Origin of the sequence: Kitasatospora sp. NPDC091335 (assembly GCF_044757205.1) — a bacterium.
Lineage (GTDB): Bacteria > Actinomycetota > Actinomycetes > Streptomycetales > Streptomycetaceae > Kitasatospora.
This window is the reverse complement of the sequence record NZ_JBIVUM010000007.1, coordinates 288358-343873: the sequence shown is the minus strand read 5'-3', so window position 1 is coordinate 343873 and position 55516 is coordinate 288358. Positions and strand designations below refer to the sequence as shown.

Annotated in this window: 52 protein-coding genes and 2 pseudogenes (2 of these 54 running past the window's edge); 18 read left to right on the top strand and 36 right to left on the bottom strand. The window is 74.5% G+C overall.

Annotated features, from left to right (window positions below):
* Positions 1–419: the 3' portion of a universal stress protein gene (locus ACIQOW_RS18060; RefSeq protein WP_401085741.1), read on the top strand. The gene continues 109 nt to the left of window position 1, outside the view; only the last 419 of its 528 coding nucleotides appear in the window; its start codon lies off the left edge, out of view; the stop codon is at positions 417–419.
* Between the two features lie 296 nt (positions 420–715).
* Here the strand turns inward: ACIQOW_RS18060 and ACIQOW_RS18055 are convergent, their stop codons facing one another.
* Positions 716–1522: an IclR family transcriptional regulator gene (locus ACIQOW_RS18055; protein WP_188301086.1), complete on the bottom strand. Its 807-nt coding sequence runs from the start codon at positions 1520–1522 to the stop codon at positions 716–718.
* 326 nt (positions 1523–1848) lie between these two features.
* Here ACIQOW_RS18055 and ACIQOW_RS18050 point away from each other — a divergent pair, with 326 nt between their 5' ends.
* From ACIQOW_RS18050 to ACIQOW_RS18040, 3 genes are all read left to right on the top strand, one after another.
* Complete coding sequence (locus ACIQOW_RS18050) at positions 1849–3159, top strand: extracellular solute-binding protein (RefSeq protein ID WP_188301085.1); 1311 nt, start codon at positions 1849–1851, stop codon at positions 3157–3159.
* Between the two features lie 196 nt (positions 3160–3355).
* Positions 3356–4333, top strand: coding sequence for a carbohydrate ABC transporter permease (locus tag ACIQOW_RS18045; RefSeq protein ID WP_188301084.1), 978 nt, complete (start codon positions 3356–3358; stop codon positions 4331–4333).
* Positions 4330–5217 carry a carbohydrate ABC transporter permease gene (locus ACIQOW_RS18040; RefSeq protein ID WP_401085736.1) on the top strand — a complete coding sequence of 296 codons (888 nt, stop codon included), beginning with the start codon at positions 4330–4332 and terminating at the stop codon, positions 5215–5217. The genes ACIQOW_RS18045 and ACIQOW_RS18040 overlap by 4 nt, the downstream gene beginning before the upstream one ends.
* 121 nt (positions 5218–5338) lie before the next feature.
* Here ACIQOW_RS18040 and ACIQOW_RS18035 read toward each other — a convergent pair whose 3' ends face one another.
* Both ACIQOW_RS18035 and ACIQOW_RS18030 read right to left on the bottom strand, forming a co-directional pair.
* The gene (locus ACIQOW_RS18035; RefSeq protein WP_401085733.1) at positions 5339–6133 is read right to left on the bottom strand and encodes a VOC family protein; all 795 of its coding nucleotides are present in this window, start codon (positions 6131–6133) and stop codon (positions 5339–5341) included.
* Positions 6134–6241: 108 nt separating this feature from the next.
* Positions 6242–6883: an alpha-ketoglutarate-dependent dioxygenase AlkB gene (locus ACIQOW_RS18030; protein ID WP_401085730.1), complete on the bottom strand. Its 642-nt coding sequence runs from the start codon at positions 6881–6883 to the stop codon at positions 6242–6244.
* On the opposite strand from ACIQOW_RS18030, the gene ACIQOW_RS18025 reads away from it, so the two are divergent.
* On the top strand, positions 6825–7328 hold the full coding sequence (locus ACIQOW_RS18025) for a universal stress protein (protein ID WP_401085727.1): 504 nt from the start codon (positions 6825–6827) through the stop codon (positions 7326–7328). The genes ACIQOW_RS18030 and ACIQOW_RS18025 overlap by 59 nt on opposite strands.
* Before the next feature lie 7 nt (positions 7329–7335).
* Here the strand turns inward: ACIQOW_RS18025 and ACIQOW_RS18020 are convergent, their stop codons facing one another.
* The 13 genes and pseudogenes from ACIQOW_RS18020 to ACIQOW_RS17960 form a co-directional block, all read right to left on the bottom strand.
* A complete protein-coding gene (locus ACIQOW_RS18020) occupies positions 7336–8955 on the bottom strand; it encodes an amidohydrolase (RefSeq protein WP_401085725.1) in 1620 nt (539 codons plus the stop codon).
* Positions 8952–9794, bottom strand: a complete 843-nt coding sequence (locus ACIQOW_RS18015; RefSeq protein WP_401085722.1) for a PaaX family transcriptional regulator C-terminal domain-containing protein — start codon at positions 9792–9794, stop codon at positions 8952–8954. Before ACIQOW_RS18015 ends, ACIQOW_RS18020 begins: the two co-directional genes overlap by 4 nt.
* Positions 9795–9930: 136 nt before the next feature.
* On the bottom strand, positions 9931–10683 hold the full coding sequence (locus ACIQOW_RS18010; RefSeq protein WP_401085719.1) for an Asp/Glu racemase: 753 nt from the start codon (positions 10681–10683) through the stop codon (positions 9931–9933).
* Between the two features lie 108 nt (positions 10684–10791).
* Complete coding sequence (locus ACIQOW_RS18005) at positions 10792–11694, bottom strand: fumarylacetoacetate hydrolase family protein (protein WP_401085715.1); 903 nt, start codon at positions 11692–11694, stop codon at positions 10792–10794.
* A gap of 17 nt (positions 11695–11711) precedes the next feature.
* Positions 11712–12875, bottom strand: coding sequence for a cupin domain-containing protein (locus tag ACIQOW_RS18000; protein ID WP_401085712.1), 1164 nt, complete (start codon positions 12873–12875; stop codon positions 11712–11714).
* Positions 12872–13843, bottom strand: a complete 972-nt coding sequence (locus ACIQOW_RS17995; protein ID WP_401085710.1) for a carbon-nitrogen hydrolase family protein — start codon at positions 13841–13843, stop codon at positions 12872–12874. Before ACIQOW_RS17995 ends, ACIQOW_RS18000 begins: the two co-directional genes overlap by 4 nt.
* 8 nt (positions 13844–13851) lie before the next feature.
* The gene (locus tag ACIQOW_RS17990) at positions 13852–16245 is read right to left on the bottom strand and encodes an FAD-dependent monooxygenase (RefSeq protein WP_401085707.1); all 2394 of its coding nucleotides are present in this window, start codon (positions 16243–16245) and stop codon (positions 13852–13854) included.
* Positions 16242–16565 (bottom strand): annotated as a pseudogene (locus ACIQOW_RS17985) (acyl-CoA thioesterase); the annotation flags it as partial. The pseudogene ACIQOW_RS17985 and the gene ACIQOW_RS17990, both read right to left, overlap by 4 nt.
* Positions 16566–16664: 99 nt before the next feature.
* Positions 16665–18269, bottom strand: a pseudogene (locus ACIQOW_RS17980) (AMP-binding protein); the annotation flags it as partial.
* A 418-nt stretch (positions 18270–18687) separates the two neighbouring features.
* Entirely contained in the window at positions 18688–19752 is a 1065-nt protein-coding gene (locus tag ACIQOW_RS17975; RefSeq protein ID WP_401085704.1) for a hypothetical protein, read from the bottom strand.
* 209 nt (positions 19753–19961) lie between these two features.
* Complete coding sequence (gene adhP, locus ACIQOW_RS17970) at positions 19962–20975, bottom strand: alcohol dehydrogenase AdhP (protein WP_401085701.1); 1014 nt, start codon at positions 20973–20975, stop codon at positions 19962–19964.
* A gap of 153 nt (positions 20976–21128) precedes the next feature.
* On the bottom strand, positions 21129–21626 hold the full coding sequence (locus ACIQOW_RS17965) for a GNAT family N-acetyltransferase (RefSeq protein WP_401085698.1): 498 nt from the start codon (positions 21624–21626) through the stop codon (positions 21129–21131).
* The gene (locus ACIQOW_RS17960; protein WP_401085695.1) at positions 21623–22948 is read right to left on the bottom strand and encodes a DUF6271 family protein; all 1326 of its coding nucleotides are present in this window, start codon (positions 22946–22948) and stop codon (positions 21623–21625) included. The genes ACIQOW_RS17965 and ACIQOW_RS17960 overlap by 4 nt, the downstream gene beginning before the upstream one ends.
* A 350-nt stretch (positions 22949–23298) precedes the next feature.
* On the opposite strand from ACIQOW_RS17960, the gene ACIQOW_RS17955 reads away from it, so the two are divergent.
* The 3 genes from ACIQOW_RS17955 to ACIQOW_RS17945 all read left to right on the top strand — a co-directional run bounded on the left by ACIQOW_RS17955 (position 23299) and on the right by ACIQOW_RS17945 (position 26443).
* Positions 23299–24486, top strand: a complete 1188-nt coding sequence (locus tag ACIQOW_RS17955; protein ID WP_401085693.1) for a peptidoglycan-binding protein — start codon at positions 23299–23301, stop codon at positions 24484–24486.
* Between the two features lie 219 nt (positions 24487–24705).
* Positions 24706–25311: a DUF2269 domain-containing protein gene (locus ACIQOW_RS17950; RefSeq protein ID WP_401085690.1), complete on the top strand. Its 606-nt coding sequence runs from the start codon at positions 24706–24708 to the stop codon at positions 25309–25311.
* 124 nt (positions 25312–25435) lie between these two features.
* Positions 25436–26443, top strand: a complete 1008-nt coding sequence (locus ACIQOW_RS17945; protein ID WP_401085688.1) for an LLM class flavin-dependent oxidoreductase — start codon at positions 25436–25438, stop codon at positions 26441–26443.
* A 91-nt stretch (positions 26444–26534) separates the two neighbouring features.
* On the opposite strand, the gene ACIQOW_RS17940 is transcribed toward ACIQOW_RS17945, so the two are convergent.
* Together ACIQOW_RS17940 and ACIQOW_RS17935 are read right to left on the bottom strand one after the other, a co-directional pair.
* Positions 26535–28055, bottom strand: coding sequence for an APC family permease (locus ACIQOW_RS17940; RefSeq protein WP_401085685.1), 1521 nt, complete (start codon positions 28053–28055; stop codon positions 26535–26537).
* Between the two features lie 177 nt (positions 28056–28232).
* The gene (locus tag ACIQOW_RS17935; protein WP_401085682.1) at positions 28233–29876 is read right to left on the bottom strand and encodes an amidohydrolase; all 1644 of its coding nucleotides are present in this window, start codon (positions 29874–29876) and stop codon (positions 28233–28235) included.
* Positions 29877–30081: 205 nt separating this feature from the next.
* Here ACIQOW_RS17935 and ACIQOW_RS17930 point away from each other — a divergent pair, with 205 nt between their 5' ends.
* From ACIQOW_RS17930 to ACIQOW_RS17910, 5 genes are all read left to right on the top strand, one after another.
* Positions 30082–30690, top strand: a complete 609-nt coding sequence (locus tag ACIQOW_RS17930; RefSeq protein WP_401085679.1) for a TetR/AcrR family transcriptional regulator C-terminal domain-containing protein — start codon at positions 30082–30084, stop codon at positions 30688–30690.
* 589 nt (positions 30691–31279) lie between these two features.
* The gene (locus ACIQOW_RS17925) at positions 31280–31663 is read left to right on the top strand and encodes a hypothetical protein (protein ID WP_401085676.1); all 384 of its coding nucleotides are present in this window, start codon (positions 31280–31282) and stop codon (positions 31661–31663) included.
* 4 nt (positions 31664–31667) lie between these two features.
* Positions 31668–32804: a hypothetical protein gene (locus tag ACIQOW_RS17920; protein WP_401085674.1), complete on the top strand. Its 1137-nt coding sequence runs from the start codon at positions 31668–31670 to the stop codon at positions 32802–32804.
* A gap of 82 nt (positions 32805–32886) precedes the next feature.
* Positions 32887–33282: a roadblock/LC7 domain-containing protein gene (locus ACIQOW_RS17915; RefSeq protein ID WP_317620158.1), complete on the top strand. Its 396-nt coding sequence runs from the start codon at positions 32887–32889 to the stop codon at positions 33280–33282.
* 141 nt (positions 33283–33423) lie between these two features.
* Positions 33424–33798, top strand: coding sequence for a hypothetical protein (locus tag ACIQOW_RS17910; RefSeq protein WP_188297664.1), 375 nt, complete (start codon positions 33424–33426; stop codon positions 33796–33798).
* A 48-nt stretch (positions 33799–33846) separates the two neighbouring features.
* Here ACIQOW_RS17910 and ACIQOW_RS17905 read toward each other — a convergent pair whose 3' ends face one another.
* The 6 genes from ACIQOW_RS17905 to ACIQOW_RS17880 all read right to left on the bottom strand — a co-directional run bounded on the left by ACIQOW_RS17905 (position 33847) and on the right by ACIQOW_RS17880 (position 39652).
* The gene (locus ACIQOW_RS17905) at positions 33847–34998 is read right to left on the bottom strand and encodes an NUDIX hydrolase (RefSeq protein ID WP_401085671.1); all 1152 of its coding nucleotides are present in this window, start codon (positions 34996–34998) and stop codon (positions 33847–33849) included.
* A gap of 149 nt (positions 34999–35147) precedes the next feature.
* The gene (locus ACIQOW_RS17900) at positions 35148–36032 is read right to left on the bottom strand and encodes an SGNH/GDSL hydrolase family protein (RefSeq protein ID WP_401085668.1); all 885 of its coding nucleotides are present in this window, start codon (positions 36030–36032) and stop codon (positions 35148–35150) included.
* Positions 36007–37326, bottom strand: a complete 1320-nt coding sequence (locus ACIQOW_RS17895; RefSeq protein ID WP_401085665.1) for a glycosyltransferase — start codon at positions 37324–37326, stop codon at positions 36007–36009. The genes ACIQOW_RS17900 and ACIQOW_RS17895 overlap by 26 nt, the downstream gene beginning before the upstream one ends.
* On the bottom strand, positions 37323–38540 hold the full coding sequence (locus ACIQOW_RS17890) for a glycosyltransferase family 4 protein (RefSeq protein WP_401085663.1): 1218 nt from the start codon (positions 38538–38540) through the stop codon (positions 37323–37325). The genes ACIQOW_RS17895 and ACIQOW_RS17890 overlap by 4 nt, the downstream gene beginning before the upstream one ends.
* A gap of 109 nt (positions 38541–38649) precedes the next feature.
* Positions 38650–38838: a DUF1508 domain-containing protein gene (locus tag ACIQOW_RS17885; protein ID WP_188297669.1), complete on the bottom strand. Its 189-nt coding sequence runs from the start codon at positions 38836–38838 to the stop codon at positions 38650–38652.
* A 139-nt stretch (positions 38839–38977) separates the two neighbouring features.
* Entirely contained in the window at positions 38978–39652 is a 675-nt protein-coding gene (locus tag ACIQOW_RS17880; RefSeq protein ID WP_401085659.1) for a TetR family transcriptional regulator, read from the bottom strand.
* Between the two features lie 122 nt (positions 39653–39774).
* Here ACIQOW_RS17880 and ACIQOW_RS17875 point away from each other — a divergent pair, with 122 nt between their 5' ends.
* Positions 39775–40656 (top strand): SDR family NAD(P)-dependent oxidoreductase, encoded by an 882-nt coding sequence (locus tag ACIQOW_RS17875; protein WP_188297676.1) that lies wholly within the window; start codon positions 39775–39777, stop codon positions 40654–40656.
* 152 nt (positions 40657–40808) lie between these two features.
* Here ACIQOW_RS17875 and ACIQOW_RS17870 read toward each other — a convergent pair whose 3' ends face one another.
* Entirely contained in the window at positions 40809–41456 is a 648-nt protein-coding gene (locus ACIQOW_RS17870) for an HNH endonuclease family protein (protein WP_401085656.1), read from the bottom strand.
* A gap of 239 nt (positions 41457–41695) precedes the next feature.
* A complete protein-coding gene (locus ACIQOW_RS17865) occupies positions 41696–43171 on the bottom strand; it encodes an amino acid permease (protein ID WP_401085653.1) in 1476 nt (491 codons plus the stop codon).
* Between the two features lie 412 nt (positions 43172–43583).
* On the opposite strand from ACIQOW_RS17865, the gene ACIQOW_RS17860 reads away from it, so the two are divergent.
* The gene (locus ACIQOW_RS17860) at positions 43584–43799 is read left to right on the top strand and encodes a hypothetical protein (protein WP_188297673.1); all 216 of its coding nucleotides are present in this window, start codon (positions 43584–43586) and stop codon (positions 43797–43799) included.
* Between the two features lie 108 nt (positions 43800–43907).
* On the opposite strand, the gene ACIQOW_RS17855 is transcribed toward ACIQOW_RS17860, so the two are convergent.
* The gene (locus ACIQOW_RS17855) at positions 43908–44849 is read right to left on the bottom strand and encodes a deoxyribonuclease IV (RefSeq protein WP_401085650.1); all 942 of its coding nucleotides are present in this window, start codon (positions 44847–44849) and stop codon (positions 43908–43910) included.
* A 212-nt stretch (positions 44850–45061) separates the two neighbouring features.
* On the opposite strand from ACIQOW_RS17855, the gene ACIQOW_RS17850 reads away from it, so the two are divergent.
* The 3 genes from ACIQOW_RS17850 (at position 45062) to ACIQOW_RS17840 (ending at position 49072) form a co-directional block, all read left to right on the top strand.
* Positions 45062–46453 (top strand): cytochrome P450, encoded by a 1392-nt coding sequence (locus ACIQOW_RS17850; protein WP_401085647.1) that lies wholly within the window; start codon positions 45062–45064, stop codon positions 46451–46453.
* A 355-nt stretch (positions 46454–46808) separates the two neighbouring features.
* Positions 46809–47891, top strand: coding sequence for a nitrous oxide reductase family maturation protein NosD (locus ACIQOW_RS17845; protein WP_401085644.1), 1083 nt, complete (start codon positions 46809–46811; stop codon positions 47889–47891).
* Positions 47892–48037: 146 nt separating this feature from the next.
* On the top strand, positions 48038–49072 hold the full coding sequence (locus ACIQOW_RS17840; RefSeq protein ID WP_401085641.1) for a methyltransferase: 1035 nt from the start codon (positions 48038–48040) through the stop codon (positions 49070–49072).
* 85 nt (positions 49073–49157) lie between these two features.
* On the opposite strand, the gene ACIQOW_RS17835 is transcribed toward ACIQOW_RS17840, so the two are convergent.
* The 9 genes from ACIQOW_RS17835 to ACIQOW_RS17795 form a co-directional block, all read right to left on the bottom strand.
* Positions 49158–49850, bottom strand: a complete 693-nt coding sequence (locus tag ACIQOW_RS17835; protein WP_401085639.1) for a class F sortase — start codon at positions 49848–49850, stop codon at positions 49158–49160.
* A 102-nt stretch (positions 49851–49952) separates the two neighbouring features.
* Positions 49953–50384, bottom strand: a complete 432-nt coding sequence (locus tag ACIQOW_RS17830) for a hypothetical protein (RefSeq protein WP_401085636.1) — start codon at positions 50382–50384, stop codon at positions 49953–49955.
* A 284-nt stretch (positions 50385–50668) separates the two neighbouring features.
* Positions 50669–50998 (bottom strand): TcmI family type II polyketide cyclase, encoded by a 330-nt coding sequence (locus ACIQOW_RS17825; protein ID WP_401085634.1) that lies wholly within the window; start codon positions 50996–50998, stop codon positions 50669–50671.
* Positions 50995–51450, bottom strand: a complete 456-nt coding sequence (locus ACIQOW_RS17820) for an SRPBCC family protein (protein WP_401085632.1) — start codon at positions 51448–51450, stop codon at positions 50995–50997. Before ACIQOW_RS17820 ends, ACIQOW_RS17825 begins: the two co-directional genes overlap by 4 nt.
* A gap of 1 nt (position 51451) precedes the next feature.
* Entirely contained in the window at positions 51452–51712 is a 261-nt protein-coding gene (locus ACIQOW_RS17815) for a phosphopantetheine-binding protein (protein ID WP_188297140.1), read from the bottom strand.
* Between the two features lie 60 nt (positions 51713–51772).
* Positions 51773–53011, bottom strand: a complete 1239-nt coding sequence (locus ACIQOW_RS17810; RefSeq protein WP_401085630.1) for a beta-ketoacyl synthase N-terminal-like domain-containing protein — start codon at positions 53009–53011, stop codon at positions 51773–51775.
* A gap of 5 nt (positions 53012–53016) precedes the next feature.
* A complete protein-coding gene (locus ACIQOW_RS17805) occupies positions 53017–54273 on the bottom strand; it encodes a beta-ketoacyl-[acyl-carrier-protein] synthase family protein (protein WP_401085627.1) in 1257 nt (418 codons plus the stop codon).
* Entirely contained in the window at positions 54270–54695 is a 426-nt protein-coding gene (locus tag ACIQOW_RS17800) for a cupin domain-containing protein (RefSeq protein ID WP_188297143.1), read from the bottom strand. The genes ACIQOW_RS17805 and ACIQOW_RS17800 overlap by 4 nt, the downstream gene beginning before the upstream one ends.
* 59 nt (positions 54696–54754) lie before the next feature.
* Positions 54755–55516: the 3' portion of a SchA/CurD-like domain-containing protein gene (locus tag ACIQOW_RS17795; protein WP_401085623.1), read on the bottom strand. The gene runs 414 nt beyond the window's last position; only the last 762 of its 1176 coding nucleotides appear in the window; its start codon lies beyond the right edge, outside the window; the stop codon is at positions 54755–54757.

Genomic DNA, 55516 nt, shown 5'->3' with positions numbered 1-55516 from the left:
ACGCCGAGGTGCTCGCGGTGCTCTGCTGGACGCCGCCGGGCGACGAACTCGGGTACCGCCGCACCCCCTGCCCGCCGGTGATCGACGCCGGTCGCGACGCCGCCGTGGCCCGGCTGCGGAAGGCCCTCGACGAGGCCTTCGCCGGTCGCTACGCGGGCGTCCGGCTGCGCTGCCAGGCGGTACGCGGCGACACCGGCCACACGCTGGTGCGGTGCGCCGACCGGCCCGGAGACCTGCTCGTCCTCGGCTCGGGCCGGGAACGCGGCCGCCTCGCCCGGCTGGTGCACCCCTCGGTCACCGCGTACTGCGTCCGCCACGCGTCCTGCCCGGTCCTGGCCGTTCCGCACCCGCCGTTGCAGCGCGACCTGGAGGCGCTGGAGCGCGGCCAGGGACCGGGGGTGCCGGTCGCGGGGAACTGAGGCCGGGGAGGCCGGGGAGGCCGGGGAGACAGGGGAGACAGGGGAGGCCCGGTGACCACGGGGAATGCGGGGTTTCCCTCCGATTCGGTGAACGATCACCTGGCTGATACTGTTCGTCTCGTCGCGAGGGAGTGATTCCTCGTCAGGCGTCAGCGGTGCTACCAGAGCACGTCCTACTTTCAGTAGGAAGAGTCCGTGCGATCCGGGCCTGGCGCTCCATGGTCGGACGGGGTCCGGCGCCATCGAAACGGCGCCGGGCCCCGTTCGCGTGTCCGGACGCGGGACAGCGCCGGCGCTCAGGACGGCTGGCGGTCGGAGCCCAGTTCGCGGGAGATCCGCAGGCCGACCTGAGCGACCACCGGGCCGAGGGCGCGGACCCTGGCGGCGGTCATCCGCGAGGTGAGACCGGAGACGGACAGGGCGGCCGTCACCTCGCCGGTGTGGTCGAAGATCGGGGCGGCGACGCAGCGCACCTCGGGTTCGTTCTCGCGGTCGTCGATCGAGTAGCCGCGGGCGCGGATGCGGGCCAGGTCGGCGCGCAGCCGGGGTTCGTCGGAGATGGTCCAGGCGGTCACCGGGCGCAGGCCGGCCGTGACCACCTCGCCGACGGCCTCCTCGGGCAGCCAGGCGAGGATCGCCTTTCCGGTGGCGGTGCAGTAGGCGGGAGCCCGGCTGCCGACCCGCGAGGCCATCCGGACGTTGGTCTCGTCCTCGACCTTGTCCAGGTAGACGATCCCGGGGGCCTGCCAGACGGTCAGGTGGACGGTCTCGCCCGCCTCGCGCTGGAGCCGGCGCAGGTGCTCGGCGGCGACGCTGCGCAGGTCGAGGGTGGTCAGGTAGGCCTGGCCGAGCCGCAGCGAGCCGTGGCCCAGCCGGAACCAGCCGGTCTCGCGGTCCCGGTCGAGCAGGTGCTCGTCCAGCAGGGGGCCGGCCAGCCGCAGCACGGTGCTCTTGTTGAGGCCGAGTCCGTCGGCGAGCTGGGCGAGCGGGACGCCGCGCCCGTCGCTGTGGTCGCGGACGTAGCCGAGGACGGCGAGCGCGCGGCGCAGCGAGGAGGACTGGTTGCGTTCGGTCGCGGGTTTCTTGGGCGCCGTCTCCGTCATGGGTCCGTTCCCTGATCTTGTTCTGCCGGTGTTCCCCCGCGGGTTGGCGGCGGTTGTCAGAACGTACCCGTTCGCGACCTGATCGCCGTATCTTCGATACAACGTTGTGCAGTGCAAAACTTTGGTCAACCCCCTCTTGTTGGGGCGGATCGCCCCCGCCTAACGTCCCTGCCATCGAGCAGGCGACGTCGCCCCACCCGAGCGCTGCGCCCTGCCGTACCCCCACCACTTCACCCACCATCGGCCCCGGTCAGGGCCTGCTTCGACGCGCCCGCCCCCCGCGGTGCGAGTCTCGGCGGCAGCTGTCGGGAGGGGAGGTCTCCACCATGCGAAACTTCGGACGGACCGCCGCAGCCGTCGTGCTCGCCGCCGGCTGCCTGGCCGCCACCGCCTGTGCCCCCGGCACCGCCTCACCGGCGAGCGGCAAGGCCACCGACGAGCGGACCGGCACCATGCAGGTCTGGCTCTACAACGAGGCGGGCAACGCGGCCAAGGAGGCCGTGATCACCAAGGCCGTGACCGAGTTCCAGGCCTCCCACCAGGGCGTCACGGTCAACATCAGCTACATCGACACCGACGCCTCGGCCCGCGCGGCCAAGATGAAGGGCGCCTTCAACGACCCGAACAGCGCCCCCGACCTGGTCGAGTTCGGCAACACCGACCTGCCCGGCTACGTCGCCGCCGGCGGCCTCGCCGACATCACCGCCGAGCTGGACGGGTGGAAGGACAAGGGCGACCTCGACCCGGCGATCGCCAAGACCGCCGTCGTGGACGGCAAGACCTACGGCGTGCCCTGGTGGGTCGGCGTGCGCGCGCTGTACTACCGCACCGACCTGTTCACCGAGGCCGGCCTCACCCCGCCGACCTCGTACGCCGAGCTGGTCACCGCCACCCAGAAGATCCACGCCGCGCACCCGGACACCTTCGGCATCGCCGTCGGCGGCAAGTACACCTTCGGCGCGCTGCCCCTCATCTGGGACGCGGGCGGCGACATCGCCACCGCGGACGGCGGCAAGTACAAGGCGGCGATCGACTCGCCCGCCTCGCAGGCCGGGATCAAGCGCTACACCGACCTGTTCGGCCCGGACGGGTGCCCCGCCCAGCAGTGCGCTGACCTGACCGGCGGCAAGATCATCGACCTGTTCGCGGCCGGCAAGACGTCGATGGCGGTGATGCTCAACTCCGCCCGCAGCAAGGTGGACGCGGGTCCGGTCAAGGGCCAGTACGGCGTGGTGCCGTTCCCCGGCGAGAAGCCGGGGTCGATCGCCCCGTCCTTCGCCGGCGGCAACAACCTGGGCGTCATGAAGGCGGCCAAGCACCGCACGCTGGCCGTCGAGTTCGCCGAGCTGCTGGCGAGCCCCGCGTACCAGGAGCAGATGTACGACGCGATGGGCAACCTGCCGACGCTCAAGTCCGTCAGCGGCAAGGTCGCGGCCAAGGACGCCTTCCTGAAGCCGTTCACCGACACCATCGCGGCCGGTACCAAGTTCGTCCCGCTCGACCAGGCGTGGGCGCAGATCGACGCGCAGTCGGTGCTCCCGACCATGTTCCAGCAGGTCGTCACCGGCAAGGCGGACGTCGCCAAGGCCTCGGCCGACGCCGCCGCGCAGATCAACTCGGCCTTCGCCGCGCACTGACGGCCGTCCGCCGGCGGCGGCGTGCCACGAGCCACCGCGCCACAGGGCCCTCGGCGCCGAGACCTTCCGCGCCGCGCCCTGCGCCCCGAGGCTCCGCGCAAGGGCCGCGCCGCCGCCGCCGGCACCGCACCCGCCGGCCACCGGCCGCGTACGGGCGGTCCCACTCCCGGCTCGTCTCAGAGAACAGGTCCCGCACGTGTCCGTATCCACCTCGACCGCCCCGGCGCCGCCTTCCCCGCACAGGCGCCGTGGGGGAAGGGCGCCGGCCGCACCCCCGGGCGGCCGGCGCCGCCGGCCCCCGCTGCTGCTGCTCCTGCCGGCCGCGGTCATCCTGATCCCGCTGGTCGCCTACCCGGTCTACCAGCTCGGCCTGCTGTCCGTCCTGGACTTCGGACAGGCCCAGGCCTCGGGCGGCGTCCCGACCTCCTTCGTCGGCTTCGGCAACTACACGAAGATCCTGGAGGACCGGCAGTTCTGGACGGTCCTGTTCCAGACCATCGGCTTCGCCGCGTTCTGCGTGGTGGCCACCCTGGCGGTCGGCGCCACCCTCGCGGTGCTGCTCACCAAGGTCGGCCGGTGGCCGCGGCTGGTGCTGACCACCGCCGCGATGGCGGCCTGGGCGGCGCCCGCGATGACCGGTTCCACGGTGTGGAGCTTCCTGTTCGACACCAACCTGGGTCTGGTCAACCACACCCTGGAGGGGCTCGGGCTCTCCGGCTTCCACGAGTTCAACTGGTTCTACGACAAGTGGACGGCGTTCCTGATCGTCGGCGCCGTGGTCGTGTGGCACTCCTTCCCGTTCGTGATGGTCACCCTCTACGCGGGCATCCGGGCCATCCCGGAGGAGATCATGGAGGCCGCCGCCCTGGACGGCGCCAACACCTGGACCACCTTCCGCCGGATCACCGCGCCGATGCTGCGCCCGATCCTGACCATCGTGGTGATCCAGTCGGTGATCTGGGACTTCAAGGTCTTCACCCAGATCTACGTGATGACCGAGGGCGGCGGCATCGCCGGCCAGAACCTCGTGCTCAACGTGTACGCGTACCAGAAGGCGTTCGCCTCCTCGCAGTACGGGCTGGGCGCGGCGATCGGTGTGATCATGCTGCTGATCCTGGTGATCCCGACGGTCCTGTACATCCGCACCCTGCGACGGACGGGGAACGAACTGTGAGCACGGCGAACCCCCCGGCCCCCGTGAGGGCGGCCCGGAACACCCGCGGCCGGTGGCGCCTGGCCGCCAACACCAGCGCGATCGTGCTGGCCGTGGTCACGGCCTTCCCGATCTTCTGGATGGTGCTCTCGGCCTTCAAGCCCAAGGGCGAGATCCAGTCGCTCGACCCGAAGCCGTGGACCGCCCACCCCACGCTGGAGAGCTTCCGCCAGGTGCTCAGCGTGGACGGCTTCGGCCGGTACTTCGTGAACAGCCTGGTGATCGCGCTGTCGGTGGTGGTTCTGTCGGCGATCGTGGTCTTCCTGGCGGCGGTGGCCGTGACCAGGTTCAGGTTCAGGTTCCGCACCACCATCATGGTGATGTTCCTGATCGCCCAGATGATCCCGGTCGAGGCGCTGACCATCCCGCTGTTCTTCATGTTCCGCGACGCCGGGCAGGTCGCCCCGGGGATCGGACTGAACACCCTGGCCTCGCTGATCCTGGTGCAGCTGGCGTTCTCGCTGCCGTTCGGGATCTGGATGATGCGCGGCTTCGTCGCGGCCGTCCCGGTCTCGATCGAGGAGGCGGCGCAGATCGACGGGGCCAGCCGGACCCGCATCCTGTGGCGGATCCTGCTGCCGCTGGTGGCGCCCGGCCTCGCGGCGACCAGCGTGTTCTCCTTCATCGCGGCGTGGAACGACTTCGTCTTCGCCAAGACCTTCATCATCAGCGCCACCGACAACCAGACGCTGCCCTCGGCGCTGCTGGTGTTCTTCAAGCCGGACGAGAACGACTGGGGCGGCATCATGGCGGCGTCCACGCTGATGACCGTGCCGGTGCTGATCTTCTTCATCGCGGTGCAGCGCAAGCTGGTCTCCGGGCTGGCCGGCGCGGTGAAGGACTGACCTCGGACGGTCAGGAGTACTCGGGAGTCCCGCGGCCGGCCGGGGACTCCCGCAGTCGTCCGGGGCCCGGCGGGCTACCGGCTCACCGGCCCACCGGCTCAGGGCCTTCGGCCGTCGCGGCTCAGGCCGCCGCCGCGGAACCGCGGGCCGGGACGGCGACCAGCACGAACTCCGCGCCGGCGTCGTCCCTGACCAGCGCGGTACGGCCGAACGGCGTCGGCACGGGCCCGCCGAGCACCCTGCCGCCGAGGGCGCGCAGCCGGGCCGCCGTCCGGTCGGTGTCCTCGGTCGCGAAGTGGGCCAGCCAGCGGGCGCCGTCGCCGGGGCCGCCCGGGCCGATGCTGCACGCGGGCAGGCCGGCGACCCTGGCGAGGGCGTGGCCGGCCCGGGGCCGGTCGTAGGTGTAGCCGAAGACCCTGCGGTAGAAGGCGCGGGCGGCCCCGGGGTCGGGGGAGAGGTGCTCGTTCCAGGCGAGCGCGCCCGGCTCGTCGACCAGTCCGGCGCCGTCGACGGTGCCCGCCTGCCAGAGCCCGAAGCGGGCGCCGAGCGGGTCGACCGCGAGCGCGGCGCGGCCCAGTTCCGGCACCTCGTACGGCTCGCGGAGGGACCGGCCGCCGGCGGCCCGGACGGTGGCGACGGTGCGCGGCGGGTCGGGGCAGGCGAGGAAGGTGGTCCAGACGGCGGACGGGCCGGACCGGGCGGACACGGCGGACGGGCCGGACGGTTCGACCGGCCGGGCCGGTTCGACGGCCGCGACCTGGACGCCGTACCGGGTGGCGACCGTCCCGGCGGGGCCGGTCGGGACGAACTCCCAGTCGAACAGCGCGCCGTAGAAGCGCTGCGCCCGGGCGGGGTCCGGCGTGGTGAGCACGACCCAGCACGGGACGCCGACGTGGTAGGTGCCCGGCTTCGGCATGCGTCCCTCCTGGCGGGCCGGGTGCCCGGCGGCCGCCGTCCGGTGCCCGGTTGCCACCGGCCCCGTCTGCCAGCCTCCGCGTCCGGCGGGTGCGCGGCAAGCGGGGGGTCAGGACACGCCGTGCGGCCGGAACTGGACGCTGATCCGCGGGCCCACCGGGCGGGCCGTCTTGGGGATCGCGTGCTCCCAGGTGCGCTGGCAGGAGCCGCCCATCACCACCAGGTCGCCGTGGCCGAGCGGATGGCGGACGACCGCCGTGCCGCCGGACCGGGGCCGCAGCGCCAGGGTGCGCGGCTCGCCGACGGAGAGGATCGCCACCATGGTGTCCTCGCGGGCGCCGCGCCCGATCCGGTCGCCGTGCCAGGCCACGCTGTCCCGGCCGTCCCGGTAGTAGCAGAGGCCGAGGGTGCGGAACGGCTCGCCCAGTTCCTGCGCGTAGTGCCGGCTCAGCGCCGCCCTGGCCCGGCCGAGCACCGGGTGCGGCGGCTCGGCCCGCGCCGGGTAGGAGGCCAGCAGGCGCGGGACGTCCACCGTGCGCTCGTACATCTCGCGGCGCTCGGCCCGCCAGGGCACGGTGCCGGCCAGCTGTTCGAACAGCTCGTCCGCCCCGTGCAGCCAGCCGGGGAGCAGGTCCAGCCAGGCGCCGTCGCCGAGCTGCTGCCGCCGCAGGCCGTCGAGCGGGCCGAGGCGGATGCCGCTGCGGTCGGCGTCGTCGAACAGCGAGGGCTGGAGGTGGACGGTGCCGTGCATGGGGTCAAGCGTACGCCCTTGTTCGAACATATGCTCGAATCGAAAGCATGGGCTGCGGGTATGGCGATGGACGGCTTCGGGGCTGCCGAGTTCCAGTCGGCCCCCAGAGTATGGATATCTCGCCGAGGCGCGGATGGAGCGTGCGCTGGACGAGGCCTTCGGCGGCCTGCCGATCGGCGTGCCGGTGCGGCCGCTGGTCCTGCGCGGGGAGGCGGCCAAGGTGCTGCCCGGGCTCGCCGACCGCCCCGGCGACCTGCTGGTGGTCGGCACCGGCGAGCAGGGCGGCCTCCGGTCCGCGCTGCGCCGGCTGCTGCGCCGCTCGGTCACCCGGCACTGCCTGCACCGGGCCCGCTGCGGGGTGCTCGCCGTCCCGCCGTCCACGCTGCACCAGGACCTGTGGGCGCTGCACCGCGGCATCGACCTGCGGGAACTCGCAGCTGCCTGACGACTCGTCAACTCAGGTGGGTGGTACGGCCGTCGACCACCGTTCGGGTGGGCAGCAGCTCGCGCAGCGCGTCCACCGGGCAGTCCAGCGGATCGCGCGGCCACACCGTGAGATCGGCGAACGATCCCGGCCGCAGGCTGCCGCGCACGGCGCTCTCGCCGGTCAGCCGGGCCGCGTTCACGGTGTGCAGCGCGATCGCCTCGGCCCGGCCGATCGCGTGCTCGGGCCCGACCACCCCGGCCGTGGTGCCCCGGGTGGTCATGCCCCACACCGACACCATCGCGCCGTACGGGCCGACCGGGAAGTCCGAGCCGCCGGTGATCAGCGCGCCCTCGTCCAGCCACTCGCGCAGCGGGAAGAGCGCGGCGGTGCGCTCCTCGCCCCAGGCCCGCTGCTGGGTCAGCGCGCCGTCGTGCAGCAGCGGGTGCTGCACCGTCACCGGGATGCCGAGGGCGACCGCCCTGGCCCGCTGCTCCGGGCGGGCCAGGCCGCCGTGCTCGACCACCAGCGTGCCGGGCGGCAGGCCGGGGCGGCGCTCCAGCACCTGCTCGAAGACGTCCAGCAGCACCCGCAGGCCCCGGTCGCCCCAGGCGTGCACACCGACCCGCCAGCCGCGTTCCACCACCCGGTCCACCGCCGCGAGCAGCTCGGCCGGCTCCCAGAGCAGCCGGCCGTGGTAGCACGGCTGCCCCTGGTACGGCTCCTCCACCGCGCCCGCCTCGAAGCCGCCGTCGATGCCGAACTTGACGCCCCAGAGCCGCAGTCGGTCGTCGTCCCGGCCGTCGGCGCGCCAGTCGTCCATCCGGTCGAGCAGGGCGTCCACCTGCTCGGGGGTGCGGGCGGCGAAACCGGAGACCAGGGCCCTGACCCGGACGGCGAGGGCGCCCCCGGCCCGGGCGGCGTCCAGCACGTCGAGGTCCTCGACCGGGACCAGGCAGTCGCGGACGGTGCCGATCCCGGTCGCGGCGTAGCCGGCGGAGGCGGCGCGCAGGCCCTCGATCCGCTCGGCGAGGGTCGGGCGCGGCAGCACCCGCTCGACCAGCTCCACCGCCCGGTTGACCAGCCGGCCGGTGAGCCGCCCGTGCCCGTCGCGTTCGATCACGCCGCCGGGCGGCGCCTCGGTGGCCGCGGTGATCCCGGCCAGCCGCAGCGCGGCCGAGTTGAGCACCATGTTGTACGCGCCGCGGCGCACCAGCACCGGGTGCTCGGCCGTCGCGTCGTCCAACTCCCCTGTCGTGGGCATCCGTTGCTCGGTCAGCAGCACCTCCTGCCAGTTGACCGTGGTGTGGATCCACTGCCCGGCGGGGGTGCGGGCGGCGCGCTCGCGGATCAGGCCGAGGAACCCGGGCAGGTCGCGGGCCCGGTGGACGGGCACGCCGTGGACGCTGTGCCCGGCCAGGACCAGGTGGGTGTGGGTGTCGTCGAAGGCGGGCAGCATCGTCGAGTCCGGGGCGTCCACCACCTCGGTGGCGGGGCCGATCAGGGCGTCCAGCCCGTCGGGTGCGGCGGCGAGGGCGGCGATCCGGCCGCCGGTGACGGCCACCGCCCGGCGGGGCGGCTCGCCGGGCACCAGGGTGTGCACGGCGGCGGCGCGGATCAGCAGGTCGGCGGGGGCGGGGTCGGTCATCGCGGCTCCAGGATGCGGGAGAGCCCGGTGACCTTCTCGACGTACCGCAGGCTGGGCTCGGCGAGCAGTGCGTGCAACTCGGTGAACACCGCGCGGGCCGGCACCGCGTTCCAGTCGGCGGGCAGCAGTGGTGCGGGCAGCCCCGGGTCCAGGTACGGCAGCCGGCGCCACCGGGTGAGCATCGGCACGTAGTCGCGGAAGGCCTCGGCCGGGTCGACCGGGGAGCCGCCGCGCAGCTCCTCGGCGGCCGGGCGCCAGGCGTCGGCGAAGGCCGCGTACTGCGCCTCGATCGCGGGGAGGTCCCACCAACCCGCCACCGCGGTGGGGAGATCGGCGAATCCGGCGTACTCGGCGGAGAGGAACAGGTGGACGTAGGCGCTCAGCCCGAGCCGGTCCAGCGTCCGGCGGGCGTCCGGCAGCATCCGGGCGGGTGCCAGCCAGACCCCGGGGGCGGCGTTGCCGAAGCCGAGCCAGCTCAGCCGGGAGCGCAGCTGGTGGCGGTGGGCGCGGGCGGACTCGGGCACCGAGAAGACCGCCACCACCCAGCCGTCGGCGAGCCGGGCGGGCTCCAGGCTGTGGAAGATCCGCCGGTCGCCCTCCTCGAAGACCGGATCCATCGCGGGAGCCAGCCGGTAGCCCGTGCCCGCGCGGCGCTCCTGGAGCAGGGTGCCGGCCTTCTTCAGCCGGGACGTCGCCGAGCGGACGGCCTGGCCGTCGACGTCCAGTTCGGCCAGCAGGGCGATCAGGTCGGCGATGGATATCCAGCCGCCGAGCCGACGGACGAACTCGCCGTAGACGGTGTGGATCAGGGAACTCGGCCGGGGTGTGCTCTCCGACACGCGTGAAGCCTCCTCCCCGAAGGTTGCTGGCGATCATAGCGGCGGCCCCGGTGCCGCGTGTAGGTGGTGCTGCGGGCGGGCTGACCCGGATGGCGGTCGGGCCCGGATGGCGGTCGGGCCCGGGCTGAGGTCGGGCCTACGCGTACGCGCCGGAGAGCAGGTGCCCGGCCCCGGGCGCGAAGGCGGGCAGGCCGAGGGCCCGCAGGAGCTGGTGGGTGGTGCAGACGGCGGTCGAGACCACCGGTTTGCCCAGCTGCTGCTCGGCCTCCTCGACGGCGGACAGCGAGGGCAGTTGCACACAGGCCGAGAGCACCACCGCGTCCGCGTCCGCGTGGGCGAGGGCGCGGGCGATCGCGGGCAGTCGGGCCGGGTCGTGGGCGGCCACGTCCAGGTTGTCGGCGATCTCCAGGGCGGCGTGGTCGAGCACCTCGATGCCCTCGGCGGCGAGGTAGTCGACCACCGTCCGGGCCAGCGGCCGCAGGTACGGGGTGACCATGGCGATCTTCCCGGCCCCGAGTTCGTGCAGCCCGGCGACCAGGGCGCCGGCGCTGGTGACCACGGGCGCGGGGGCGCCGTTGTCGACGGTGCGCAGGTGCAGCCGCCGCTCGGCCTCGCGGTGGTACCCGGGCCCCGTGGCCATCACGGCGACCAGGCAGGCGTAGCCGATCACGTCCATCCTGGCGTCCGAGAGCTCGACGGCGCAGCGGTCGGACTCGCCGTCCATGGCGCGCAGTTGCTCGGGGGTGACCCTGGTCATCCGCATCCGGCTGGAGTGGAAGGTGAACCGCTCGGGGGCGACCGCCTCGCGGGCGCGCAGCAGGGCGGGGACCTCGGTCTCCATGGTGACGTTGGAACTCGGGACGATCTGGCCGATCCGGTAGGTGGTCATCGGACGGACGGTCCTTTCACGGGGTCTGGACGAGCCCCGGACGTTGTCCCGGGCGGGGCCGGGCGGGGCCGGGCGGGGCCGGGCGGGTCCGGGCAGGCCCTGGACGGGTCAGCGGGCGTCGATCACGGGGTTGGCGAGCGTGCCGATCCGTTCGATGGTGGCCTCGACGAGGTCGCCGGGCCGGAGGAACTGCGGGGGCACCATCCCGGCGCCGACGCCCGAGGGGGAGCCGGTGGAGATCACGTCGCCCGGTTCCAGGGTGACCCCGGAGGAGATGTCGGCGATCAGCCGGGCGACGCCGAACAGCATGTGCCGGGTGTTGGAGTCCTGCCGCGTCTCGCCGTTGACCTTCAGCGAGAGGTCGAGCCGCTGCGGGTCGGGGATCTCGTCGGCGGTGACCACGACCGGCCCGAAGGGCGCGTAGCTGTCCTGGCCCTTGGAGAAGAACCACTGCCCGGAACGCCGCTGGTCGCGGGCGCTGATGTCGTTGACGATGCTGTAGCCGAACACGTGCCGCAGCGCGTCGGCCTCGGCCACCCGGAAGGCGGGTGCGCCGATCACCACGGCGAGTTCGCACTCCCAGTCGAGCTGCTCGGTGAGGTCGGCGTTGTGCAGGACGGGCGCGCCCGGTCCGGTGACGGCGGTCGATGGCTTGCCGAACAGCACGGGGCGGTCGGGAAGTTCGCGTTCGGTGTCCAGGGTGCGGTGTGACTCGGCCACGTGCTCCACGTAGTTGAGGCCGACGCCGACGATCTTGCCGGGGCGCAGCGGCGCGCAGAGCGACACCTCGGCGAGCGGCCTGGTGGCGGGGGTGCCGGCGAGCAGTTCGCGGGCGGTGGCCAGGGCCGGCTCCCCGGCGCGGATCAACCCGAGGAGGTCCGGCGGCAGTTGGGTGCCCGCGGCGGTGGCGAGGGCGGTCAGGTCGGCGACCCGGTCGCCGTCGATCCTGGCGCCGAGGCGCGGGGCCGCGGTGCCGGTGCCGTCGTCGGCGCGGTAGGTCAGCAGGTGCATGGCGGGGAGGCTCCTGGTCAGGCGGTGGTGGTGGGCTGGTGCCCGTCCGGGTGGGACTCCTCGCGGTACAGGCCGAGCGAGTGCATCACCGGGAAGTCGTCGAAGGAGAACAGGCAGGCGTCCTCGCCCTGGTCGAGGTTCGCGTGTTCGTGCCAGGCCCAGGACGGGACGACGAAGACGTCCCCCTGCTGCCACTCGAAGCGCTGCCCGGCGATCACCGAGGCGCCGCGCCCCTTGGCGGCGGTGTACACCACCGAGCCGGTGTGCCGGTGGGCGCGGGTGGCCTGGCCGGGGCGCAGGAGTTGCAGGTGGGCGGACATGGTCGGCATCACCGGGCCGCCGGTGACCGGGTTGGTGTACTCCATGATCACGCCGTCGTAGGGGGATCCCTCGGCGGCCCGGGCGAGCCGGCACAGCGCCTCGTAGCTGGGATCCCAGGGCCAGCCGAGCAGCGGCGAGTAGGGCCGGGTCCACGTCTCGACGCCGTAGGGCAGCAGGTTGCCGCCGTAGCTGAGCAGCGAGGAACCGGTGACCGGTCCGGGCCGCTGGTACAGCTCGGGGTGGACCTCGTAGAAGTTGGCGTCGAGGGTGTTGACCAGCGGGATGTCCAGGCCGTCCTGCCAGATCACCGGGGCGTCCTCGGCCTCGTTGCCGTGCTCGTGCCAGGTGTTGTTGGGGGTGATCGCGAAGTCGCGCGGGCCGACCTTGAGCTTCTGCCCGTCGATGACGGTCCAGGCGCCGGTGCCCTCGTGGACGAAGCGCAGGGCGGAGGCCTGGTGGCGGTGCGCGGTCATCGCCTCGCCGGGGCCCATGATCTGCAGGCCGGTGTACAGCAGGCCGACGGCGGCGCTCAGTTCGCGGCGGCCGGGGTTCACCAGCATCACCACCCGGCGTCCGGCGTCGTCGGCCTTCACCAGCGGCAGCGCCTTGCGCACCAGCGGGCGGAGGTCGGCGTAGCGCCAGAGCACCGGGACGGACTTCGGCTGGGGGTACCAGGGCTCGATCTCGTTGGCCACCGTCCACAGGGCGCCGGCCTCGTGTTCGGCCAACTCCTGGTAGTAGGCGATCAGTTCGGGGCTGTCGGTGACCCGGGCCCGGCCGATCCGGTCGTCGTCGTGGTTCGTGGCGCCGTCGTGGTCCTGGATGGCGCCGTGGTCCTGGGTGGCGTCGGAACCGGTCATGCCTCCTCCTCGGGGAACTCCAGCGGCCGCAGCGGGCGGTTGTCCACGTGCAGCCGGAAGACGTCGAAGCGGTTGTAGTGGCCGACGATGTCGTGCATCTGCTTGGGCTGGATGCAGCGGCCGAGGTCGATCTCGGCGTAGACGATGCCCTCCTCGTCCACCAGCGGTTCGGTGACGGTACGGCCGTCCGGTCCGAAGATCCCGGACAACGCACTGTGCGGGCGGGAGAGTTGCTTGCGGACCTGGGGGTCGTCGCCGGCGATAAGGTCCACCATCTCGGGCGAGATCGTGGAGCAGGAGACGACCGAGAACACCTTGCCCTCGAAGCAGTGCGCGGCGGTGCGCAGCGCGATGGAGTCCGCCATGTCGTAGTCCTCGGGGCCCACCGGCAGCGCGATGTAGCAGGCGGCGTGGACGAGTTCGCCCTGGGCCAGCAGCGTGAAGCGGGCCAGCGGGTTGGTGTTCTCGCCGCAGGCCAGCGCGCCGAGCGGGCCGACCGGGGTGGGGTGCACCGTGAGGGTGCTGCCGTCGCCCTGTGCCCAGGTCAGCTTCTCGGCCCAGGTCGGCATCAACTTGCGGTGCACACTGAGCAGTTCACCGTCGGCGTCGATGATCAGCAGGGTGTTGTACAGCCGTCCGACGCCGGTCCGGCCGCGTTCGTTGATCCCGATCACCAGCACCACGCCGGCCTGCCGGGCGGCGGCGCGCAGGGTGTCGACGTACGGGCCGGGGACGTCCACGGCGGCGCGGTACAGGCGCTCGAACCAGGGCGAGCCCTGCACCGGGTTCATGGTCCAGTTCCAGTACGGGTAGCCGGGCACGAAGACCTCGGGGAAGACCACCAGCCCGGCGCCGTGCCGGGCCGCCTCGTGGATCAGCGCGACGGCCTTGTCGACGGTGGCGGCCGGGTCCAGGTAGACCGGCGCGGCCTGGACGGCGGCGGCGGTGAAGCGGGGCAGGTGGGGCATGGCTCTCGTCACTCCTCGGTAAGCGGCGGTGACCAGCGGCGGTGGACGGGGGCGGGCGGCTCGCGCAGCAGGTGCAGGCGCGGCGCGACCCGGTCGGCGTTCGGGCCCGGCGGCCTGCGGCTGCCCGCCCGCCAGGGTTCGGGCCACCGGGCGCCGGGCCCGGTGTGGCCCTGCTCGGCGGCGGCGTGCAGGGTCCAGAGCGGGTCGTACAGCTGGGCCCGGCCGACCGCGACCAGGTCGGCCCGCCCGGCCGCCAGAACGGAGTTCGCGTCGTCGTGGCCGGAGATCGCGCCGACCGCGACGGTCGGCAGGCCGGTGGCGGTGCGGATCAGCTCGGCGAAGGGCGTCTGGTAGCCGCGCCCGTACGGCGGCCGCTGGTGTGCCACCACCTCGCCGGTGGAGACGTCCACCGCGTCCGCCCCGGCTCCGGCGAGCGCGCGGCAGATCGCCACGGCCTCGTCCTCGGTGGTGCCGCCGGGCGCCCAGTCGCTCGCCGAGACGCGCACCAGCAGCGGCCGCCCGGGCGGCCAGGCGGCGCGCACCGCCGTCAGCACCTCCAGTGGCAGCCGCAGCCGGTGGGCGAGCGGGCCGCCGTAGTGGTCGGTGCGGTGGTTGGTGAGCGGGGAGAGGAAGGTGGAGAGCAGGTGGCCGTGCCCGAACTGGAGCTCCAGCGCGTCGAAGCCGGCCCGGCCGGCCCGCTCGGCGGCGGCGGCGAAGTCCGCGGTGACGGCAGCCAGTTGGATCTCGCTCGCCTCGTGCGGCACCGGGCTGTCCGGATCCCACGGGATGGCCGAGGGGGCGATCAGCGGCCAGCCGTCGGCGAGCGGGCGTCCGATGCCGTCGGGCCCGGGGGCGGTGGTCGCGCCCCGGCGGCCGGCGTGGGTCAGCTGGATGCCGACCGGGGTGTCGCTCACCGCCCGCACTGCGGCACGGAGTTCGCGCCAGGCCGCCTCCTGGCGGTCGGACCACAGGCCGGGGCAGTGGTCGGTGGCCCGGCCCTCGGGGCCGACCGCGGTCATCCCGGCGAGGACCAGTCCGGCGCCGCCGAGCGCGTGCCCGGTCAGCTGGGCCCGGTCGAAGCCGCTGGGCAGCGCGTCGGGGGAGGTGAAGGTGGCCAGCGGGGGCACCACGACGCGGTTGCGCAGCTCCAGCGCGGCCAGCTTGAGCGGCCGGAACATCGGCGGCACCCCGGGCGGGCCGCCGGCGGTGGCGTCCACGGCCGCCACGAAGGCCGGGTCGCGGGCCCCGAGGTTGCCGTAGGTGACCCTCCGGCTGCGGGTGAGCAGGTTGAGGGCGAACGTGTCGACGCCCTGCCCGGTGCGCCGGCCGATGGTCTCGAACCACTCCAGGCTGGCCTGCGCGGCGCGCTGGGTGGACTCCACCACCGGGCGCCGCTCGGCCTCGTAGGCGGCCAGCGCCCCCTCCAGGGTGGGCTGTTCGCCCAGGGCGGCGGCCAGGGCGAGGGCGTCCTCCAGGGCGAGCTTGGTGCCCGAGCCGATCGAGAAGTGCGCGGAGTGCGCGGCGTCGCCGAGCAGGACCACGTTGCGGTGGCGCCAGCTCGCGTTGCGGACCGTGGTGAAGCGGATCCACCGGGAGGCGTCGGGGATCAGCCGGTGGCCGTCCAGGTGTCCGGCGAGCAGCTCCGCGCAGCGCCGTACGCTCGCCAGGTCGCTCTCGCCGCGCGCCGACTCCGGTGCGGCGAGCGCCTCGAAGCCCGCACGCCGCCAGGCGTCCGCGGCCGCCTCGACGATGAAGGTCGAGCGGGTGGCGCTGTACGGGTAGGCGTGCACCTGGAGCACGCCGAAGTCGTACCGCTCGACGATGAAGGTGAAGGCCTCGAAGACCTTGTCGGTGGCGAGCCACATGTAGCGGCAGTGGCGCTCGTCCAGCTCGGGGCGGAAGCTCTCCGGGTGGGCGGCCCGGGTGCCGGAGTGGATGCCGTCGGCGGCCACCACCAGGTCGTACTCGGCGGCCAGCCGGTCGACGGGCGGGGCGGGGGTGCGGTAGCGCACGTCCACCGCCAGTTCGGCGCAGCGCCGTTGCAGGATGGCGCGCAGCCGGTTGCGGTCCAGGGCGGCGAAGCCGTGGCCGCCGCTGGTGCGGACCTCGCCCGCGTAGCGGACGTCGATGTCGCTCCAGCGGGCGAACTCGGCGCTGATCGCGGCGAAGACCCGCGGGTCGGCCCTGGCGATGCCGTCCAGGGTCTCGTCGGAGAAGACCACGCCGAAGCCGGACTCGTGCTCCCGGCCGTCCCGTTCGAAGACGGTGAGCTCCCGGTCGGGCGCCAGCTGCTTGGCCAGGGCGGCGAAGTAGAGCCCGCCGGGGCCGGCACCGATCACCGCGATCCGCGCGGGGCGCGGTGCGCTGCCGGTGCCGCCGGTGAGGCGCGGCGCCGCACTCATGCGAGCACCTCGGGGCGCTGCGGCCCGGACTCCGCCAGGGTGCGGCGGACCTGTGCGGGCCAGGGCTCGGCGCCCGCGGCGTGCGGTGCGGCGTGCACCACCGACATCCGCCCGCTCGCGGCCAGGCCGTGCGGGCCGTGCACCTCGAAGGCGTAGTGCAGCGAGGAGCCGCCGACCCGGACCACCCGCAGCTCGGTGCGGACCAGGTCGCCGAACCAGAGCCGCTCGCGGTAGTCGGCCTCGAAGTGCACCCGGGGGATCCGCCCGAACAGGTCGGCCAGCCCGAGCCGGCGCAGCAGGGCCGCCTCCGCGGCCTCGGCCCAGCGCTGCACGGCGGAGAAGTGGTAGTGCCCGGCGGCGTCGGTGTCGGACCACTCCACCCGGCGTTCGACGGTGACGCTGGCCGGGGTCAGCGCGGCCAGCCGGCGCAGTTCGGCGCGGTGCAGCTTGCCGGTCGCGGTGCGCGGCAGCTCGGGCACGAACTCCACCGCCCGCGGGTACTTGTAGGGAGCGATGGTGCGCTTGACGTGCTCCTGGACGGCACGCACCGTCTCGGGCCCGGCCGGCACGCCGGCGCGCAGCACCACGTACGCCTTGACCACCGCGCCGCGCCGCTCGTCCGGCGCGCCGACCACCGCGCAGTCGGCCACGTCGGGGTGGGCGGCGAGGGCCTGTTCCACCTCGGGCCCGGCGATGTTGTAGCCGGCCGAGACGATCATGTCGTCGTTGCGGGCCCGGTACCAGAAGTAGCCGTCGTGGTCCCTGACGTAGGTGTCGCCGGTCAGGTTCCAGCCGTCGCGGACGTAGTCGAGCTGGCGCTCGTCGTCCAGGTAGCGGCAGCCGGTCGGGCCCTTGACGGCGAGCAGACCGGGCTCGCCGTCCGGCACCGGGCGGCCCTGCCGGTCCAGGACGGCGGCCCGGAAGCCGGGCACCGGACGGCCGGTGGCGCCGGGGCGGATCTCCTCGTCGGCGGCCGAGACGAACACGTGCAGCAGCTCGGTGGCGCCGATGCCGTCGATCAGCCGCTGCCCGGTGGCCGCGTGGAAGGCCTGCCAGACGGCGGCGGGCAGCGGCTCGCCCGCCGAGACGCAGCGCCGCACCCCGGCCAGCCGGTCGGCCAGCCCGGCGGCCAGGATCGCCCGGTAGGCGGTCGGCGCGGTGAACAGCACGCTCACCCGGTGCCGGCGGACCTGCTCGGCGAGCTGGTCGGGGGTGGCCTGCTCCAGCAGCAGGCTGGCGGCGCCCGCCCGCAGCGGGAAGACCAGCAGGCCGCCGAGACCGAAGGTGAAGCCGAGCGGCGGGGTGCCGGCGAAGAGGTCCTCGGGGGTGGGGCGCAGCAGGTGGCGGGAGAAGGTGTCGGCGATGGCGAGCACATCGCGGTGGAAGTGCAGGGTGGCCTTGGGGCGGCCGGTGGTGCCGGAGGTGAAGGCGATCAGCGCGACGTCGTCGGCGGCGGTCGGGACGGCGGTGAAGCCGGCGGGTTTGGCGGCGCAGCGGGTGGTGAGGTCCTCGGGTCCGCCGCCGCCGTAGCGGAGGATGCGCAGGCCGGGGGTGGCCGCGGCGTGCAGCTCGTCCAGGAACCGGTGGTCGCACAGGGCGAGGACGGGCCCGGCGATGCCGTGCAGCTCGGTCAGCTCGGCGGCGCGCAGCAGCGGCATGGTGGTGACGACCACCCCGCCGGCCTTCAGCACGCCGAGCCAACAGGCGGCCAGCCAGGGGGTGTTGGGGCCGCGCAGCAGGACCCGGTTGCCGGTGGCGAGGCCGAGGTCCTCGGTCAGCAGGCGGGCTACCCGGTCGGCGCGGTCGCGCAGTTCGCCGTAGGACCACTGCTCGGTCGGGGTGAGCAGGCAGCGGCGGTCGGGGCCGAGGAGGCCGATGGTGTCGTCGAGCAGGGCGGCGGCGCAGTTGAGGCGGTCGGGGTAGGCCAACTCCGGTAGTTCGAAGAGGAGTTCCGGCCACTGGTCGAAGGGCGGAAGGTGGTCTCGGCAGAACGTGTCCACGTGCGCGGAGGGAGAGAGCTCCATGGGCGGGCACCTCATCGGGCGAGCGGGGAGTGAGGCCAGTATGGCGCCTCGGTGACGCCAGTCAAGAGAGCGATACATGCATTCGGGCGACGGCCTGGTGGGGGCGCTTCCGGGGTTGCGCGCTCCGGTTCCGTCCGGGACCCGGCTGCCGTCGCGGTCCGGGGTCGGGCCCACGATGGGGTGGGGTCGGGCACACCTCCGGGCTGACCAGGGCCTCGGCCCGCTCCGCGGGGTGCGGGACGCGGGGTGGGAGCCTCGAACGGAGAGCGAGGGGCGGGGACCCGGGGCAGCCGGGTCCATGGGCCGAACGCGTCGGGGTGGGGTTCGTCCGGGCGCGCGCGGTGGCGACCGTCCTCGGCTGCCTCGGCAAGCCCCGACGGTCAGCCCGTCACTCCGCGCTCAGCCGGCCGTCCCGCGCTCAGCCGGCTGTCCCGCGGGCGGAGGCGTCCGGGGTGCGGCCGTCCTGCGCCTGCCGGGCGCGGTCGGCGATCAGCCCGGCGAAGAGGGTGAGTCCGGGCGCGGTGAGGGCGGCGCCGGGCCCCTCGTCGCGCACGATGAGCAGCACGCTGCCGACCCTGACCAGCGCGACCGCCGTGCCGGTGCCGAGGGTGCGGGTGGCGCTCCGGTCGCCGGTCCGCGGGACGGCCACCGCCGTCGCCTCCTCGCCGCCGGTGCGTTCGAGCACGGTGTCGAAGGCGCGGGCGGCGGCCTCGGGGGAGGCGAAGGCGGTCACGCCGAACTCCACGGTCTGCACCGAGGCGGCGCCGAACGTCACGGTGGCGTAGGCGAGTTGCTGGTCGCAGGAGCCCGGCAGCAGGCACCGGGCCGGGTCGGCCGTTCCCGTCCCCGACTCCGCGGCCCGCTGCACCCGCCAGCCGCTCGGCATCGCCCCCTCGTCGGGCAGCACCCCCTGGACCAGCGCCGGGTCCCGCAGCGGCTGCGCGGCGCGCGCCAGGCCGGGCCCGCCCGGCTTCAGCAGCGGGCGCGAGCCCAGGTGGACGCCGAGCGCCACCAGCGCGGTGATCAGCACCAGGGCGAGCGCCACCAGGATCCCGGCGCTGCTCCGTCTGCCGGCGAGCAGCCCGGCGCGGGCGGCCTCCGGGTCCAGCCGCAGCTGGACGGTGCTCGGGCTCTCCGGCCGTGGGCCGGTCCGCAGCTGGACGGTGGCGGGGCCCTTCGGCGGTGGTGGGCCGGCCGGGCCGGTGCGGAGCTGGACGGTCCGCGGGTCGGCGGGCCGCCCCAGCTCCGTGGTGGCCAGGTACTGGGCGAACGCCGGGTCGGAGGCCAGCAGGTGGGCGACGGCGGCGGTCAACAGCGCCCGGGCCTGCGGGTCCTGTGGGCTCGCCTCGGCCGCGGTGAGGGCCCGCGCCCCCTCCGGCACCATCCGCAGCCGCGCCCGCACCACGTCCGCGACCGCCCGATGCGGCCCGTCGTCGAGCAGCGCCGTCACCACGGCCGCTTCGGGCCCCCGGCCGTCCCCCATGGCAACTCCCCTTGCCGCACGAGTGGTCGCCTCCACCATCCCGGACCGACGCCCACTTCGTACCCACGCCGAACGGAACGGAGACGCAACTGCAACCCCACCCGGACGAACCGGGCCCGGCCGGGCGCTACCGGACCAGCGCCCTCAGGACCTCGGGCGGCAGCGCCGGGTTCCGCGCGGCGGCCTCGGCGGTGCGCGGGTCGGGGGGGTCAGCGCAGGTCGAAGACCAGGCGGGCGGAGACCTCGCCGCTCAGCACCTCCTCGAAGCAGGCGTTCACGTCCTCCAGCCGGCGGGTCTCGCGGATCACCCGGGTGCGGCCGAGGGCGTGCAGCCGGAAGACCTCGGCGAGGTCCTCGCGGGTGCCGACGATCGACCCGATCACCTTGGTGCCGTTCAGCACCGTCTCGAAGACCGGGAGTTCGAGCTTGCCGCCGGCCGGGAGGGCGACCAGGACGAGGGTGCCGCCGCGGCGCAGGGCACCGTAGGCGGCCTGGAAGGAGGCGTTGCTGACGGCGAGGGCGATCGCGGCGTGGGCGCCGCCGAGGGCCTGGACCTCGGCGGCGACGTCCTGGGTGCGGGCGTCGAGGACGTGGTCGGCGCCGAGTTCGCGGGCCAGGGCGAGCTTGTCGTCGGTGACGTCGACGGCGATGGTCTCGGCGCCGAAGATCCGGGCGTACTGGAGGGCCAGGTGACCGAGCCCGCCGATGCCGGAGACCAGTACCCGGGTGCCGGGGCCGGCGCCGGAGACCTTGAGCGCCTTGTAGGTGGTGACGCCCGCGCAGGACAGCGGGGCGGCGTCCAGCGGGTCGGTGCCGTCCGGGACGGGGACGACGTAGTCGCCGTGCGCGAGCGCGTACTCGGCGTAGGCGCCGTCCACCGAGTAGCCGCTGTTGTGCTGCTGGAGGCAGAGCGTCTCCCAGCCGGTGACGCACTGGTCGCAGCGTCCGCAGGCGTCCGCGAGCCAGGGGATGGCGACCCGCTCGCCGACCCGGACGTGCCGGACCTGCGCGCCGGCCGCCTCCACGATGCCGACGCCCTCGTGCCCGGGGACGAACGGCGGGCTGGGCTTGACCGGCCAGTCGCCGTGGGCGGCGTGGATGTCGGTGTGGCAGAGACCGGAGGCCTCGATCCGGACCCGGACCTGGTGCGCGGCCGGTTCGGGGACCGGGTGGTCCTCGATGGTCAGCGGTGCGGTGAAATCGCGGACGACGGCGGCCTTCATGCGCTTCTCCCTCGGGCGTACGGGCGGGTGCTGCCGGCGGCTGCGCGTACGGCGCAGCCGCCACCAGCTTCACCCGATGGGGTGATCCCCGCCGTCCGAACCGGGTTGAAACTAGGCCGAAAGAGTGATCATTCGTCCACGTATCCCCGCAGGTCAGCGCACCGGCATCGACATGTAGACGGCGCGCCGCCCGTAGGAGGCCGGGACCGCCACCTCCCGGTGCGCCCGGTAGCCGAGCAGCCGCAGCAGGATGTCCGCGCCGCGCACCGCGACCATCGAGATCCGCTCGTAGCCCAGTTCCTCCGCGTGCGACCGGAAGTGCCGGATGAACCCCAGCGCGACCTCCCGGCCGCGCAGCTCCTCGGCGATCACCAGGTCGTGCACGTGGAGGTTGTCCGAGGCGAAGGCCCCGTCCTCCGGATGGGCGAGGTCCGGGCAGCGCAGCGGCGGGTACGGCAGGCTCAGCAGGTAGCCGCGGACGGCGCCGTGGTGCTCCAGGACGAAGCAGGTCTCCGGCGAGCCGAGGGCGCGGGACTGGAGCGCCTCCCGGCCCTCCGACAGGCCGTCGGCGGCGTAGGCGTCGTGCTCCAGCGCGACCACGGCGTCCCAGTCGCCGTCGGCCAGGAGCCGGATCCGGAGGTCCTCGCTCACCTGGCCGAGACCTCGGAAGCGGCGCCGAGCCCCTCCGCGCGGGCGGCGGCCACCAGTGCCGCCCAGGCCTCCACCAGCACCACCCAGCGCCTGGCGTCCTCCTGTGCCTCGTCCAGGAGCTGCTGCCGCTGCCCGGCCACCGCGTCCGCGAGGTCGGCGTACTTGCCGCCCAGCTTGCGGTAGGAGCGGTCCAGGACGTCCAGGCAGTGCTCGTTCCCGGCCCGGTCCCAGTCGACGCTGCCCCGCGCCAGGTCGAGGATCGGCTCGATCCTCAGCCCGTGCCGCTCGTCCAGCAGGCCGCGGCCGAGGTCGATCATCCCGCCGTAGACCGGGTACAGGTACAGCATCGAGAGCAGGAACTTGACGAACCGCGTCTGGTAGGCGATGAAGCCGGCGCCGGTGCGACGTTCGGGCGTGTAGTAGTTGACGATGTGCCGGTTGTGGACGACGCCGGGCATCCCGGAGTGGACCAGGGCGTGCAGCAGGACGTAGTCGCTGCCGATCGTCTCGATCGAGGGCAGCAGCGGCAGCACCTCGTAGGCGCGGTGGTCCAGGGCGGTGTTGCACATGAAGACGTCCCAGATGTCGGGCACGCCGAGGACGGACTCGTCGGTGCTGAACGGCTCGGAGTCGGCGCCCTTGAAGGAGACGTCCACCATCGCGTCCTTCTCCTCGTCCGACCACACCGGCGGGGCCCACAGGCGCACCACCTCGCGGTAGACGGCCGGGTCCAGGTCGTGCATCTCGCTGATGTCCACGCAGAGTTCGCCGACGAAGGAGCCGGCGACCAGCATCACCGGCTTGTCCGCGTCGGCCGGGTCGAGCACGGAGCGGGACACGCCGGCCGCCGCCTCGCCGGCCGGCCGGCCGATCGAGAGCAGCTCGTGGTGGATCGGGAAGACCTTCCGGCCGTCGAGGACCTGGAAGTCGGCGTCGTCGTTGCGCAGGTGCACCGAGGTGCAGTCCAGGGCGGCCGCGCCCAGGAAGAGCCGGTTGACGCAGGAACCGTACGCGACGGCCCGCGGGAGCATCAGGTCGAGCAGCAGTTCGGGGTCGGCGGCGCCGGAGCGCACGCTCGCCCGGCGCAGGAACTCCCGCTGCTGCGCCTCGCCGAGGTGGTGGACGAACACGCCGGGGGTGGGCTCCAGCGCGGCCACCGCGCCCGCGTTCTTCGCGAACTCGACGGCGTCGGTGGTGTCGAGGACGAGGAGGTGCACCTCGACCCCGAAGTTCTCGACGGCGTAGGCCGCCTCCTCGGCGAGGTCCACGATGGTGTCGGGGCAGGGGCGCATGGTGGGCAGGGCGAGGCAGACTCTTTGCATGGTGCGGGTTTCTCCGTCGGATCGTCAGATTCGGTTCCACGGTTGCGAGTTGAGCGCGCACGGAAGCCCCGGGCGTCGGCTCGGACCGGTCCGCCGACCACCGTGGACTAGACCACTTGTGATGTCAACGATTGACAGCCGGGCCTCGGCAGGGTGAAATGCGCCGCGCGATCGGCCGTCCCCGCACGGGCGCCCGAGTCGCACATGGAGGCGAATACCCTCCGCAGAGTCGAACGGCCGGGCGGGCCCGCGGGGTTCACCGCCGCGCATTTGTGCCCTCGGGGTCAATCCGCGAGCCGTACCTGCCGATACCCGAGGTGATGCCCTCACGCCGTTCGGAGGAGACCACGATGCCCGAACTGTGGCTGCCCGGTGCCGAGGTCCACGACCTCGGCGATCACGCGCCGACCGACCAGCAGTACCCGCCGAAGGCCATCGCCCACATCACCTGGGACCGCAACGCCACCGCCACCGCGCCGCAGGACTGGTGCTCCTACGAGGACCTGGTCGGCTACTTCACCGGCAGCGGCGCCGGGAACGCGCCGCACCTGGTCTGGGACCCGTTCAGCGGCCGCGCCACCCAGCTGTTCCCGGCCGACTCCCGCTCGAAGAGCCTGCTCAGCCCCGCCCAGAGCCCGACCCGCACCAACCGGGCCGGGCGGGTGGTGATCCAGATCGAGGCGGTGTTCTTCCCCTACTGCCGCTACCGGGGCGGCACCTACCCGCGGCTCGTCGACACCCCGTGCGCCGGCTGGGACCGGATCCACGCCTGGATCTCCTCCTGGGGCGTGCCCGACGTGTGGCCGATGGGCCGGCCGGCCGACTTCTCCGGCCACCGCGACGAGCGGGCCTGGGAGACCCGCGGCGGCTGGTACGCGCACGCCCACGTGCCCTTCAACGACCACACCGACCCCGGCACCTGGCCCGACTTCACGGGCGGCTCCCCGGACATCCCGCCCTCGCAGCAGCACCCGGTGCCCCCGGCCACGCCCGCCCGCTACCAGGTCAGCATCAACGGCCTGAGGTACGGCTACGGCGCCCAGGGCTACCAGGTGACGACGGTCGGACGGGCGCTGGTCTCGCACGGCTTCGGCAGCCACTACCGCTCCGGCCCCGGCCCGGACTGGACCGACGCGGACACCGCGAACTACGCGGACTACCAGGGGAGTCTGGGCTACTCCGGGCAGGCGGCGGACGGCGTCCCCGGCGAGGGCTCGCTGCGCCGGCTGCTCGGCTACCTGCCCGGGCAGCGGACCGTCTCGGTCTCCCACGTCATCGCGGCCGCCCAGTCCGATCCGGGGGCCGCGCAGGGGCACCTGACGTACGGGGCAGAAGTGGCGATCGTGGAGCAGGCGCTCGTCGACGAGGGGCTGCTCGATCAGCGGTGGGCGGACGGCTCGTTCGGCAGCCTGACGGTCTCCGCGTACGCCGCCTGGCAGCGGCGCTGCGGGTACCAGGCGGGGGCGGCGGACGGGATTCCGGGGCAGGCCTCGCTGCAGCGGCTGGGCGCGGAGCAGGGGTTCGCGGTGACCGACTGAGCCGTGGTGCCGCTCCCGCTGGTGCTCCCGTTGTCCGCGTTGTTCCCGCTGGTGCTCCCGCTGGGACCGCTGCTACCGAGGGAGTAGCGGTCCGGCGGTTGCCGAGGGTGCGTACTCGCCTGGGAGTAGGCGAGGTTACTTCCACCGTCAGATGCCCGATGAGGCCCGGACGGGAGAGCCTGGGGCCGTCCTGATGACCCCGACTCGAAGGAGGTGCCCGTGCGCTCGCCCACCGGCGCCGTCGTGGCGCCCGACCCGGCGTCCGGTGGCAGGCGGCCATCCGCCGACCGCCGCCTGCCACCGGGGGCACGCAAACCCCTGGTCGTCCTGCACGTCGTCGCCTCGGTGAGCTGGCTGGCACTGATGCTCTGCCTGCTCACCCTGGCGGTGACGGCGCTGACGACCGGGGACGCCGACCGGCTGCGCACCGCCTACCGGGCGATGGGCCTGCTCGGCGACGCGCTGGTCCTGCCGCTGAGCCTGCTCACCTTCCTGAGCGGGGTGGCGCTCGGGCTCGGCACGTCCTGGGGGCTGTTCCGGTACTACTGGGTGAGTGCCAAGTTCTGGCTGACGCTCGGGGCGATGGCGGCCTCCGTCTTCGCCCTCACCGCCCGGCTGCACGACGCGGTGCGGGTGGCGGAGGCCCATCCGACCGGGCCGATCACCGTCGCGGACCTCGGCTTCGTCCGCTACAACACCGTGATCGTCCCGGCGGTGGCGCTGACGCTCTACCTGTTCAACGTGATCCTGTCGGTGTACAAGCCCTGGGGGCGGCGCAAGGCCGCAGGCACCCTCCGGCGCCGAATACCCGGGGCGGGCTCCTGAGCCGTGGGCCATGAGCCGTCGGCTCCGGCTCCGGCTCCGGTCTTGGCTTCGGTTCCAGCCCTGGCTTCGGCTCCGGCCCGGCAGCCCGGGAATGCCGGTGCGGCGGGCGGGCGTTGTCCACCGCGTGACCAGTGCCGCGCCCAGGACCAGGCTCTCCGTGCTCGACCGCTCCCGGACCAGACAGGGAGAGGAGCCGGCCCAGGCGCTGCGGGACACGGTGGCCTTCGCCCGCGAGGCGGAGCGGCTCGGCTACCACCGGTTCTGGGTCTCCGAGCACCACGGCGTGCCGGGGGTGGCCGGATCGGCTCCCACGGTGCTCGCCGCGGCGGTGGCGTCGGCCACCACGCGGATCCGGGTCGGCACCGGCGGGGTGATGCTGCCCAACCACCAACCACTGGTGGTGGCTGAGCAGTTCGGGGTGCTCGCCGCGCTGTTCCCGGGGCGGATCGACATGGGGCTCGGGCGCTCGGTGGGCTTCACCGACGGTGTACGGCGGGCGCTGGGGCGGGAGAAGGACGTCGCGGACGAGTTCGGCGCCCAGCTGGCCGAACTGCTCGGCTACTTCGACGGCTCGCAGCAGGCGCACCGCGGGGTCCATGCCCGTCCGGCCGAGGGCCTGCACGTCCCGGCCTTCGTCCTGGCCACCGGCGCGGGCGCCGACCTGGCCGCCGATGCCGGGCTGCCACTGGTGATCGCCGCCGCGCGCGGGGAGGACCGGATGCTCGCGGCGATCGACCGTTACCGCACCCGGTTCCGCCCCTCCGCGCAGTCCGCCGAGCCGTACGTGGTGGTCTCGGGCACGGTGGCGGTCGCCGACACGGCCGAGCGGGCGCGTGAGCTGCTCGTCCCGGAGGCCTGGTCCGGCGCGTACTCGCGCACCCACGGGGAGTTCCCGCCGCTGACCCCCGCCGCCGAGGTCCGCGCCCGGGAGATGACGGCAAGGGAGCGGGCCGCGTACGAGCAGTCGCTCAAAGGCCACATCGCGGGCACCCCGGAGCAGGCCGCCGCCGAGCTGGTGGCGCTGGTGGAGCGCAGTGGGGCGGACGAGTTCCTGGTCAGCACCAGTACCTACGACCGGGCCGCGCTGTTCGACTCCTACCGGCTCCTCGCCGAAGCGGTCGGCCAGGGCTGAGGGGTCGGCTCCGGAGAGGAGCCCGGGCAGCCCGCGCAACCGGGCAGCCCGTGCAATGCAAGGCAACCGGGGCAACCGGGGCAGCCAGGGCTCAGCCTTCGCCGGCCCCGGTGGTCCCCAGCCGCGCGTAGACCTCCGGCCGCCGGGCCCGCAGCCGCAGGGCGATCCCGACGCCGGTCAGGAACACCACCGGAACGATCGCCACCAGCGGCCAGTTGACCTCGGGCCCGGCACTGGTGAACAGGTCGAGCCGCCACACCACCAGCACGGTGGCCCCGCAGAGCAGCACGGTGGCGGCCAGCGGCGCGACGACCGTACGGAACACCCCGGCGCTCGCGGCGGCCGCCCGGTTGCGGCGGAAGAAGGAGAACACCGCGAACGCGGCCAGCGCCTGGAGCACCAGGATGCCGACCACACCGGGGGAGTTCACCCAGAGGAAGAACTGGTCGTACGGGTCGGCCCCGATCAGCGCCGCCACCCCGACGGCCACCGCCGCCAGCACCGACTGCGCGATGCCGCCGATCCACGGCGAGCCGTGGCGCGGGTGGATCCGGCCGAGCGCGGCCGGCGCGGCCCGCTCGGTGGCCAGCGCGTAGCCGTACCGGGTGATGGTGTTGTGGAAGGCGAGCAGCGCCGCGAGCAGGCTGGTCACGATCAGCACCCGCTGGACGTCCGTCGCCCAGCCGCCGACGTAGTCGGTCATCGCGGTGAAGAACATCCCGGCCGGGTCGGCGGTGGCGGTCGCGACGGCTTCGGTGTCGCCGAAGGCCTGCACGATCACCCAGGTGACGAAGGTGTAGAAGAGGCCGAGGAAGGCGATCGCGGCGTAGGTGGCGCGCGGCACGGTCCGGTGCGGCTGCCTGGCCTCCTCGCGGTAGATCGCGGTGGCCTCGAAGCCGATGAAGGCGGCGAAGGAGAGTCCGAGCACCCCGCCCATCCCGCCGGAGAACACCTGCTTCGGCGCGAACGAGGACAGGCTGAGCCCGTGTGCCCCGCCCTTGACCAGCACCGCCACGGCGAGCACCAGCAGGATGCCGGTCTCGGCGATCAGCAGCAGTCCGAGCACCTTGGCCCCGAGGTCTATCGAGCGGAACCCGAGGAACCAGACCACCGCGACCCCGAACAGGGCCCAGACCGGCCAGGGCAGGTCCAGCCCGAGCAGGTCGGCGGCCGTGGTGTGGGCGAAGTACCCGAAGGCGCCGAACATGCCGATCTGGATGGCGTTGTACGACAGCACCGCGAGCAGGGCCGCGCCCAGCCCGGCCGCCCGGCCGAGGCCGCGGGTGACGTAGGCGTAGAAGGCGCCGGCGTTGCGGATGTGTGCGGTCATGGCGGTGAAGCCGACCGCGAAGAGCGCCAGCACCACGCCGGTGGCCAGGTAGGCGACCGGTGTGCCGATGCCGCCGAAGGAGATCGCGAACGGTGCCACGCCGGCCATCACGGTCAGCGGCGCGGCGGCGGCCACGACGAAGAAGACGATGTCACCGGTGCCGAGCACCCCGCGCTCCAGGCCGCCGGGGGCGTCCGGGGAGGCGGGCGAGGCGGGGGAGGACGGAACGGCGTCGGGGGGACGGAGCGCGGAGGAGGAAGCAGCGTCGGAGGGCAGGTTCATGGGGGAGCTCTCCTGAGGTCGTACGGACGAGGGTAGAGCGGTCGGCGGCGGATTCGAGTCGGCCGCCGACCGGGGGAACGGGGCAGGGCCGCCGTGGGGGACGGCCGGAACCCGTCGGGACATCGGTCGGGATGTCGGTGTCGGTCGGAGGGCCTGCCGGCGCGTACGCGCGCCGCCTCAGCGCGCCGATCCGTGGCTGCTGCCGGGCCCACCGTGGGTACGCCGCCCGCCGAGCCAGGTGCCGGCCACCTCGATCGAGGCCAGCTCACCGGCCGGCACCGCGTACGGATCGGTGGCCAGGTGCACCAGGTCGGCCCGCAGGCCCGGCCGCAGCACGCCCCACTCGGCCTCCTCGAAGGCCTGGTGGGCCACGCCCGCCGAGTACGCCGCCAGCGCCTCGGTGAGCCCGATCCGCTCCTCGGGCAGCCAGCCGCCGTCCGGCAGGCCGTCCGGGTTCTGCCGGGTGACGGCGGTGGCCAGCCCGGCCAGCGGCTCGTGGCGGGTGACCGGCCAGTCGCTGCCGAAGGAGACCCGGACGCCGTCGCGCAGCAGGGCGGCGATCTGGTACTGCCGGGCACCGCGCTCGGGGCCGATCCTGGGCAGCGTGAGTTCGGTCATCAGCGGGTCGGTCTGCGCCCACAGCGGCTCGAAGTTGGCGATCACGCCGAGTTCGGCGAAGCGCGGCAGGTCGTCCGGGTGGACCAGCTGGACGTGTGCGATCACCGGTCGGCGGGCCCGCACCCCGTTGCGGCGGGTGGCGGCCTCGACGGCGTCCAGGGCGATCCGCACGCCGCGGTCGCCGATCGCGTGGATGTGCGGCTGGAAGCCCAGCGCGTCGACCGCGGTGACCGCCTCCGCCAGCTCGGCGCCGGTCCAGTTGGCCTGGCCGTGGGAGTGCGGGCAGTCGCTGTAGGGCTCCAGCAGCGCGGCCGTACCGGACTCGATGACACCGTCGGCGAAGAACTTGACCGCCCGCGCGGTGAGCCGGCCGCGCCCGGCGGCCTCGACCCGGTCGCGGTCGGCGGCCAGGCGGGGGAGCTGTTCGCGCCAGCCCTCCGGTTCGAGCAGCAGGGCGAGTCCGGCCCGGACCGGCAGGTCCTCCTCGGCGACGGCCGCCAGCCAGGTGTCCACCTGGGCTGGCTCGACCCAGGCGTCCTGGAGCCAGGTGAGTCCGGCGGCGGCGAGCGCGGCGGTGCTCTCCCGCAGCGCGGCGACCTGCTCGGCCACCGGCGGCGCCGGGACGAGCGCGAGGACGGGGTTGAGCGCGCCGAACTCGCGCAGGGTGCCGAGCGGGCTGCCGTCCGGCCGGCGGACGATCTCGCCGCCCACCGGCTCGGGAGTGTCCGGCCCGTACCCGGCCCGGCGCAGCGCCTCGCTGTTGGCCCAGCCGGTGTGGTGATCCATGGTGCGCAGCAGCACCGGCCGGTCCGGGACGGCGGCGTCGAGCAGCCGGGCGTCGAACAGTCCGCCCTCGGCCAGCCAGGGGTCGACGGCGTCGCCGGTGATCCACTCGGCCTCGGGGTGGCGCTGTGCCCAGTCGCGGACGGCCTCCACGACCTGTTCCAGGCTGGTGCAGTCGCGGACCGGCACGCCGCGCAGGCCGATGCCGCCGATCAGCGGATGGACGTGGCCGTCGCCGAAGGAAGGCAGCAGGGCGCCGCCGTCGAGGTCGACGGTCGCGGTGCCTTCGTCGCGCAGGGCGAGGGCGGCGTCGCCGAGGGCGGCGATCCGTCCCGCGCTGACGGCGAGGGCGTGGGTGCGGGGGAGGGCGGGGTCTCCGGTGTGGATCCGGCCGCCGGTGAAGATCGTTTCGGCACGCATACGGGGGTGTGCGTCCTCTCCGGGGCAGGGCAGGACGACGGGTGGACGGCCTGCCTCAACCGAATGGGGTTCGGTTACCGTAGGCACGGCACCGGCGGGTGCGGAAGGGTTTTACTGAAAGCCGTTCAATAACGCTTGGATAACGACGATCTTGGTCTGTCGGGGGCCGACGGTGCTCGGCGACCCCGAAGGTGAGGAACCGGGCATGCCCAGGCCGCGCACACCCCTGCTGGACCGGCAGCGCATCGTGGACACCGCGCTGCGGCTGGTCGACGAGGCGGGGGACCTCACCATCCCCGCGCTGGCCGGCGCGCTCAAGGTCAGTCCCTCCGCGCTCTACCACCACGTCGCCGGCCGCGCCGAGATCGTCGCCCTGATGCGCGCCGAACTGGTGCGCACGATCGGCGAGCAGTCGATGTGGGAGCAGCCCTGGGACGCCGCGCTGCGCACCTGGGCGCACGCCTATCGGGACGCCTTCGCCGAACACCCCGGCATCGTCCGGCTGCTCGCCACCGCCCCGCTGGCCGAATCGTTCATGCACGAGCTGTACGAGCGGGCCGTCGCCACCCTGGAGGACGCGGGCTTCGCCGCGCGGGACGTGATGGGCCTGATCACCGCCCTGGAGAGCTTCGTTCTGGGGTCGGCGCTGGACCTGGTCGCCCCGGACGTCATGGTCGACGCCGTCGACCGTGCCGCGACCCCGCGGCTGGCCGGTGCCCTGGATGCCGTCCCGGTCGGGCGCGAGCGCGCCGACCGGGCCTTCGGGCTCGGTCTGACCGCCCTGATCGAGGGCTACCGGGCGCTGCTGGGCTGATCTGTCCCGGCCTGTCCGCCACCCGTTCCCTCCTCGGCCCGTCCCGCCTCCGGTGCCCCGGCCGCGATTTCTGACCGGCCGTGATGACCTGCTAGTGTTCTGCTCGTCGAGGGGAAGTGATCTTCCGGGAAACAACTCTCGAACAGGCGTCAGCGGTGCTACCAGAGCACGCCCTACTTTCAGTAGGGAGAGTCCGTGCGACCCGGGCCTGGCGCTCCACTCGAAGGGGCTCGTTCCGTCCAGCGGAACGGGCCCCTTCGTCGTGCTCGCGCCTCACAGGCGCGTCCTCTTATCGTACTTTTGGGCGCGAAACTCTTCCTGGCGGCTCGATGTCGGCCAAGGTCGCGTGCCAGGTGGTCCGCGAACACCGTTCCGGACGTTCCGGTCTGCCAGCGCCATTGTTGTCGGGGCCGAATTGATGAACCGTCAGTTCTTGGCTGAAACTGGCCGCCGATGATGTGAATATGCCATGGGAATGTTCGTCGTACGAGATCCGGCAGTAGCCTTCCGTGTCGGACGTGCCACTGCTGGTGGTGAACCGGTCGGGCAGTGCTGTGCCCGGCCGCCCAGACCCCGCGAAGGAGCCGGTGTGCCCGGTATCGACGAATGCCTCTCCGGAGCGATGGCGATCGCCGGGGCCCGCGCCGCGAGCCTGGTCGACTGGAGCAGCGGGCTCGCGCTCGGCAGCCTCGGGCACAGTCCGACGGGCGAGCACGAGACCTCAGCCGCCGAGGCAACGGACTTGGTGCGAGCGGCCGTTGAGAGCCAGACCTTCACCGTGGCGGAGGACCGGCGGGCCCCGCTGGAGGACATCATCGTCACCGCCGGCCGCAGTTACCACCTGATCCGCTTCATCGACACCGTCTTCGACAGCAGGCTCGTCCTGCACCTCTGGCTGGACCGGGCGGAAGGCAACCTCGCCGCCGCCCGCTTCCGCCTCCAAGCCCTCACCGAGGAGCTGGTGTTGGGGTGAACGCGTGATCGCCGCGACCGGTGCCGCGCAGTCGTCCGAGGCGGGGGCCGCCACGCCGAGGACCCCGGGCGAGTCGCTCGCCCTGCTCGCCAGGGGCCGCGCCACCGGCGCCCTGTACGGGCCGCTCGGCAGCCTCCACCTGGTCGACGGCCGGGTGACCGCGGCCGAGTCCGCCCGGGCTCCGGGACTGGCCGAGCTGCTCACCGGCTGCGGCCGGACCACCCCCGAGGAGTGGGCGGAACTGCTCCGGGTCCACGGCCCGCACGAGAGGGTCGGCGAGGCGCTGGTCGAACGGCGACTGCTCACCCGCGGAGAACTCGAACTCGGACATCTGGGAACGCTGTTCGACGCGGCGTTTTTCGTCCTCGCCGATCCGTCCGGCGGCCGCTGGAGGTTCGACGCCGACGCCCGGCACTGGCTCGGACCGGTCGCGGCGGTCGATCCGGCCCGGCTGCACCGCGAGGTCGAACGCCGCCGGCGGCTGCTCGACGGGATCTGGCCGTGGGGCCAGCTGGACAACGCTCCGGTCCGTCCGGTCGAGCACGGCCGCCGGCCGCCCCACCGTCCGTCCGGCCGACGGCGCCGCGAGCTGCTGGACCACGCCGACGGCCGGCGAACCCCGGCGGACCTCGCCCGGCTGCTCGGCCGCTCGGGCTTCGGCGTGACGGCGGACGTCCGGCGGCTGGCCGCCGCCGGACTGCTGGACGCCCTGCGCCCGCCCGAGGCCCCGGCTGCCGATGCCCCGGTAGCCGGGGCTCCCGCCCCCGAGGGGTCGGTTCCGGCCACCCGGGCCCCCGTGGCGCCCCCACCGGCCGCCGGCGGACGGGCACCCGGGGGGCTGCACCGCAGGGTGCCCGGCGCCGCGCTCCGGGACGCCGGACTCGCCGGCGCCGGCCTCAGGGGCGGCGGACCGGCCGACGCCCCGGCCGCAGCGGCCCCCGCCGCGGCTCGCGCCGCAGCGCCCACGGCGGCCCCCGCCGCGGCCCCGGCCTCGAACCCCACCGGAACCGGCAGCGGGACCGCCGCCCCCACGCACTCCGCACACCCGCCCACCACGGCAGCGGCCCACCCGCTCGCCGTCCCCGACCCGGACATCGCCCTGCTGACCCGGGTCCGAGACCTTCTGGAGGCCCGACTTTGACCCACTCCCCGCCCGCGACCCAGCCGTCCCGGCCATGAGGCGGGCACTCAAGCAGCGTGTCGGAAGGAGACAACTGATCGCCTTGGAGACCGAGTTGCTCGCCGAACTGCGCGCCGTCAAACACCGTGTCCCGCACCTCGCGGGCGGCCTCGTCGCCAGCGTGGACGGCCTGCTGGTCGCGCACGACACCCATGGCACCGAACCGTCCGGCCTGGCCGCGATGACGGCGGCCTCGCTCTCGCTGGCGCAACGGCTCGCCGACACCACAGGCCAGGGCGAGTTCCGCGAGTCGCTGGTGCGCGGCGAGAACGGCTACGTCGCCACCTACGCGGCCGGCGGCAGCTGCGTGCTGACCCTGCTGGCGCGCCCGGACGTCAACGTGGGCCGGCTGCACCTGGAGGCCCGCCGCAGCGCACAGCGCATCGCGGGGCTGCTCAGCGACGCCCTCGTGCCCAAGGACCCGCGCGACGCGGTCTGACCAGGCCGTCCACCGGCCCGCGGCAGGGCCGCGTCACCGCGGCTCCGCAGCGCCGGGCACCGGGCACCCGAACCAGCCACCACCTCACCACCTCACCACATCACCACATCACCACCTCACCACCGAACGGGAGTTACCCAGATGACCGACGCAGCCGGCGCGCTCAAGCAGGCCATGACCAGCATCGAGGGCGCCATCGGCGCGGCCCTGGTGGACTACAACAGCGGCATGGCGCTGGCCACCCTCGACGGCCCCGGCGGCCTGGACCTCAACGTCGCCGCCGCCGGGAACACCGACGTGGTGCGCGCCAAGATGCGCACCATGGACATGCTCGGCCTCCAGGACGGGATCGAGGACATCCTGATCACCCTGACCAGCCAGTACCACCTGATCCGCCCGCTCACCGGCCGCACCGGCAAGGGCCTGTTCCTCTACCTCGCACTGGACAAGTCGCGCGCCAACCTCGCGATGGCCCGCCACCAGCTCGGCCGGATCGAGGCCGACCTGGAGGTCTGACGCGCCGCCGGGACGGGCAGGGCGCCGCACCCGGCGTCCGTCCCGCCGTCACTCCCGTGGCAGGTCCGGTCCCACGGCCCGCCCGCGCACCAGCTCGACCGGCCCGCCCGGCCCTTCCCGGGCGGCCAGCGCGGCGGCCGTACGGTCCCAGGACGGGCCGGTCAGCAGCGTCCGCGCCTCGTCCGGAGCGCAGAGCCGCCACTCCACCAGCTCCTCCTCCGGCAGCACGATCGAGCCGAGTATCGGCTCCGTCACCGTGCCCCCGTCGAACACGTACACCAGGACGGCGGTGTCCCGGCCGGTCGCCGGGTCGGCCTCGGGGTCGGCCGCCGCGCCCGGCTGCCAGTCCAACGCCAGCAGCGGCCCCGGTTCGGCCTCCCAGCCCAGCTCTTCGCGGATCTCCCGCCGGGCCGCCGCCCGGGGCATCTCCCGGTCCGCCTCGACCCCGCCGCCCGGCAGCGTCCAGTACGGCGTCCGTCCGCGCGGCCCGTCCCACGGCCGCAGCCGGACCAGCAGCACCCGGCCGGCGGCGTCGGTGAACAGCGCCCGCGCCTTGGCCCGGATCCGCGGCCGGGTGGCGAAGTAGGTCTCCCGGTCCATCGGCGGCTCGGGTGGCTCCTCGGTCGACGGGGACAGCCCCGGCGCCGCCGGCAGTCCGACGTACTCGGGCACCGGCCCGTCGGCGGGCAGCCACCCGAGCGTGTGCCCGACCGGCCGGCTGTCCTCCAGCTCCACCGGCCCGGCGTCGCGGGCCGCCCGCAGACAGGCCGTCACCCGGCGCGACAGCCGGGGCGGCAGCGCGTGCCCGGCCTCCTCCGCGGTCAGCCAGGTCCAGCCGCCGACCTCCGCCCGGTCCGGCCGGAACGCCGCGGTCTGCTCCGCCGTCAGCGGCTCGGCCCAGTACATGTACGCGACGATCGGCCGGTCGCCCTCGCGCAGCAGCGCCCAGTCCACACCGGCCAGCGGCCCCAGCCGGGGCGTGAACCCCAGCTCCTCGCGGATCTCCCGCAGCGCCGTCTCCCGGGGTGACCGGTCCTCCGGCTCCCAGTTACCGCCCGGGATCGCCACCGGATGCTTCCGGTCGTACGGCAGCCGCACCACCAGCACCCGCCCCGCCCCGTCCGGGAACAGCACCCCTGCCGCCGCCAGGACCCCCCGGCCGACCGCGCCCGCGTTCTCCACCCCGGCTCCCTCCGCCATGTTCTCCCCGGACACGACAATCCGGGCCACCCCGATGGTTCCCACCGGGGGGCGGCCTCCACCGCCACGATCGGGGGACCCGTGGGCCCGGCTACCCCAGTGGGGTCATCTCGGATGACTGGAACGGATCCGGAGGTCCGCCACCCGCCTCACCCCAGCGCCGCCAGTGCCTGCGCCGCCGCTCGCGCCATCTGCTCGTCGTGCCGCCCGCTCCCGCCGCGCAGGCGGGCGAGGGCCTCGGCGGCGGCGAGCGCGAGCAGGCCCGGCAACAGGTCGGTGCTGCGGGCGGCGAGCCAGCGGGTGCCCTGGGTGGCCATCCACCAGAGGTCGGCGGCCAGACGCGGCGGGGGTTCCGCCGGGACGGGGGCCGGCGGCGGGCCGAGCGGGTGGCCGGCCTCGGTGAGCAGGTCGTGGAACCGCCGGGCGATCAGGTGGTGGCCCTCGGCGCTGGGATGCAGGCGGTCCACGCTCAGCAGCCGGCGCTCCGTCAGCCAGGGCAGCTCGGCGAGGTGCAGGTGCACCGCCCGGTGGCGTGCGGTGAGGGTGTGCACCACGGTGTTGACCGCCCGCATCCGGCGCGCCAGCGGACGGGCGAGCGGCGCCGGGAGCCGGAGCAGGCTGCCCGGGTCGGGCAGGCAGGCGGTGAGCAACCTGGCTCCGTGGCCGGACAGTTCACCCATCGTGGCGTCCAGCTCCAGGGTGGTGCGCCGGATGTCGAAGCCCGTGCGCAGGGTGTCGTTGCCGCCGACCACCACCGCGGCCAGCTGGGGCCGCAGCGCCAGCGCCGCGCCGAGCTGACGATTCGTCAGTTCGGTGGTGAGTGCCCCGCTGTACGCCAGGTTGGTGAACTCGACGTCCCGCCCCTCGGGCGCCAGCGAGTGGGCGAGGACGGCGGCCCAGCCGCGCCGGACCTCGCCGACCTGGTCCCCGACCCCCTCCGTGAGCGAGTCCCCGAGCGCGACGAAGCGCAGCAGCTCGCCCGCCGTGGGGCGCTCCTCCGCCGCCCGGTCACGCCCGGCGTCCAGTGTGCTCATCCCGACCCCCCGCCGCGGCCTCGTCGTTGTGCCCGTCCACTGCCTCGTCCCCGCGTACGCCCGATGCCTCGTCCCCGCGTACGCGCACCACCGCGTCCCCGCGTACGCGCACCGCCTCGTCGCCGTGCACGGCGTGCACGCCGTGCGCCGCCAGGAACGCCGCCACCGCCGCCGGCCAGCCGTACCGTTCGGCCCGCGACCGGGCGGCGGCCCGCCGCAGCTCCTCCGGCCGTGCCAGCAACTGCCCCACCGCGGATGCGAATCCGTCGCCCGTGTCGCCGGCCGCCACGCCGGCGAGCCCGACCAGTGCGGGCAGCGCGGAGGAGCGGCTGACCACCACCGGAGTCCCGCAGGCCAGCGCCTCCATCGCGGCCAGCCCGAAGGTCTCCACGGGACCGGGCGCGAGCACCACGTCCGCGCACCCCAGCAGCCGGGCCAGTTCCGGGCGCCCGCCCAGGTGCCCGAGGAAGCGCACCGGCAGCCGCAGCCGTGCGGCCCGGTCCGCCAGCCGTTCCCGCAGCGGGCCGGTCCCGGCCACCACCAGCACGGCGGGCCGCCGCCCGGCCCGCAGCGCCGCCAGCGCCTCGATCGCCCGCTCGGGCCGCTTCTCCGCCGAGAGCCGTGAGCAGAGCACCAGCAGGGTCTCCTCCGGGGTGGCGTAGCGGGCCCGCTCGGCCGCCCGTTCGGCGGCGGGCAGCGGCCGCATGGTGTCCAGGTCGACCCCGAGCGGGGCCCGGACCAGGTTCGGGACGCCGATCCGGCGGAACTCCGCCGCGGCCCAGTCGGTGGTGCAGAGCACCGCGTCGTAGGCGCGGGCGGTGGCCGCGTTGAGCCGGTCGGCCGCCGCACCCGCCAGCGGACCGGGCACGCCCCAGGTGCGCAGCACCCCGGCGGCGCTCTCGTGCGAGACCATCACCGAGCGCACCCCGTGCCGCCGGGCCCAGGCGCCCGTCCAGCGCAGTGTGGTGCGGTCGGACACCTCCAGCCGGTCCGGGGAGAACCTGGTCAGCTCGCCGGCCACGGCCCGGCGGTCGGTGAGCAGCCGGTAGCCGCCGCCGGCCGGCAGCACCGGGCCGGGCAGGGTGACCACCACGCCCTGCTCGGTCTCCTCCTCGGAGCGCCGCTCACCGGGGACGATCAGCACCGGCCGGTGCCCGGCCGCCCGGTACCCGGCGCCCAGGTGGCGCAGCGCGGTGCGCAGGCCGCCGGAGACCGGGGTGACGAAGTTGGCGAGCCGGACGATCGTCAGCGCCCCGCCGTCGTGAGCGGGGGTGACACCGGGAACGGAGGTCATGCCGGCAGCTCTTCCGGCAGGGCGGGCGCCACCGGCTCGACCGTCGCCGGGGGAGCGGACGGCAACGGCAGCCCGCGGTGCTCCGCCAGCACCTCGGCGTAGTGCCGCAGCAGCAGGTCCCCGACCGCCTCCCAGGTGCGCGCGGTCACCTCGGCCCGTCCGGCCCGCCCGTACGCGGCCCGCCTGGCCGGGTCGGCGGCCAGTTCGGCCACCGCCCTGGCCACCGCCGCACCGTCCCGGGGCGGCACCAGCAGGCCGGTGCGGTGGTGCGCGACCAAGTCCAGCGGCCCGCCCGCCGCGGGGCCGATCACCGGCACGCCGCTGGCCATCGCCTCCTGGATGGTCTGGCAGAAGGTCTCCAGCGGGCCGGTGTGCACGAAGAGGTCCAGGGCCGCGAAACAGCGGGCCAGCTCGTCACCGGTGCGCCGGCCGAGGAACACCGCGCCCGGCATCGAGGCCTTCAGCCCGGGTGCCGAAGGGCCGTCCCCGACGACGACCACCCGCACCCCCGGCAGCGCCGAGGCCGCCGCCAGCAGATCGACCCGCTTCTCCGGGGCCAGCCGGCCGACGTACCCGACCAGCACCTCCCCGCCCGGCGCGAGCGCCCGATGCAGCGCCTCGTCCCGGTGCCGGGGGTGGAACCGCACCGAGTCCACCCCGCGCGGCCACAGCTGCACCCGCGGCACCCCGTGCGCGGCGAGGTCCTGGGCGGCCGGGGTGGAGGGCGCCAGGGTACGGGCGGCGGCGCGGTGCACGGCCCGGATCCGCCGCCAGGCGGCGGCCTCCCCGAGTCCCCGTCCGGCCCGGTAGGCGTGCGCGTACCCGGCCAGGTCGGTCTGGTAGACGGCCACGGCGGGCACCCCGAGCCGTGCGGCGACCTGCATCCCGCGCGCGCCGAGCACGAACGGGCTGGCCAGGTGCACGAGGTCCGGCCGGTGCCCGGCGATCGCGGCCGCCAGCTGCCGGCTGGGCAGCGCGATCCGCACCTGCGGGTACCCCGGCAGCGGCACCGACGGAATGCGCACCACGGGAATCTCTCCCGCCGCGGCGCCGCCGAAGGTCTCCGGCGGGCACTCGGTGCCCCGCGCCGGCGCGGGGGTGACGACAAGGGGCCGGTGGCCCCGGCGGACCAGGTGCTCGGCCGTCCGCAGCACGCTGTGGGCGACTCCGTTGACCTCGGGCGGGAAGGATTCGGTGACGATGACGACGCGCATGCCAGTGTTCTGTCCGGGTCCGGCATGCGTCCGGCCAAAGGGATCTGTCATAGAGGCGAACGCGGGTCGGCGATTTGAACCGCCGACCCGCGTCCGGGAACCCTCGGTGTCACAGCGACCCTGCGGTCTCCTTGAGCTCCGCGTACGGTGCGAGTTTGCGGATGGACTCGATGCTCTTCAGGCAGTCGTCCTTGCTCTCCTGCGGGTCGCCGGTCACCACGACCGTCCCGTTGCTCGCCTTGAGCCGGAACCGGTGCATGCCGCCCTCGTCCACGTACAGCTCGAATCTTCCAGCCATGCCAGAAACAGCCTTCCGCTCGGATGACCCCCTGGCCGCACCGTAGGGTCGGATCCCCTGTGCGGCCCGTCGGACGGGCCGTCCGGGTGCACCGGAACGCACGCGCCGGAACGCACGCGCCGGGCGCGGCCGGAGCCGGTCAGGGCCGCGGTTCGCACCGGCCCGCGACCAGCCCGGTGACGGTGGCGGTGAGGACGCGGGCGAGCCGGGGTTCGACCTCGACGACGGCGTGGGCGAGCCGCGGGTCGCCGCGGTAGAGCGCGGCGACCTCGGCGCCCGGGTTCGCGATCTGCCACAGGGCGCCGGCCAGCGAGACGGCGGTGGCGACCAGGTCGACGACGTCCTGCTCGTCGAGGGCGGGCAGCTGCTCGCGGACGGCCGCGGCGATCGGCTCGCGGGCGGCGAGTGTGGCGAGCTTGAACTCGCGTACGGCGTCGAGCGAGACGTTGCGTTCGAGGTTGAGCGGTGCGTGGGCGAGCAGGTCGCAGAACATCCCGCGGGCCGCGAGGGTGGCGGCGAACGCCCGGGCCACGGCGGCCGGGCCCGGCTCCGCGGTCTCCCGCAGCCGCGCGGTCAGCGCCTGGGACCACTCCGCCCAGCCCTCGGCGGTCAGGCGCAGGAAGATCTCCTCGCGGGTCTCGAAGTACCGCAGCAGCGCCGACTTGTGCATCCCCACCGCGGCGGCGATGTCGGTCAGGGTGACGTCCCTGATGCCGCGCTCGTGGCCGAGTGACCGGGCCGCCGTCAGGATCGCGGCCTCGCGGAGGCGCTTGGCCTCGGGCGAGCGTGCGCGCTGGAACTCAGGTGCATCCACCCGCCCATGGTAGGGCAACGGTGTTGCCCTATTAGTGCAACGGCGTTGTGATATTAGTGCAACGGTGTTTTACTAACGACATGGAGCAGAACATGGAGCGGAACACGGACATGGAGCACGGCATGGAGGCGGGCGGGGAGCAGGTCTGGTTCGTCACCGGCAGTTCGCGAGGCTTCGGGCGCACCCTCGTCCGAGCCGCGCTGGAGGCCGGCGACCGAGTGGCGGCGACCGCCCGTCGCCCCGAGCAACTGGCCGACCTGGTCGAGGAGTTCGGCGACCGGATCCGCCCGATCGCGCTGGACGTCACCGACCCGGCGGCCGCCCGCGCGGCCATCGCCGAGGCGCGGGCCGCCTTCGGCCGGATCGACGTGCTGGTGAACAACGCCGGCTACGCCAACGTCTCGCCGATCGAGACCACCGAGGACGCCGACTTCCGGGCTCAGTTCGAGACCAACTTCTGGGGCGTCTACCACGTCACCAAGGCCGCGATCCCGCTGCTGCGCGAGCAACGGGGTGGGCTGGTGGTGCAGTTCTCCTCGATGGGCGGCCGGGTCGGCGGTTCCCCCGGCATCGCGTCGTACCAGGCGGCGAAGTTCGCCATCGACGGGTTCAGCCGCGTGCTGCGCGCCGAGACCGCGCCGTTCGGAGTGCGGGTGCTGGTCGTCGAACCCAGCGGCTTCCGCACCGATTGGGCGGGCTCCTCGATGGTCGTCCACGACGTCCCGGAGGCCTACGACGAGACGGTCGGCGCCGTGAACCGGCGGCTGCGGCAGGGTGGGGACGGTGCGGCGGGCGACCCGGTCCGGGCCGCCGGCATCCTGGTCGGGATGGCCAGGCGGCGCGACATCCCGCACCACCTGCCGCTCGGGGTCAACGCCGCCGAGGGCTCGATCGCGATGGACCGGCGGCTCCTGGCGGAGGACACCAGGTGGCGCGAGGTGGCGCGCTCGGCCGACTTCGCCGAGGCCTACCCGGTCGCCTTCCCGCCGGACTCGACCGACTGACCGGTGCGGTGCGCACGGCCCGGTGCGGGCACTGCACGGCATGGCCCGGCGCGGCAAGGCCCGGTGCGGTACGGCAAGGCCCAGAGCGGTACGACCAGGCCCGGTACTGCGGCCCGGCGCGGGGTGAGCGCCGGGCCGCAGGGGCGGTGGGCTCAGCAGCCGTTGAGGATGCCGCCGAGCGCGCTCTTCTCGGCGCTGTCCACGCTCAGGCCGTAGTGCTGCTTCACCTGCACCCAGGCCCGGGCGTAGGTGCAGCGGTAGGAGGCCTGGGGGAGCCACTCGGCCGGGTCGCGGTCGCCCTTGGAGCGGTTGCTGCTCGCGGAGACCAGCAGCAGCTGGGGGCGGGTGACGTCGTTGGCGAAGGCCTGGCGCTGGGCGGTGGTCCAGGACCAGGCGCCCGAGGCCCAGGCCTCGGAGAGCGGCACCAGGTGGTCCACGTCGAAGGAGGAGGCGTTGGTGGTGGTGACGCCGTCGTACGCCGAGGACCAGCTGCCGCTGGTGGCCTTGCAGGAGGTGTCGGTGGCGACGTTGCTGCCGTCCCGCTTGACGATCCACTCGCGGGTGTCGCAGGTGCCGCTGATGGTGATCCAGGCCGGGAACAGGGTCCGGTCGTAGGTGTCCCCGTGGGTCTCCGCGGTGGCGGGCATCGCGGCGAGGTAGCTCCGCGCGGTGGCCGCGGAGATCGGGGTCGGCAGGGCGGCCTGGGCGGGGGCGCCGGCCGCGACGACGGTCGCGGTGGCGAGGGCGGCGGCGGCCGGTATGCAGGACAGGAATCGGCGCAGGGGCGTGGTGGGGGCCATGGCGGACGCTCCATCATCAGATCGGATGAACTGCTGAGTTGCGTGCGTCAGTGTGTCGAGCCCGTCACCTACGCGGGTAGACCCGGGAGGTGAAATCCTCGTGCACATCGGACGTGCACCGGACAAGTCCGGCGCACGTCACGGGGCTTCACGGTTTTTGCCTGGTTTCACGGGGGTTCGGCGGAGTCGGGCGGGGTTTCGCCGGTCCCGTGCCGGAGTGCCCGGCTGTCGCCGGGGGTTCAGTCGCGGCGGCGGCCCGCCATCCAGACGTAGACCAGGATGCCCGCGAACAGGAACAGGACGCCCTGGTAGACGGCGGCGTAGCCGGCCCCCGCGAGCAGCCAGAGCGAGAAGCCGAAGGCGCCCAGGCCGAGGACGGCGTCGCGCACCAGCCGCCCGCGGTCGACCTTCTCGCCGGCCCCGCGCACCAGCCAGTACAGCTGGGCGGCGGTGGAGAGCAGGTAGGGGACGGTGGCCGTGAACGTGGTGACCAGCACCAGCATGTCGAAGGCGCCCTTCGCGCCGCTGGCGAAGTTGAGCACGGTCAGCGCCGAGGCCAGCGAGACGCCGACCAGCACGCCGAAGACCGGCACCCCGCGCCGCTCCTTGCCGAAGGCCGCCGGGAACAGGCCGTCCTTGGCGGCCGCGTACGGGGCCTGGGCGGAGAGCAGGGTCCAGCCGTTGAGGGCGCCGGTCATCGAGACCAGCGCGGCGACGGCGATCACCGTGCCGCCCCAGGTGCCGCCGAACATGGCGTCCACGGCGTCCGAGAACGGTGCGGTGGAGTGCACCAGCCGGTCGTGCGCGACGGTGCCGAACACCGCGACCGTACCGAGCAGGTAGACCACCGCCGCACCGGTGGTGCCGAGCACGCTGGCCCGGCCGACGTTGCGCTCCGGGTCGCGGACCTGGCCGGCGCTCATCGCGGCCGACTCCACGCCCAGGTAGCTGAACAGGAGGATCGCGGCGGCGGCGGACATTCCGCCCGCCCAGCCCTGGCCGGTGCCGTCGAAGGGCCCGAGGTTCTTCGGGTCGAAGAAGAACAGACCGCCCACCGAGACCAGCAGCAGCGGCACGAACTTCAGCACGGTCGAGACGAGTTGGACCGCCCCGACGTACCGGCTGCCGGCCAGGTTGGCCAGCGCCGGCAGCCACTGGAAGGCCAGCGCGGCGGCGATCTCCAGCGGGACGGAGCCGTGCATCGGCAGCAGCACGTTCAGGTACCCGACGGCGGCCACGGCGAGCGCGGCGTTGCTGACCCAGGTGGTGATCCAGTACGACCAGGCGGACAGGAAGCCGGCGAAGTCCCCGAAGGCCTCGCGGGCGTAGACGTACGGTCCGCCGGTGCGCGGGCTGCGGCGGGCCAGCTGCCCGAAGACCAGGGCCAGCGCGATCGCGCCCACGGTGAGCACCACGAAGGCGAGCAGGCTGACCGTCCCGAACGGCGCCACCGCGGCCGGGATCATGAAGATGCCGCCGCCGATGATGTTGCCCATCACCAGGGCGGTGGCGGTCGCCGGCCCGAAACGGCGGCCGCTCCGCTCCGGCGTCGGACCGGCCGGTGCGGAGCTGGCCTGCGCGGAGCCGGTCTGTGCGAGGCCGGCCGGTGCGGGACCGGTCTGCGCGGGACCGGCAGGTGGGGAGCCGGCCGGCCCCGGGGTCTCCGGGCCGCTCGGGCGGGTCGCCTGCCGGGGTGCGGCGGGACTGGTCTGCATGAGGGTGGTGCGCCTTTCGTGGTGCTGCTCGCGCTCGGTGGAGTGCCATGGAGCGACCGTTCATGCTCGGACCGGGCCGTCCCGTGCACCAAATCGACGGGATTTGTTCAGTTCGCCCGCTCTGTCACCGCAAGACCTGCGGTCGCCGGGCGGCCGGACGGGCACTCGTCCGGCGCCCCCCGTCCGGCCGTTCGACCTGATTCACGGGTGTACGCCCGGATTCGTCCGGCCGGGGGAGTTGCCTCACCCGAATGCCTCAGCCCGGTTGCGGCGCGTGCCCGAAGCCGCGCGTTCGTGTGCAAACGTGGGCGCGGCGCCTCCCCGGTGGGGCGCCGCCCAGCCCCGTCGGGCGGCCGGACCGGCTGGTCGGGGGCGCGGGTTGAGGACCAGAGACGAACCAAAAGGACATCAGATGTCGCTTCGTGGGAAGATCCGCAAGCTCGCCGTGATCGTCGCCGTGGCCGGTGCCGTGGTGGCGGTCCCGACCTCGGCCATGGCGGGGGGCTCCACTCCGTCGCAGTCGGAGGGGCAGAGCCTGCAGTCCGGCTCCGCGGGCGTCGGCCTGTTCGGCCCGCACGCCGACTGGTTCAACTACGCCGAGCACGGCGAGAGCGACTGCGGCTGCTGACCCTCCGTACCCCGAGCCCGGAGGCCGTCCGTCGGCCCCCGGGCTCCCGGCTGTCCGGCGGTGGGTGCTCGCCCGCCGAGGTGCCGGCGGGCGCCGCCGCCCGCGGCCTCAGACCCGGACGGCGGCCCGCTCCCGCAGCTCCTTCAGCACCGTGATGTCCATCGCGTGCCCGGTGCCGTCCCCGCCGTGCTTGCGGTCCGGGGTCTCCACCAGCAGCGGCACCCCGGCCGTCTCCGGGTGCTCGAACAGCTCGCGGAACGGCTCGGCGCCGATCATCCCGGCACCGATGTTGGCGTGCCGGTCCTTGCGGGCGCCGACCACGTCCTCGGAGTCGTTGGCGTGGATCAGCCGCAGTCGGCCGGGACCGGCCGCGGCGGCCAGGGCGTCCAGCGCGGCCGTCACCCCACCGGGCTCCGCCAGGTCGTGCCCGGCGGCGAAGGCGTGGCAGGTGTCCAGGCAGACTCCCACCTTCGGGTGATGGCCCAGTGCCTCCACGTACTCGGCCAGCTCCTCCAGCCGCGAGCAGAGCGAGCTGCCCTGGCCCGCGGTCGGCTCCAGCAGCAGCCACGGCGCGTCGTCGTCCAGCGCGTCCAGCTCGTCCAGCAGCGGCCGGACGTCCGCCCGGACCTGCGCCATCGCCTCGGCCCGCCGCGAGCCGCCACCGGGGGCCGTGCCGACCGCCGAGCCGGTGTGCAGGACGACGCCGAGCGCGCCGATGGCGTGGCCGCGGTGCAGCGAGTGCCGCAGCGAGTCGGCCGAGCGCTCGCGGGTGGCCGGGTTGTCCGAGCCGAAGTTGATCAGGTACGGGGCGTGCACCCAGGCCGGGATGCCCTGGTCGGCGCAGGTGGTGCGGAACTCCTCGTCCTGGGCCGGGTTGCCCGGGGGAGTGGCCCAGCCGCGCGGGTTGGCCACGAACACCTGCACCGTCTCCGCGCCGACCCGGCGCGCGTACGCCAGACCCGTGCCGGCCAGCCCGCGGGCGGCCACCGGCACATGGGCGCCGATCGGGTTGCGGAGGTCGGCGACGGGCGGTACGGGCGCGGTGGTCATGGCTCCGAGCATGTCACGCGTCCGGCCCGAGTCCTCGCGCGGGCCGGAGAGGGGGCCGGAGAGGGGGGCCCGGAGGCGCGGCTCCCGGGGGCCCGGGGAAACGACCCACTGTGCTCGATCGAGTGAATCGGGCCCGGAAGCCGGTGAGCCCGCCACCCGAATCCGTCACGATCCGTGACCAGATGGACTCCGCTCCCCTCAAGGAGGCAGCCGTGACCACCGCCGAGCCGATCGAGACCGTCGACCTGCGTGCCGAACACCTGATCCGCGACCCCTTCGCCGCCTTCGCCGACCTGCGCGAGCGCGCCCCGCTCGCCCGCGCCACCATCCCCGGCGTGGACCCGTTCTGGATCGCCGTCCGCTACCAGGACGTCCGCACCGTGCTCTCCGACCCGCGCTTCGTCAACGACGTGAACGCCGTCGGCGGCCCCGCCACCGCCACCGGCCCCGCCGAGGACACCGTCACCGCCACCACCGTCAGCCCCGCCCAGGACACCGCCGGCACGACGGAGGAGACCGCCGCGCCCGTCCCCGCGCACCGCACCGAGCAGGTCTGGCGCGCCCGCGGCATGCCGCCCGAGTGCGCCCAGTACCTGCGGGCCGGCGTCTTCGGCGCGGACGGCGCCCGGCACCGCCGGATGCGCGGCCTGGTCCACCCCGCCTTCACGGCCGGCGCGGTGGAGCGCCTGCGGCCCCGGATCGAGCGGCTCGCCGAGGAGTACGCCAGGGCGCTGCCCGAGCACGCCGGCCCGGACGGTGTGGTCGACCTGGTCGCGCACTTCGCCTACCCGCTGCCCGTCACCGTGATCTGCGAACTGCTCGGCATCCCCGAGGCCGACCGCCCGCAGTGGCGCACCTGGAGCTCCTACCTCGGCCGCGGCGCCGGGCCCGGCCTGGACGGGGCGCTGCGCGCGATGGTGGCCGCCGCCCGCGAGCTGATCGGACTCCGCCGCGCCGAACCGGCCGAGGACCTGCTCTCCCGGCTGGCCGCCGCGGAGGGCGACTCCCTCGCCCCGGTGGAGACCGTCTCGCTGATCCTCAACCTGATCGTGGCCGGCCACGAGACCACCGCCACCCTGATCGGCAACGGCACGGCCGCGCTGCTGGCCCACCCCGACCAGCTGGCGACGGTCCGCACCGATCCGGGTCTGCTGCCCGCCGCCGTCGACGAGCTGATGCGCTGGTGCGGCCCGACCATCGGCGGGGTGCCGCGCTACGCCACCGAGGACCTCACCCTGGCCGGCACCCTGATCCGCAGGGGCGAGGCGGTGATGCCGATCCTGGCCGGGGCCAACCACGACCCGCGGGCCTACGCCGAGCCGGAGCGCCTGGACGTCTGCCGGGCGGGCACGCCGGACCGGCCGGGGCACCACGAGGCGCACCTCGGCTTCGGCCACGGCACCCACCGCTGCCTCGGCGCGGCGCTGGCGCACCAGCAGGCGGTGGTCGCCTTCGGCGTGCTGCTGCGGACGTACCCGCGGCTGGCCCTCGCGGTCGGCCCGGAGGCCGTGGAGCGCGGCCCGAACCCGGCGGCCTGGCACCTCGCCGCGCTGCCCGTCCGCCTCGGGCCGCAGTCCGCGGCACAGGCGCCGGCCGCGGCCTGAGCCGGACCGCCGAGCCGCACCCGGCGCGCCCGACCGCACCCGCGGTCGGGCGCGCCGTCACATCCGCCCCCGCCACCCACCGCGGCCCGCGCCACGCCCGGCCACCGGTCGGACGCCACGCCCGAGCGCCCCTCCCCGCGCCACGCCGGACCGTCCCACGCCCGGTCGACGCCCCGTCAGTCCCGCAGCCCAGCCCTGGTGGCGGGCCCACCCGGCCGACCGTACCGTCGACACGGCCGCACCCACCGGCCGTCACCGCCCGCGCACAGCGCGTCAGCCCACACCGCCGGACCGTGCGGGAGACCCCGACACCAGCACGAACACCGCGCGCGCCGAAAGAGACAGGTCACCACACATGCCCACGCGACGGGTCCACCACCTCGCCGCGGCCACCGCCGCCGCCACCGCCCTGACCACCGTCCTCACCGCGCTGGTCGCCGCCCCCGCGGCCCACGCCGACCTCGGCGGCCAGCTGCGCTTCGTCCAGCCCGGCCAGTCGATCCAGCAGGTCGTCGACGCCGCCGGGCCCGGCGACACCGTCCAGCTGTTCGTCGGCACCTACCGGGGCAGCGTCCGCATCACCACCCCGGGCCTCACCCTGCGCGGCGCCGGCGCCGACAGCGTGATCGCCCCGGGGGACGGCACCGAGAACGCCTGTGCCACCGCAGGGCACGGCATCTGCGTGGCCGGCACCGAGGAGCAGCCGCTGCCGGGCGTCACGATCGAGAGCCTCGCCGTCACCGGTTTCCGGAAGAACGGCATCGACGCCAGTGGCTCCACCGGCCTGACCGTCAGCCGCACCTACGTCCACGACAACGCCCAGCAGGGCATCAGCCAGGAGATGTCCACCCGGGCCGTCATCCGCGGCAACCGCTCGGCCGACAACGGCCAGTCCGGCGTCTTCCTCGCCAACTACGCCTACCGCGAGGGCGGCGCGCCCGACGCCGGCGGCACCCTGGTCGAGGGCAACGAGCTGACCGGCAACCGGGTCGGCGTCACCGTCCGCCGGCTGCGCGGGCTGGCCGTCCAGGACAACGGGATCAGCGGCAACTGCGCCGGGGTCTTCGTGGTCGGCGACGAGGGTACGCCGCGCGCCGGGGACCTCGACGTACGGCGCAACACCGTCCTCGGCAACAACAGGTTCTGCCCGGCCAACCCGCGTCTGGGCGCCATCCAGGGCGCCGGCATCGTGCTCACCGGCACCGAGGACGCCCGGGTGACCGGCAACGAGGTGCGCGACAACACGGGCAGCTCCGACTTCTCCGGCGGCATCGTCCTCTTCAGGAGCGTCGTCGGCGTCTCGAACGCCCGCGCCGTGGTCACCGACAACCACCTGAGCGGCAACGGCCCGGCGGACCTCGCCGACCGCGACGCCGGCGCCGACAACACCTTCGCCCGCAACACCTGCGAGCGCTCCGAACCGGCCGGCCGCTGCTGAACCCCGGCCCTCCCGCGCCGCTCGCCGCCCCGCGCCGCTCGCCGCCCCGCGCTGCCCGCGCCCCGCGCCGCCCGCGGTCCCCGCGTCGTCGGCCGCCCCCGCGCCGCCCGCCGCCCAGGAACCCCCAGGACCCGAGGAGCCCAGCCATGACCACCGCACCCGCCCACACCACTCCCCAGGCCGCGATGCGCCTGCGCGAGCTCGTCTTCGGCGCCGCCTGCGCCGCCGCCGTCCGCGCGGCCGCCCGGCTCGGTGCCGCCGACGCGCTCGGCGACACCCCGGCCACCGTCACCGAACTCGCCGCCACGCTCGACACCGAGCCCCGCCAACTGCGCCGCCTGCTGCGCGCGCTCGCCTGCTACGGGATCTTCGCGGAGACCGGCGAGGACCGCTTCGAGCACACCGAGATGTCCCGCCTGCTGCGCGAGGACGCCCCCAACTCGCTGCGCTACATCTCCCTTTGGTGCACCGAGCCGTGGACCTGGGAGGCCTGGCCGCGGCTGGACGAGGCGGTCCGCTCCGGCCGCAACGTCTTCCCCGAGCTGTTCGGCAAGGAGTTCTTCGACTACCTGCACAGCGACGCGGGCGACTCGGCGAAGGTCTTCGACAAGGCGATGACCACCTCCAGCCGGCAGTCCGCCGTGGACTTCGCCGAGTACCTGGACCTCACCGGCATCGACTCGGTGGCGGACATCGGCGGCGGCCAGGGCCACGTCCTGGCCAGCCTGCTGGAGAAGCACCCGGCGCTGCACGGCACCCTGCTCGACCTGCCCAAGGTGGTGGCCGGCGCCGATCCCAGGCTCCGGGACGGCGGCGCCTTCTCCGCCCGGGCCCGTCTGGTGCCGGGCGACTGCCGGGTGGAGATCCCGGTCCGCGCCGACCTCTACATCATCAAGAACATCCTGGAGTGGGACGACGACAGCACCCGCCGCACCCTCGCCAACGTGGTGAAGGCGGCCGGCTCCGGCGCCCGCGTCGTGGTGGTGGAGAACCTGGTCGACAACAGCCCGTCGATGCGCTTCACCACCGCCATGGACCTGATGCTGATGCTCAACGTGGGCGGTGCCAAGCACTCCGAGGAGAGCATGGCCGGGCTGATGGCGGAGGCCGGGCTGACGGTCACCGCGGTCCGCCCGGTCAACCCGTACCTGCACGCCTTCGAGGCCATCGTGAGCGGCTGAGCCGCCGCCGTACGCACGGACGGCCGCCGGCCCCGACGTACGGGGGCCGGCGGCCGCGCGCGTCCACACCGGGGGCGAGGCCGGATCAGCCCGGGTGCGAGGACTCCAGGTGGGCGAAGACCACGACGTTGTCCAGGTAGTCGCGCCGCTTCTTGTCGTACGTGCCGCCGCAGGTGATCAGCCGCAGCTGGGCGTCCGGCGTCCTGCCGTACACCTTCCCGTCGGGGAAGGCGTCCTTGGCGAAGGTCTCCACCGAGTCGACCGTGAACACCGCGACCGTGCCGTCCGCGCGGCTCACCTCGACCTTGTTGCCCGGCAGCAGCAGGCTCAGCAGCAGGAACACCGCCGGGCCCTTGCTGGTGTCCACGTGCCCGGCGACGACCGCGCTGCCGCGCTCCCCGGGGGTGACGCCGTCCCGGTACCAGCCGACCAGGTTCTTGTCGTCCGGCGGCGGCGCGTCGAGCTGTCCGGCCGGGTTGAGGGCCAGTTCGGTGAACGGCGCGTCCACGGCGATCTGCGGGATCCGCAGCCGGGTCGGCTTGGCCCGGCCGAGCGCCGGCGACTGCGGTGCGGCGGCCGGTGCCGGGCCCGCGTCGGCGGCGCCCGAAGGCCCGGGGACGGCGGGTGCGGCGGCGGCCGGGGGAGCGGCCCGGTCCTGCGACCCGTCCGCGTCCGACCCGGTGTCCACCGAGTTGTAGATCAGCAGCAGCCCGACCGCTGCCGCGCCCATCCCCGCGCGCAGCAGCCGGGGCATTCCAGGGGCGGGACCGTCCGTCATTCCTGTCCTCCGCTCGACCGGTTCCACGACGGCCCGCCGCCCCCGGTGCGCCCGCCCCGTGCGGGGAGGCGCCCGGAGGCGGCGGAAGCAGGGTGACCGGCGTCAGGCGACCGCGCCGGAGGAACGGCGTCCGCGGCGCAGGGCGTACGCGCCCGCGCCGAGGCCGCCGAGCAGCAGCACCGCGCCGGAGGCGAGCCCGCTGCCGGACAGCGCCAGGCCGCCGCCACCGGTGTGCACGCCGCCGTGCGGGGTCTTGTGGTCCTCTTCCTTGGCTTCGGTGCCCTTGTGCTCGTCGCTGCCCTTGGCTTCGGTGCCCTTGGCCTCGGTGCCCTTGTGCTCGTCGGAGGCGGCACCGCTCCTCTTGTCGTCGGTGCCCTTGGAGTTGTCGGAGGTCTTCTCGGTCTTGTCCTGCTTCTCCTGCCAGGTCAGGTTCTTGCCCTGGTCGGCGGCCCCGTCGGCGAAGGCGATGGGGGTGCCGACGGTGAGCACGGCGGCGACGGCCGCCCCGGCGAGCAGCGTGCGTGCAGAACGCATGAGGATGATCCTTCCGGCGCGCAGGACCGCGACTGCCGACACGGTGCCGGGCAAGGGGACTCGCGGGGGGTGCGCCTGATCCACCGTCATCCACCGTGCGGCCGACTGCCACCGGAGTGTGGCAGCGCCGGTACGGAGCGTGGGCCCTTCGGGTGGAGTCCCGGGCGTGTTCACCCGGATCGCCCGGCCGACCGGGTGAATCCCGCCGTCGGCGGGCCGGTCAGGACGCACCCGGGCCCGCCCCCGGCACACGGCCGGGGGCGGGCCCGTCGGGGAGCGCCGGATCAGCGGTCCCAGCGGTAGAACTCCCGCGCCATCGCGTCCTTCGGCTCCCGCCAGGTGGCCGGGTCGTACGCCTGTACGTACGCGGTGAGGCGGTCGCTGACGGTCCGGAACTCGGGGTGCCCGAGGACCTTGGCGACGGCCGGTCCCGGCGGTCGGTCGGCCTCGATCAGGTGCAGGTAGACGTCGCCGAACTGGAAGAGGCTGCGACCGGTGACCCCGATCAGGTGCGGCAGCTCGCCCTGGTCGGACTCGGCGAACACCTCGGCGATGCCCGGCGCGGCCCCGGGCTTCATCCGGGCGACGATCAGCGCCCGGTGCGCGCCGGTCACAGCTCCGCCGCCCGCTTCTCTACCTTCTCCCGGATCAGCTGCATCTGGACCTTCGAGTTCCGGTCGATGTGGGCGGTCATCCCCTTGTCGTCGACCGGGGCGGTCGGCTTCATCGCGAAGTCCTGGATCCAGCGCATCCTGGTGCCGGCCGGCACCTCCGCGTACTCCCAGCGGATCTCCATGAACTCGAACGGTCCGGGCTCGACCCGGCGGGCGCGCACCGAGAGCGTGTCCCGGTCGGGCTCCCGCTCGGAGACCCAGCTCCACACCTGGCCGTTGTCGTCAGGGTGCATGGTGAGCCGGAACCGCACCAGGCTGCCCTGGCGGTCCAGCACCTCCACCGAGGCGTACTCGCTGAACAGCTGCGGCCAGTTCTCCAGGTCGTTGGTCGTCTCCCAGACCAGGTCGAGCGGGGCGGCGATGACGATCTCGTTGTCGGTGTGTCCGGGCATCTCAGGCACCGGCCTTCGTGGCGAGGGAGGAGTTGACCAGCTCCAGGAACTCGGCCGGGGTCTTGGCCGACTCGGCGCCCGAGGTGACCTTGAGGCCGTGCCGGTTCTCCAGTTCGCCGACCACGCCGAGCAGGCCGAGCGAGTCGATGCCGAACGTGTCGAACTCCGCGCCCGGCTCCGCCAGGTCGTCCGGGTCGACGGTGACCCCGGCCCGGGCCTGGAGCAGGTCGGCGAGGTCCGGATAGCTGAGGGTGTTGCTCACGGGGTGTCCCTTCGGAGGTGTGACGGGGTGGTTCACGGCCGGTGGTTCGCGGCCGGTGGGTCAGGGCCGCGCGCGCCGGAGCACCAGCGCGGAGTTGGAGCCCATCAGCCCGCGGCTGAGCACCAGCGCGGTGTTCAGCTCGGCCGGACGGGCGCGGCCGGTCACCAGGGCGAGGTCGTGGCAGACCTCGGTGACGTTGGGGGTGGGCGGCAGCACGCCGTCCTCCATGGCCAGCACGGCGGCGGTCACGTCGAGCACCGGGGCGCCGCAGTAGGCCCGCCCCGTACCGGTCTTGGGCGCGGTGACCGGGACCCGTTCGGCGGCCGGGCCGAGCGCGTCGGCCAGCGCCAGGGCCTCGGCCCGGTCGGCGGCCGGCACGCCCAGGGCGTCCGCGAAGACCACGTCGACCTCCTCGGCCGCGATGCGGGCCTCGTCCAGCGCGATCCGGATCGCGGCGGCCAGCCCCTCCCTGGACTCCTCCCAGCGGGAGGCCCCGGTGAAGGTGGCGCCGTGCCCGACCAGCCGCGCCCGGACGCGGGCGCCGCGCCGGCGGGCCGCCTCCTCGTCCTCCAGCAGCAGCATCGCGCCGCCCTCGGCGGGGGAGAAGCCGCAGGCCTGCCGGGTGAACGGCAGGTACGCCCGCTCGGCGCTGTCGGCCAGGCTGAGTTCCGGGTAGCCGAGCTGGCAGACCATCGAGTACGGCGCCAGCGGGGCCTCGGCGGCGCCGGCCACCACCGCGTCGGTGCCGCGCTCGATCGCCCGGGCGGCGTGCGCGAGGGCGTCCAGCCCGCCGGCCTCGTCGCCGGCGACCACCCCGCACGGGCCCTTGTAGCCGCCGCGGATCGAGATCTGTCCCGTGCTGGCCGCGTAGAACCAGGCGATGGACTGGTATGGGCCGACGAACTTCGGTCCCTGGCCCCAGAGTTGCTGGAGCTCGCGCTGGCCGAACTCGCCGCCGCCGGAGCCGGCCGCGGTCACCACGCCGACCGCGAAGGGCTGTTCGGGGTCGGGCCGGAAGCCGGCGTCCGTCACCGCCAGGTCGGCGGCGGCCATCGCGTAGTGCGTGAAACGGTCGGTCTGCACCAGGAAGCGGTTGTCGATCACCGACCGCGGATCGAACCCGTCGACCTGGCCCGCGATCCGCAGCGGCAGCTCGGTGCAGCCCTCGCGGGATATCCGGTCGAGGACGCTCACGCCCTGCCTGGTGGCCTTCCAGAAGGCGTCGGCCCCGACCCCGTTCGGCGCCACCACGCCGAGGCCGGTGACCACCGCCCGGCGGCCCTGCTGACGTGACGTCATGGAACTCACCCCGTTCTGTTGAGCACGACGGCGGACTGGAATCCGCCGAATCCGCTGCCGACCGAGAGGATGTGGCTCAGCGGCAGCTCGCGCGCGGTGCGCGGCACGTAGTCGAGGTCGCACTCCGGGTCCGGAGTCTCGTAGTTGGCGGTCGGCGGCACGACGCCGTGGGTGAGCGCCAGGGTGCAGGCGACGACCTCGATGGCGCCGATCGCGCCCAGCGAGTGCCCGACCATCGACTTGATCGAGCTCATCGGCGTCCTGAAGGCGTGCCCGCCCAGCGAGCGCTTGACCGCGGCGGTCTCGTGCCGGTCGTTCTGCTTGGTCCCCGAGCCGTGCGCGTTGACGTAGTCCACCGCGGTGCGGTCCACCCGGGCGTGGGCGAGCGCCTCGTCGATCGCCCGGGACATCTCCAGCCCCTCCTTGGTGAGGCCGGTCATGTGGTAGGCGTTGCCGAAGGTGGCGAAGCCGCCGATCTCGCCGTAGATCCTGGCGCCGCGGCGGCGGGCGTGCTCCAGTTCCTCCAGCACCAGGACGGCGCCGCCCTCGCCGAGTACGAAGCCGTCCCGGTCGGCGTCGAAGGGGCGGGAGGCGTGCCGCGGGTCGTCGTTGCGCTCGCTGGTCGCCTTGATGGCGTCGAAGCAGGCGACGGTGATCGGCGAGATCGGGGAGTCGGAGGCGCCGGCGACGCAGATGTCGGCGCGTCCCTCCTCGACGGCCTGGAAGCCGTAGCCGATCGCGTCCAGCCCCGAGGTGCAGCCGGTGGAGACGGTCTGCACCGGGCCGTGCGCGCCGGTCCGCTCGGCCACCGCGGAGGCCAGCGTGCTGGGCGCGAAGGCCCGGTGCAGCTGCGGCTCGGCCTGCCGGTGGTCCACGTCCCAGCGCGCGCCGGCCGCGCTCACCAGGGCGTAGTCGTGCTCCAGCCGGGTGGTGCCGCCGACGGCGGTGCCGAGCGAGACGGCGATCCGCCACGGGTCCTCGGCGGCCAGGTCCAGGCCGGCGTCGGTGATCGCCTCGTCGGCCGCGGCCATCGCGAACTGCACGTAGCGGTCGGCCCGTCGGACGTCCTCGGGGCCCAGCCCGTGGGCCGCCGGGTCGAAGTCGACCTCGGCGGCGATCCGGGAGCGGAACCCGGTGGGGTCGAAGAGTGTGATGCCCCGGGTCGCGGTGCGGCCGGCCGTGAGCAGCTCCCAGAACGCCGGGACGCCGACCCCGCCGGGCGCGACCACACCGATCCCGGTGACGGCGACGCGCCGGGTCACGAGCCCACCTTGGCGTGTTCCGGAGGCCCGGACGCCGCGGTCCCCTCGGTGCTCACGTGGCCGAGGTCGGGGCGCGGGGCGAGCGGGCCGAGGTGGAAGACCATCCGGGCCTCGGTGTCGCCGACGTTGCGGAAGCGGTGGCGCATGTCGATCGGGATCATCAGGCCCTGGTCGGGCTTGAGCGGGTGGGGCTTCCCGTCCAGGTCCACCTCCAGCTCGCCGCAGACGACGAACACGAACTCCTCGGAGTACGGGTGGTAGTGCTCGCCGATCCGTTCGCCGGGCCTGACGATCGCCAGGCCCATGAAGCCGCTGGTCGCACCGCAGCTGGTCGGGGTGAGCATGGTGCGCAGCTCGGCGCCGTGGCGGCGGTTCTCCGGTGCCTCGTGGACGCTGACGATCCGTGGGTACTGCGTGGTCATGGTGGTCTACCTCCGGGGGAGCCGCCGCGGCGGTGACGCGGCAGCGAAGTGACGCAGCGTCAGTTGTTGATCGGGTCGGCGGAACTGCGGTCGGTGACGGGGTTCATGGCGCGGGCGGCGAGGAAGGCGCCGAGCCCCGCGGCCGTGCGCAGGTCACCGTGCGGGCCGAGGTCGAGCAGCCCGGCGAGCACGGCGGCCTGCCGGTCGTCGGCCACGCCGAGGGCGGCCGCCGGGTCCGCCTCGGCCGGCACCCGCAGGTCGACCAGGCGCACCACCACGTCCTCGCGGTGGAAGACGGTGGCCGCCGCGACCGGCCCGGTCGGGTCGGCGGTGGCCAGGTTGTCGTGCTCGGCGAGCAGTTCGGCCACGGCCTGTCCCCGGCCCGGCCGGACGGGGTAGAGCACGGCGTGCCGGTGCAGCCGGGCGGAGGCGGGGGAGCTGGCGATCGCCTGGTGCCGGGCGGGCAGCGCGGCCTTGGCGAAGAACGCCCGGGCGGCCTGCGGGTCGCCCAGCAGGCGGGCCTCCTCCAGGTGCGGGTTGAGCGCCTCCTCGACGGCCCGCACCTCGGGCTGCATCGCCACGTGGCGCAGCGCGTCGCCGAGGTTGCCGACCACCTCGACGGCCCGGACCACCCGGTTGCCGAGCATGAACAGCGAGGTGCGGCGCAGCCGGGTGTGCTCGTCCACCTCGGCCCGGGGGGAGGCGTAGCCGGAGAGGATGCGGGCCACCTCTGGCTCGCTGCCCGGCTTGACGGTGAAGGTCAGCGCGTGGCGGACCACGCCGTCCGGGCCCGGTGCGGCCTTGGGCGGGCCGATGTGCCC

Coding starts and splice junctions, on each gene's coding strand:
- ACIQOW_RS18055 (WP_188301086.1), bottom strand. CDS start 1,522: ATGACGGAGACGGCGCCCAAGAAACCCGCGACCGAACGCAACCAGTCC.
- ACIQOW_RS18050 (WP_188301085.1), top strand. CDS start 1,849: ATGCGAAACTTCGGACGGACCGCCGCAGCCGTCGTGCTCGCCGCCGGC.
- ACIQOW_RS18035 (WP_401085733.1), bottom strand. CDS start 6,133: ATGCCGAAGCCGGGCACCTACCACGTCGGCGTCCCGTGCTGGGTCGTG.
- ACIQOW_RS18025 (WP_401085727.1), top strand. CDS start 6,825: ATGCCGCTGCGGTCGGCGTCGTCGAACAGCGAGGGCTGGAGGTGGACG.
- ACIQOW_RS18030 (WP_401085730.1), bottom strand. CDS start 6,883: ATGCACGGCACCGTCCACCTCCAGCCCTCGCTGTTCGACGACGCCGAC.
- ACIQOW_RS18020 (WP_401085725.1), bottom strand. CDS start 8,955: ATGACCGACCCCGCCCCCGCCGACCTGCTGATCCGCGCCGCCGCCGTG.
- ACIQOW_RS18010 (WP_401085719.1), bottom strand. CDS start 10,683: ATGACCACCTACCGGATCGGCCAGATCGTCCCGAGTTCCAACGTCACC.
- ACIQOW_RS18005 (WP_401085715.1), bottom strand. CDS start 11,694: ATGCACCTGCTGACCTACCGCGCCGACGACGGCACCGGCACCGCGGCC.
- ACIQOW_RS18000 (WP_401085712.1), bottom strand. CDS start 12,875: ATGACCGGTTCCGACGCCACCCAGGACCACGGCGCCATCCAGGACCAC.
- ACIQOW_RS17995 (WP_401085710.1), bottom strand. CDS start 13,843: ATGCCCCACCTGCCCCGCTTCACCGCCGCCGCCGTCCAGGCCGCGCCG.
- ACIQOW_RS17990 (WP_401085707.1), bottom strand. CDS start 16,245: ATGAGTGCGGCGCCGCGCCTCACCGGCGGCACCGGCAGCGCACCGCGC.
- ACIQOW_RS17975 (WP_401085704.1), bottom strand. CDS start 19,752: ATGGGGGACGGCCGGGGGCCCGAAGCGGCCGTGGTGACGGCGCTGCTC.
- adhP (WP_401085701.1), bottom strand. CDS start 20,975: ATGAAGGCCGCCGTCGTCCGCGATTTCACCGCACCGCTGACCATCGAG.
- ACIQOW_RS17960 (WP_401085695.1), bottom strand. CDS start 22,948: ATGCAAAGAGTCTGCCTCGCCCTGCCCACCATGCGCCCCTGCCCCGAC.
- ACIQOW_RS17955 (WP_401085693.1), top strand. CDS start 23,299: ATGCCCGAACTGTGGCTGCCCGGTGCCGAGGTCCACGACCTCGGCGAT.
- ACIQOW_RS17940 (WP_401085685.1), bottom strand. CDS start 28,055: ATGAACCTGCCCTCCGACGCTGCTTCCTCCTCCGCGCTCCGTCCCCCC.
- ACIQOW_RS17935 (WP_401085682.1), bottom strand. CDS start 29,876: ATGCGTGCCGAAACGATCTTCACCGGCGGCCGGATCCACACCGGAGAC.
- ACIQOW_RS17930 (WP_401085679.1), top strand. CDS start 30,082: ATGCCCAGGCCGCGCACACCCCTGCTGGACCGGCAGCGCATCGTGGAC.
- ACIQOW_RS17910 (WP_188297664.1), top strand. CDS start 33,424: ATGACCGACGCAGCCGGCGCGCTCAAGCAGGCCATGACCAGCATCGAG.
- ACIQOW_RS17905 (WP_401085671.1), bottom strand. CDS start 34,998: ATGGCGGAGGGAGCCGGGGTGGAGAACGCGGGCGCGGTCGGCCGGGGG.
- ACIQOW_RS17900 (WP_401085668.1), bottom strand. CDS start 36,032: ATGAGCACACTGGACGCCGGGCGTGACCGGGCGGCGGAGGAGCGCCCC.
- ACIQOW_RS17895 (WP_401085665.1), bottom strand. CDS start 37,326: ATGACCTCCGTTCCCGGTGTCACCCCCGCTCACGACGGCGGGGCGCTG.
- ACIQOW_RS17890 (WP_401085663.1), bottom strand. CDS start 38,540: ATGCGCGTCGTCATCGTCACCGAATCCTTCCCGCCCGAGGTCAACGGA.
- ACIQOW_RS17885 (WP_188297669.1), bottom strand. CDS start 38,838: ATGGCTGGAAGATTCGAGCTGTACGTGGACGAGGGCGGCATGCACCGG.
- ACIQOW_RS17875 (WP_188297676.1), top strand. CDS start 39,775: ATGGAGGCGGGCGGGGAGCAGGTCTGGTTCGTCACCGGCAGTTCGCGA.
- ACIQOW_RS17870 (WP_401085656.1), bottom strand. CDS start 41,456: ATGGCCCCCACCACGCCCCTGCGCCGATTCCTGTCCTGCATACCGGCC.
- ACIQOW_RS17865 (WP_401085653.1), bottom strand. CDS start 43,171: ATGCAGACCAGTCCCGCCGCACCCCGGCAGGCGACCCGCCCGAGCGGC.
- ACIQOW_RS17860 (WP_188297673.1), top strand. CDS start 43,584: ATGTCGCTTCGTGGGAAGATCCGCAAGCTCGCCGTGATCGTCGCCGTG.
- ACIQOW_RS17855 (WP_401085650.1), bottom strand. CDS start 44,849: ATGACCACCGCGCCCGTACCGCCCGTCGCCGACCTCCGCAACCCGATC.
- ACIQOW_RS17845 (WP_401085644.1), top strand. CDS start 46,809: ATGCCCACGCGACGGGTCCACCACCTCGCCGCGGCCACCGCCGCCGCC.
- ACIQOW_RS17840 (WP_401085641.1), top strand. CDS start 48,038: ATGACCACCGCACCCGCCCACACCACTCCCCAGGCCGCGATGCGCCTG.
- ACIQOW_RS17835 (WP_401085639.1), bottom strand. CDS start 49,850: ATGACGGACGGTCCCGCCCCTGGAATGCCCCGGCTGCTGCGCGCGGGG.
- ACIQOW_RS17830 (WP_401085636.1), bottom strand. CDS start 50,384: ATGCGTTCTGCACGCACGCTGCTCGCCGGGGCGGCCGTCGCCGCCGTG.
- ACIQOW_RS17820 (WP_401085632.1), bottom strand. CDS start 51,450: ATGCCCGGACACACCGACAACGAGATCGTCATCGCCGCCCCGCTCGAC.
- ACIQOW_RS17810 (WP_401085630.1), bottom strand. CDS start 53,011: ATGACGTCACGTCAGCAGGGCCGCCGGGCGGTGGTCACCGGCCTCGGC.
- ACIQOW_RS17800 (WP_188297143.1), bottom strand. CDS start 54,695: ATGACCACGCAGTACCCACGGATCGTCAGCGTCCACGAGGCACCGGAG.